At 39.9% G+C, this 57,671-nt stretch carries 49 protein-coding genes and 1 other RNA gene (2 of these 50 cut by a window edge); 17 read left to right on the plus strand and 33 right to left on the minus strand.

The annotated features are described in order from the left end of the window. On the plus strand, nt 1-423 hold the 3' portion of the coding sequence (locus VF06_RS07815) for an SPFH domain-containing protein (protein WP_099067029.1). The gene continues 420 nt to the left of window position 1, outside the view; 423 of the gene's 843 nt are visible here — the last part of the coding sequence; its start codon lies beyond the left edge, outside the window; it ends in the stop codon at nt 421-423. Between the two features lie 139 nt (nt 424-562). Here the strand turns inward: VF06_RS07815 and folP are convergent, their stop codons facing one another. Continuing rightward, nucleotides 563-1,423, minus strand: coding sequence for a dihydropteroate synthase (gene folP, locus VF06_RS07820; RefSeq protein ID WP_099067028.1), 861 nt, complete (start codon nt 1,421-1,423; stop codon nt 563-565). A gap of 132 nt (nt 1,424-1,555) precedes the next feature. Beyond that, complete coding sequence (gene tpiA / locus VF06_RS07825) at nt 1,556-2,287, minus strand: triose-phosphate isomerase (RefSeq protein ID WP_099067027.1); 732 nt, start codon at nt 2,285-2,287, stop codon at nt 1,556-1,558. Between the two features lie 369 nt (nt 2,288-2,656). Here tpiA and VF06_RS07835 point away from each other — a divergent pair, with 369 nt between their 5' ends. Both VF06_RS07835 and VF06_RS07840 read left to right on the plus strand, forming a co-directional pair. After that, nucleotides 2,657-3,331 (plus strand): HupE/UreJ family protein, encoded by a 675-nt coding sequence (locus VF06_RS07835; protein WP_099067026.1) that lies wholly within the window; start codon nt 2,657-2,659, stop codon nt 3,329-3,331. 709 nt (nt 3,332-4,040) lie between these two features. After that, a complete protein-coding gene (locus VF06_RS07840; protein WP_099067025.1) occupies nt 4,041-4,340 on the plus strand; it encodes a hypothetical protein in 300 nt (99 codons plus the stop codon). A gap of 33 nt (nt 4,341-4,373) precedes the next feature. Here VF06_RS07840 and surE read toward each other — a convergent pair whose 3' ends face one another. After that, a complete protein-coding gene (surE, locus tag VF06_RS07845) occupies nt 4,374-5,054 on the minus strand; it encodes a 5'/3'-nucleotidase SurE (RefSeq protein ID WP_099067024.1) in 681 nt (226 codons plus the stop codon). Nucleotides 5,055-5,596: 542 nt separating this feature from the next. On the opposite strand from surE, the gene psb32 reads away from it, so the two are divergent. Next, a complete protein-coding gene (psb32, locus tag VF06_RS07855; protein WP_099067022.1) occupies nt 5,597-6,340 on the plus strand; it encodes a photosystem II repair protein Psb32 in 744 nt (247 codons plus the stop codon). Nucleotides 6,341-6,704: 364 nt separating this feature from the next. Here the strand turns inward: psb32 and VF06_RS07860 are convergent, their stop codons facing one another. The 3 genes from VF06_RS07860 to VF06_RS07870 all read right to left on the minus strand — a co-directional run bounded on the left by VF06_RS07860 (nt 6,705) and on the right by VF06_RS07870 (nt 9,686). Continuing rightward, on the minus strand, nt 6,705-7,094 hold the full coding sequence (locus tag VF06_RS07860) for a DUF4346 domain-containing protein (RefSeq protein ID WP_099067021.1): 390 nt from the start codon (nt 7,092-7,094) through the stop codon (nt 6,705-6,707). Between the two features lie 391 nt (nt 7,095-7,485). Then, nucleotides 7,486-8,670 (minus strand): GNAT family N-acetyltransferase, encoded by a 1,185-nt coding sequence (locus VF06_RS07865; RefSeq protein ID WP_099067020.1) that lies wholly within the window; start codon nt 8,668-8,670, stop codon nt 7,486-7,488. Nucleotides 8,671-8,864: 194 nt separating this feature from the next. Further along, a complete protein-coding gene (locus VF06_RS07870) occupies nt 8,865-9,686 on the minus strand; it encodes a RibD family protein (protein ID WP_099067019.1) in 822 nt (273 codons plus the stop codon). Between the two features lie 430 nt (nt 9,687-10,116). Between VF06_RS07870 and VF06_RS07875 the strand changes: the two genes are divergently transcribed. Next, nucleotides 10,117-12,258 carry a sensor histidine kinase gene (locus VF06_RS07875; protein ID WP_099067018.1) on the plus strand — a complete coding sequence of 714 codons (2,142 nt, stop codon included), beginning with the start codon at nt 10,117-10,119 and terminating at the stop codon, nt 12,256-12,258. A 106-nt stretch (nt 12,259-12,364) separates the two neighbouring features. On the opposite strand, the gene VF06_RS42485 is transcribed toward VF06_RS07875, so the two are convergent. The 8 genes from VF06_RS42485 to groL all read right to left on the minus strand — a co-directional run bounded on the left by VF06_RS42485 (nt 12,365) and on the right by groL (nt 22,582). Next, nucleotides 12,365-13,618: a Gfo/Idh/MocA family protein gene (locus VF06_RS42485; protein ID WP_244917941.1), complete on the minus strand. Its 1,254-nt coding sequence runs from the start codon at nt 13,616-13,618 to the stop codon at nt 12,365-12,367. A 170-nt stretch (nt 13,619-13,788) separates the two neighbouring features. Next, entirely contained in the window at nt 13,789-14,508 is a 720-nt protein-coding gene (gene rnc, locus VF06_RS07890; protein ID WP_099067017.1) for a ribonuclease III, read from the minus strand. A gap of 560 nt (nt 14,509-15,068) precedes the next feature. Then, on the minus strand, nt 15,069-17,336 hold the full coding sequence (locus VF06_RS07895) for a caspase, EACC1-associated type (RefSeq protein WP_244917942.1): 2,268 nt from the start codon (nt 17,334-17,336) through the stop codon (nt 15,069-15,071). Nucleotides 17,337-17,397: 61 nt separating this feature from the next. Beyond that, the gene (locus tag VF06_RS07905) at nt 17,398-17,778 is read right to left on the minus strand and encodes a hypothetical protein (protein WP_099067016.1); all 381 of its coding nucleotides are present in this window, start codon (nt 17,776-17,778) and stop codon (nt 17,398-17,400) included. 298 nt (nt 17,779-18,076) lie between these two features. Then, nucleotides 18,077-18,496, minus strand: an RNA gene (rnpB, locus tag VF06_RS07910) — RNase P RNA component class A. 226 nt (nt 18,497-18,722) lie between these two features. Beyond that, nucleotides 18,723-19,415, minus strand: coding sequence for a hypothetical protein (locus tag VF06_RS07915; protein ID WP_099067015.1), 693 nt, complete (start codon nt 19,413-19,415; stop codon nt 18,723-18,725). Nucleotides 19,416-19,478: 63 nt separating this feature from the next. Next, nucleotides 19,479-20,621, minus strand: coding sequence for a magnesium/cobalt transporter CorA (gene corA, locus VF06_RS07920; protein ID WP_099067014.1), 1,143 nt, complete (start codon nt 20,619-20,621; stop codon nt 19,479-19,481). Nucleotides 20,622-20,920: 299 nt separating this feature from the next. Continuing rightward, entirely contained in the window at nt 20,921-22,582 is a 1,662-nt protein-coding gene (gene groL / locus VF06_RS07925) for a chaperonin GroEL (RefSeq protein ID WP_099067013.1), read from the minus strand. Nucleotides 22,583-22,738: 156 nt separating this feature from the next. Here groL and VF06_RS07930 point away from each other — a divergent pair, with 156 nt between their 5' ends. After that, complete coding sequence (locus VF06_RS07930) at nt 22,739-23,821, plus strand: MraY family glycosyltransferase (protein WP_099067012.1); 1,083 nt, start codon at nt 22,739-22,741, stop codon at nt 23,819-23,821. Nucleotides 23,822-23,948: 127 nt separating this feature from the next. On the opposite strand, the gene hppD is transcribed toward VF06_RS07930, so the two are convergent. From hppD to hemE, 11 genes are all read right to left on the minus strand, one after another. Continuing rightward, nucleotides 23,949-25,016, minus strand: coding sequence for a 4-hydroxyphenylpyruvate dioxygenase (hppD, locus tag VF06_RS07935; protein ID WP_099067011.1), 1,068 nt, complete (start codon nt 25,014-25,016; stop codon nt 23,949-23,951). 115 nt (nt 25,017-25,131) lie between these two features. After that, complete coding sequence (locus VF06_RS07940; RefSeq protein ID WP_099067010.1) at nt 25,132-25,836, minus strand: SDR family oxidoreductase; 705 nt, start codon at nt 25,834-25,836, stop codon at nt 25,132-25,134. Between the two features lie 514 nt (nt 25,837-26,350). Then, nucleotides 26,351-27,643, minus strand: a complete 1,293-nt coding sequence (locus tag VF06_RS07945) for an IS1/IS1595 family N-terminal zinc-binding domain-containing protein (RefSeq protein WP_099067009.1) — start codon at nt 27,641-27,643, stop codon at nt 26,351-26,353. 150 nt (nt 27,644-27,793) lie between these two features. Next, complete coding sequence (pstB, locus tag VF06_RS07950; RefSeq protein ID WP_099067008.1) at nt 27,794-28,573, minus strand: phosphate ABC transporter ATP-binding protein PstB; 780 nt, start codon at nt 28,571-28,573, stop codon at nt 27,794-27,796. A 273-nt stretch (nt 28,574-28,846) separates the two neighbouring features. After that, nucleotides 28,847-29,626 carry a phosphate ABC transporter ATP-binding protein PstB gene (pstB, locus tag VF06_RS07955; RefSeq protein ID WP_099073063.1) on the minus strand — a complete coding sequence of 260 codons (780 nt, stop codon included), beginning with the start codon at nt 29,624-29,626 and terminating at the stop codon, nt 28,847-28,849. 85 nt (nt 29,627-29,711) lie between these two features. Further along, nucleotides 29,712-30,593 (minus strand): phosphate ABC transporter permease PstA, encoded by an 882-nt coding sequence (gene pstA / locus VF06_RS07960; RefSeq protein ID WP_099067006.1) that lies wholly within the window; start codon nt 30,591-30,593, stop codon nt 29,712-29,714. Nucleotides 30,594-30,689: 96 nt separating this feature from the next. Further along, nucleotides 30,690-31,691: a phosphate ABC transporter permease subunit PstC gene (gene pstC / locus VF06_RS07965; RefSeq protein WP_099067005.1), complete on the minus strand. Its 1,002-nt coding sequence runs from the start codon at nt 31,689-31,691 to the stop codon at nt 30,690-30,692. Between the two features lie 523 nt (nt 31,692-32,214). Next, nucleotides 32,215-33,258 (minus strand): phosphate ABC transporter substrate-binding protein PstS, encoded by a 1,044-nt coding sequence (gene pstS / locus VF06_RS07970; RefSeq protein ID WP_099067004.1) that lies wholly within the window; start codon nt 33,256-33,258, stop codon nt 32,215-32,217. A gap of 429 nt (nt 33,259-33,687) precedes the next feature. Beyond that, on the minus strand, nt 33,688-34,455 hold the full coding sequence (locus VF06_RS07975; protein ID WP_099067003.1) for an SDR family oxidoreductase: 768 nt from the start codon (nt 34,453-34,455) through the stop codon (nt 33,688-33,690). 199 nt (nt 34,456-34,654) lie between these two features. Continuing rightward, complete coding sequence (locus VF06_RS07980; protein WP_099067002.1) at nt 34,655-35,593, minus strand: NAD-dependent epimerase/dehydratase family protein; 939 nt, start codon at nt 35,591-35,593, stop codon at nt 34,655-34,657. Nucleotides 35,594-35,749: 156 nt separating this feature from the next. Continuing rightward, entirely contained in the window at nt 35,750-36,811 is a 1,062-nt protein-coding gene (gene hemE / locus VF06_RS07985; RefSeq protein ID WP_099067001.1) for a uroporphyrinogen decarboxylase, read from the minus strand. Between the two features lie 251 nt (nt 36,812-37,062). Here hemE and VF06_RS07990 point away from each other — a divergent pair, with 251 nt between their 5' ends. Further along, nucleotides 37,063-37,803, plus strand: a complete 741-nt coding sequence (locus tag VF06_RS07990; RefSeq protein WP_099067000.1) for a hypothetical protein — start codon at nt 37,063-37,065, stop codon at nt 37,801-37,803. A 90-nt stretch (nt 37,804-37,893) separates the two neighbouring features. On the opposite strand, the gene VF06_RS07995 is transcribed toward VF06_RS07990, so the two are convergent. From VF06_RS07995 to VF06_RS08010, 4 genes are all read right to left on the minus strand, one after another. Then, nucleotides 37,894-38,697 carry an FkbM family methyltransferase gene (locus VF06_RS07995; protein WP_099066999.1) on the minus strand — a complete coding sequence of 268 codons (804 nt, stop codon included), beginning with the start codon at nt 38,695-38,697 and terminating at the stop codon, nt 37,894-37,896. A 75-nt stretch (nt 38,698-38,772) separates the two neighbouring features. Further along, on the minus strand, nt 38,773-39,675 hold the full coding sequence (locus VF06_RS08000) for a S66 peptidase family protein (protein ID WP_099066998.1): 903 nt from the start codon (nt 39,673-39,675) through the stop codon (nt 38,773-38,775). Further along, nucleotides 39,672-41,003 (minus strand): ABC transporter substrate-binding protein, encoded by a 1,332-nt coding sequence (locus VF06_RS08005; protein ID WP_099066997.1) that lies wholly within the window; start codon nt 41,001-41,003, stop codon nt 39,672-39,674. The genes VF06_RS08000 and VF06_RS08005 overlap by 4 nt, the downstream gene beginning before the upstream one ends. Before the next feature lie 19 nt (nt 41,004-41,022). Then, entirely contained in the window at nt 41,023-41,676 is a 654-nt protein-coding gene (locus VF06_RS08010; RefSeq protein WP_099066996.1) for a glycosyltransferase family 2 protein, read from the minus strand. A gap of 470 nt (nt 41,677-42,146) precedes the next feature. Between VF06_RS08010 and VF06_RS08015 the strand changes: the two genes are divergently transcribed. Further along, nucleotides 42,147-42,524: a VOC family protein gene (locus VF06_RS08015; RefSeq protein WP_099066995.1), complete on the plus strand. Its 378-nt coding sequence runs from the start codon at nt 42,147-42,149 to the stop codon at nt 42,522-42,524. Between the two features lie 96 nt (nt 42,525-42,620). Here the strand turns inward: VF06_RS08015 and VF06_RS08020 are convergent, their stop codons facing one another. After that, entirely contained in the window at nt 42,621-45,251 is a 2,631-nt protein-coding gene (locus VF06_RS08020; protein ID WP_099066994.1) for a DNA polymerase III subunit alpha, read from the minus strand. Between the two features lie 172 nt (nt 45,252-45,423). Here VF06_RS08020 and VF06_RS08025 point away from each other — a divergent pair, with 172 nt between their 5' ends. Then, the gene (locus VF06_RS08025) at nt 45,424-46,719 is read left to right on the plus strand and encodes a dicarboxylate/amino acid:cation symporter (protein WP_099066993.1); all 1,296 of its coding nucleotides are present in this window, start codon (nt 45,424-45,426) and stop codon (nt 46,717-46,719) included. A gap of 993 nt (nt 46,720-47,712) precedes the next feature. On the opposite strand, the gene panB is transcribed toward VF06_RS08025, so the two are convergent. The 3 genes from panB to VF06_RS40460 all read right to left on the minus strand — a co-directional run bounded on the left by panB (nt 47,713) and on the right by VF06_RS40460 (nt 49,925). Further along, nucleotides 47,713-48,483 (minus strand): 3-methyl-2-oxobutanoate hydroxymethyltransferase, encoded by a 771-nt coding sequence (gene panB / locus VF06_RS08035; protein ID WP_099066991.1) that lies wholly within the window; start codon nt 48,481-48,483, stop codon nt 47,713-47,715. Between the two features lie 121 nt (nt 48,484-48,604). Beyond that, nucleotides 48,605-49,711, minus strand: coding sequence for a ligand-binding sensor domain-containing protein (locus VF06_RS08040; RefSeq protein ID WP_099066990.1), 1,107 nt, complete (start codon nt 49,709-49,711; stop codon nt 48,605-48,607). 31 nt (nt 49,712-49,742) lie between these two features. Next, on the minus strand, nt 49,743-49,925 hold the full coding sequence (locus tag VF06_RS40460) for a hypothetical protein (RefSeq protein WP_180267274.1): 183 nt from the start codon (nt 49,923-49,925) through the stop codon (nt 49,743-49,745). A gap of 689 nt (nt 49,926-50,614) precedes the next feature. On the opposite strand from VF06_RS40460, the gene VF06_RS08050 reads away from it, so the two are divergent. From VF06_RS08050 to crtO, 8 genes are all read left to right on the plus strand, one after another. Beyond that, nucleotides 50,615-52,045 (plus strand): form I ribulose bisphosphate carboxylase large subunit, encoded by a 1,431-nt coding sequence (locus VF06_RS08050; protein ID WP_099066989.1) that lies wholly within the window; start codon nt 50,615-50,617, stop codon nt 52,043-52,045. A gap of 101 nt (nt 52,046-52,146) precedes the next feature. Beyond that, nucleotides 52,147-52,545, plus strand: a complete 399-nt coding sequence (rcbX, locus tag VF06_RS08055) for a RuBisCO chaperone RbcX (RefSeq protein WP_096537938.1) — start codon at nt 52,147-52,149, stop codon at nt 52,543-52,545. Nucleotides 52,546-52,617: 72 nt separating this feature from the next. After that, entirely contained in the window at nt 52,618-52,947 is a 330-nt protein-coding gene (locus tag VF06_RS08060) for a ribulose bisphosphate carboxylase small subunit (protein ID WP_073640462.1), read from the plus strand. Nucleotides 52,948-53,068: 121 nt separating this feature from the next. Further along, a complete protein-coding gene (locus VF06_RS08065; RefSeq protein WP_099066988.1) occupies nt 53,069-53,686 on the plus strand; it encodes a GDSL-type esterase/lipase family protein in 618 nt (205 codons plus the stop codon). Nucleotides 53,687-53,908: 222 nt separating this feature from the next. Next, nucleotides 53,909-54,601 (plus strand): Uma2 family endonuclease, encoded by a 693-nt coding sequence (locus tag VF06_RS08070; RefSeq protein ID WP_099066987.1) that lies wholly within the window; start codon nt 53,909-53,911, stop codon nt 54,599-54,601. 238 nt (nt 54,602-54,839) lie between these two features. After that, the gene (locus VF06_RS08075) at nt 54,840-56,087 is read left to right on the plus strand and encodes a RuBisCO small subunit-like domain-containing protein (protein WP_099066986.1); all 1,248 of its coding nucleotides are present in this window, start codon (nt 54,840-54,842) and stop codon (nt 56,085-56,087) included. A gap of 377 nt (nt 56,088-56,464) precedes the next feature. Beyond that, nucleotides 56,465-57,220, plus strand: coding sequence for an LmeA family phospholipid-binding protein (locus tag VF06_RS08080; RefSeq protein WP_099066985.1), 756 nt, complete (start codon nt 56,465-56,467; stop codon nt 57,218-57,220). A gap of 105 nt (nt 57,221-57,325) precedes the next feature. Continuing rightward, on the plus strand, nt 57,326-57,671 hold the beginning of the coding sequence (crtO, locus tag VF06_RS08085) for a beta-carotene ketolase CrtO (RefSeq protein ID WP_099067067.1). The gene runs 1,349 nt beyond the window's last position; only the first 346 of its 1,695 coding nucleotides appear in the window; the start codon lies at nt 57,326-57,328; its stop codon lies off the right edge, out of view.

Below are 57,671 nucleotides of genomic sequence, written 5' to 3' on the forward strand. Positions count from 1 at the left end.
CAGTTGAATGAAATCACAGCAGATTGGGGAGTACAAATTCTGCGGTTAGATCTTCAAAGAATTACTTTACCTGAGAGTGTACGTAAATCTAGGGAAGATGAGCAAGCTGCTGAAATCAAAAAACGGGCACTAATTACGGAAGCGGAAGGACAAAAAGAAGCCGCCATTCGCAAAGCAGAAGGAACTATGACTTCAGTAGAAATCATTGCTAAAGCCTTACGTTCTAATCCAGAAAGTAAGGAAATTCTGCGGTATCTGGTGGCTCAAGATTACGTCAAAGCCAGCCAACAACTAGGCGAGAGCAATAATGCCAAAATTGTCTTTGTCGATCCGGCTAACTCCACAGAGATGTTTCAGGAGTTAATTGCTGAGTCAGTGAATAACGAAGATCGCCCCCAAAAATCAGAAAACGGAACTACTTAAGGGAAGTGGGAGTTGCTGAGTGTTAATTGTTGACTGTTGACTGCCAACAGTGGAATATTTTTGATTTGGAATTTCCAAAGAGCAACTTGATTGGCGGTGTTTTCTTTTGCTATTCCCTACTCCCCACTCCCTGTATTTGTTAACAGTCACCTTGTGCGGTTCGTCGGAATATTGCATCAGCTACCAAAGAAACATCGCGCATTTGTTGGACATCGTGAACCCGGAGGATATCAGCTCCATTTGCGATCGCAGCACAACAAGCTGCTGCGGTTCCCCAAACTCGCGCTTTGGGATCTGGTTGATTGAGAATCTTACCAATAAAGCTTTTACGAGACGCTCCTATTAAAATAGGACAGTCTAATGCCCACAGCGATGGCAATCGCTGAAAAATTTCTAAATTTTGCTCATAATTCTTCGCAAAACCAATACCAGGATCGATAATCACTTTATTTGCATCGATTCCCACAGCAGTTGCAGCCGCAATTTGCTTTTGCAAAAAACTCAAAATCTCTGCCATCAAATCCTGATAATCAGTCATCTGTTGCATGGTTTGTGGCGTTCCTCGGATGTGCATTAAGATAATCGGGACGCCTAAATCGGCTACTGTTGGCAACATTTCCGAATCAAAGCTACCCCCAGAAATATCATTAATCATATCTGCCCCAGCTTCTACAGAAGCCCTAGCCACAGCCCCACGGGTAGTATCCACAGAAATCGGTACTGAAATGGACGGTCTGACTACCTCTAATACAGATAGCACGCGGTGGAGTTCTTCTTCGAGAGTTATTTGCTTTGCCCCTGGTCGAGTTGATTGACCACCCACATCGATGATGTCAGCACCAGCAGCCACCAATGCTTGCGCCTGGACTAAAGCCGCAGAGGTAGTGTTAAACTCGCCCCCATCGCTAAAGCTATCAGGGGTGACATTCAAAATGCCCATCAAATAAGTCCGCTGTCCCCACTCAAAACAGCGTTCTCGAATTATCAAATTACTTGGCATAAAAAATCAGAACTCAGAACTCACAAGTCAGAATTCAGAATATTTCACTTAATAAAGTTAAAAATCGCAGCGAAGGCTGGCTTTGATATTAGCCTTTCCCATGCAGATAGCATGGGAAGGATAAAAGGCACATCAGACTGACTTATAGTTAACAATCCGAGCGAAACTCTCGGCTTCGAGACTTGCTCCTCCCACTAAAACGCCATCAATTTCTGGTTGAGCCATGATTTCATCAATATTATTTGGCTTGACTGAGCCGCCATATTGAATTGATACATTGGGATTGTTCAATTGGCTACGAATTAAGCCAATTATGCGATTAGCTTCTACAGCTTCACAAGTATCACCAGTGCCAATTGCCCAAATCGGTTCATAGGCTATCACCAAATTGTCCTGATCGATATCTACCAAGCCTTTGTCGAGTTGGAGACTAATCAGTGATTCGGTTTCTTTGTTATCTCGTTGTTCTTTGGTTTCGCCAACACAAAGAATCGGGGTTAAACCAAACCTTTGAGCTGTTCGCAGACGCAGATTAACAGTGGCGTCCGTTTCACCAAAGTATTGGCGTCGTTCGCTATGACCGACAATCACAAAGCGCACGCCAATTTCTATCAGCATCGGGGGAGAAATTTCACCAGTGTAGGCTCCATATTCTTCCCAATGGACATTTTGCGCCCCCAGTTGTACGCGACTACCATGTAAATTCCTAGACAAAACGCTGAGATTAGTGAAAGGAGGGCACAACAGTACTTCACGTTCTTCAGGCGTTTCCTGTAGGTGGGGCAGAAATCCTTGTAAAAACTCTTCGGACTCTGCCTGGGTTTTGTACATTTTCCAGTTACCGGCAATAACTATTTTTCGCACGGGTAATTTCGTCAAGATCCTAACGCTACTAGATGCATTTTTCAGTCTAGAACTTTTTGGGATGCAATCAGCATTTTAAACAAAAGCTTGACTGCTTTTATTGCTACACGCTTTTTGACAAGCTTGACCGGCTTACCGAATGATTTTTCAGTATCTAAGAATTTGCCCAACTCTTTTAACAGTGGGTTTGTAGGACGGTGGAGAGGTTTAGCTGTAATTATTAATACATTAATTAGCCATATATTGTCACCACCACTGAAACTTTACACAACTTTATAAAGTTAAGATGATTTATCGTTATTATCACGTTAGTTTTTAAAAGTAGGTGGGTAGTATAAATTACCGAAAAACCTGATTTTCCATATAGCTATGTTCAAAACTAAATTATCAGAATTCCGTGTTAAACCGGAATTTTATACCTTGAAATTAGCCGATCGCCATATTGCAGCGATGGCAGCTCTGATTTTAATTAGCTTGCTAAGTTCCTTGACTGGAACGCCTACTGTTCGAGCCATTTCTAACTATTGGGAAGGTTCCATCTGGGGAATAGCAGATCCAGTCATTAACTCAAAGTGCTTAGTTGGTATTATTACTATTGGCTTACTGTCATCTATATTTGTTCGTGGCGCTTTGATAGTTGGATATTTTGTCTTAGCAGTAATTTTGGGGATTATAATTCATTTATTGCAGATAAATTTACCAGGAATAGAAATAGCCATAGGTATTTCTACTATTTTCTTAGGTACAATGCTCATCAACGCAAATCAAGTAAACTTTATGTTACTTGCTTTGGTGAGTATTAGTGTTGGTTTCTTGCAGGGTTACATTCACGAACAATCTATTACTGTGTCAGGAATAATACCTGTAATTCCCTATATATTAGGTATTGCCTTAACTCAGTTTGCAGTTACCATGAGCGTTAGAGAAATTGGTAGTGCGATGGGTATGGGGGAAATCAACCGAATTGTACCTTGGAAAATTAGTATTGCTGGCTTTTGTTTGTGTGCGATCGCAATGGTGTTTTTGAGCAATTCAATTATCTAAATCAAGTCTTTTAGTTCAATACAATACAGTCATTGCTAGGGACGCATAGCTAACTGTGTGTCCTCATAGCCTGTTTGTAGTATTACTCAAACTTCATTGGCGAATACATATAGCGCTTTAAAGTCTCTTGGGGACTTTAAAGTAAAAAAAATATTCTATAGAAGACTGTTGACTGTTAACTTTGAACTGTCAACGCTTTAACCGGAATTATTTATTTTTTGCAGTTCCCTGAGTATCTGGGTTTTAGGATCGGTTTATGTCTTAAACTATGCTTCAACCGCCATACATATTTGTCTTGGAAGTGCATAGCCTTTTGACTAAAGAAAATTTAGACTAATTGATTTTGCCAGCAATGGTTATCAGCATAAATAAAAGGAATAAAATTAATATTCTGAGCAACCTTATCTGATTCTATACTGAAAGATGAAAGGTAAATTGCAATTCTCTAAACTGATAATTAGCACTGAGAACAACCTAATTTATCGCCTTTTAGCTATTGTTTGACGAAAAATTAAACAACAAATGTATAATTACTTCAACTTAATTGTATAAGTACTTAAACACAACATTAGATAGATGCATCAAACAACAAAATCACACATATTATCGAAATGATAATCTTAATCTCATGTTTGTACTGAAATTATTTATTTCAATTGAAATTAGGAATTTGACTAATATGCTGTCTCAAAATTAAGGTGTTAAACAAATGATTGCAACAGGAATTGAAGTAAAAATAAATCGTTTGGAATCTATTGTGGAACAAATTGGAGAAGCAGTACTTTCTACCACTGAGACAATCGAACGTCTCGCAGAAAGATTGGAGACTGTCAGCACACAACTTGAAGCACAAGGACAGCAGGTGCAACAACAAGGCTATCAAATTGTTGCTTTATGCGACGCAGTACAAACTCTCGCCGAATCTCAGCAAAATTCGCTGCAAAAACTCAACGAACTAACACATACTCTAGATAGATTTATGTATTTAATTCAAGGAGATGCTGGTTAACAATATAAAAGTAAAAAGAAGTTCGGATATATATCAAACTCTCAATTGAGTGACGGCGATATTGCCAGAAAAACATACATCGACATCACTACCAGGAGTGCGATCGCGTTTGCCATACTCTCCTACATAATAAAAATCATTACCCTCAATGCGATAATTGACGGGCAAAGGTTTGATACAGGGTTGGCAAAACACCATCTTAGGATCTGGTTCTCCCGGTTGTAAATGTGGCAAATTGACATTCCAAAAACATCCAGGTTCCAGGGGACGGTTGAGTAAATCTGCTAACACTTGAGTTGTGAATTTAGCAGCCAAATCCCAATCGAAGTTTTGCTTTGCTTTGCGATAATGAGAAATGGCAATTCCCGGAATACCGTGCATTGCAGCTTCTCGCACAGCAGCAACCGTACCGGATATGTAGACATCGACTCCTAGATTACCACCAGCGTTAATACCTGAAAGTACAAATTTGACATCTGGCGTAATTTGTGTTATAGCAATCCTCACACAATCAGCAGGAGTGCCAGCGATGGCATACTCAGTTTCAGAACGTCGTTGCAGGTTGATGGCACTAGTCGTAGTGACTTGATGTCCACAGCCAGACAGATGATTTACAGGAGCCGCAATAATAGCATTTTTGCCGTTGACAGCTTTTACCAAGGCTCGGATACCAGGAGCGTCAATACCATCATCATTAGTGAGAATTATAGTCATATATTTATTTAAGTAGCTTGGCGTAAATATTAGACTTCTAAGAGAAGTAGGGAAAAGGGGAAGGGCCCCCTCTGGGGAAAAGGGGCAGGGGAAAGGGGGAAAGGTTTGGTATTTTCGCTTTTCCCCAATAAAGATGTATCCCTTTGACCACAAGAGTGCAAAAAGCAATTGATTGCAAGAGGTCTATTTATCGTTGGCATCGGGCAAGACGTAGAAGGCTTTAGTTGTGGATACTAAAAAAATCTTGCTGATTCTACCAAAAATATTCAGAATACGATACAATTTCTAGATGGTTTGCAAATTCCGCCCTCAGCATTTGGGTTAACTCCCACAAGGGCGGTGTTTCTTGCAAGTAGCGAGTGTGTTAGGTCAAAGTTAATACTGATAGCCCACTCATAGAAAATTTGTACAATAAAAAATCCTGTAAAATATATATCTGCCAGTAGTAGCAGAAACATTCTATTGCAGAATACTCAGAACTAGATGATTTTTACAGCGGTTCTATAGTATTTTTGGTGCAAGCCCGTCTTAGAGTTAATACGATGAAACAGCTCATCAAGCAATTATTTACCAATAAAAAACATTTCATTCGGCTGATCTTACCAATAGTGACGGTTATTTTGTCAGCGTCGCTGTTTACCGCACCCGCTTTAGCCACGGGTGTCTATCAAATACCGAATCTGACATCAGGAAATGACACCTGGGTTTTAGATCAAGGTGAAGTCATCAGTCGTCTGAACGAAGGTAAGATTAGCAGCGCTTTGCAGGATTTGGCAAAGCAAACTGGTAAAGAAGTGAGAATCGTTACCATTCGCCACTTTGACTACGGCGAAACAGCCGAAAGCTTTACTAAAGAACTGTTTGAAAAATGGTTTCCCACAAAAGAAGCCCAAGCAAATCAAACTTTATTGGTTCTTGATACAGCGACCAACAATACCGCTATTATTACTGGCGATGGCGTTAAATCATTGCTCACAGACTCCATTACCGAGAGTGTAGCTAATGAAACTCTAAGTACGCCACTACGTAAAGGTAATAAATACAACCAAGCCTTTATTGATGCTAGCGATCGCCTCGTCGCCATCCTTTCAGGCAAACCAGATCCAGGGCCTCCCCAAATCGCTGAAAATGTTCAGGTAGAAGGTACTTTCAAGGACGCAGAAGAAACTAAAGCTGTCCAAGGTAGTGCTACAGCTTGGGTAATAGGATTATTAATTGCCGCCACCGTTATTCCAATGGCCACTTACTATATCTACCAAATCAATCAGCCATCATCTGATGGGTAATGGCAAAGTTTGGAGTTTGGAGTTTGGAGTTTGGAGTTTGGAGTTAAGAGTTTGGAGTTAAAAGTTAAGAGTTAAGAGTTAAGAGTTTGGAGTTTGGAGTTAGGAGTTAGGAGTTTAGAATTTGAAGTTAGCAGTCGTGAATTTCTAAGTTTTAACATCTAATTCCTAATTGTTAACTTCTAACTCATAATTCCTTATTTCTCACTCATAACTCTTCCCTTCTCACTAATAACTTCTAATTCATAACTTCTAACTCCTCACTCATAACTCCTCACTTCTAACTTCTAACTCCTAACTTCTAACTCCTAACTCCTAACTCTTAACTCATAACTCCTAACTCCTAACTCCTCACTTTTCACTCTTATTAATCTTGAACATATTCTTGTTCTGTAATTAAAGCGACTTCAGCCCGGACAAATTCTCGGCCTAAATAAGCTGCATGATTTAATTGAGTGACTGGGGAAGGCTGAGTTTCTTCAAAGATTTTTACGCAAAGTTCTTTGGCTGTTCTGCCACTAAAAACTGTGGTGTGAGTTCGTTCTACCTTTTCTCGTGCAGGAATTACCTTTCCTGTTTCTGGATCGACTGCTAAACCGCGTTCATCAATAACATTTGTAAAATGCTTGGCATAAATTAACTCTGCGTCTCTATCCAAGTAAATGATGAAATATCCACCGGGATCGAGGTCAATATGACGCTGAGAAAGTCGATCGTCAATTGCTGCTAAATCTTTAACCATTAAATCTGTGAGCATTATCAAAGGCAAATTTTTTCTTAAGAGTTTTTACACTCTATCTCAAGTGTAATTCTTTGTTTACCCTCTGAGTTGTAAATGGGGAGTAGGGAATAGGGAAGAATAAACTATTGGGCTTTTAAATTGCATGGTTACCTGTTAAGTTAGTTGACTGTTTAGTGTTGACTAGACTTCTTGCATAAGTCGGGAAAAGGGGAAGGTGGGGCCCCCTCTGGGGATAAGGGGCAGGGGGAAAGGGTAAAGGTTTTGTATTGTCCCCTTCCCCTTTAACCTTTTCCCTTTTCCCAACTCTTGCAAAAAACACTTTTGCAAGAGGTCTACTGTTTACGGTTAACTGTCAACCATCAACAATCAACATCAAAAAAATTCCCATATACTGAGTTTTCGATGTTTAGGAATCTCCACGATTACTAAATGGCAACTCTGCATTAATCGCCTCAATCTCCTGTTGTTCGAGTTGATTTACTTCTTTAATATAGGGGCGGAGAATTTGTCCTAAACGATTATTGTAAAAGCGGTGCAGACTGTGATTGGGCATGGCGGGGAAGCCACGCCGTTTTTTATGGCGTCCACCAGCGCCAGGGTCAAAAATTTGGATGTTGTTAGCGATCGCCCACTCAATCGGTGCATAATAACAAGCATCAAAATGCAGACAATCTATTTCTTGAAAACTTCCCCAATACCTGCCATAGAGTTTGTCTTCTTTAAACAAACAAAAGGACATTCCTAAAGGATAAGAATTATCTTCTTCGCTATATGCGGCAAAAAACAAAACTCGATGGCGATAATCAGTCTCTAGTTGTTCAAAAAACCTCTGTGTCAGGTATTTGCTACCCCACCAGCCAAATTTATCACAGGTGTCTGTATAAAACTCATACATCAAACGAAAGCAAGATGAAGGAATGCGATCCCCAGTTAATGGTTGCAATCGTAAACCTGCTTTTTCCACAGCTTTCCGTTCGCGTTTGATATTGCGACGTTGATTAGCATTAAATACTTGCAAATAGTCATCAAAAGTTTTAAAACCAGAATTTTCCCAAATGAAGCTGTGGTGCAACCAACTCGTAAAACCATGCCGTTCTAACATCGGCCGCCATTGGGGATCGACAAAGAGAAAATGACAACCAGAGATGCGATTTTTAGCGCAGAAAGTGTCAATTTCATGCACAATTATCGCTGTAATTTCTTCTTCATCTTCTCCTGGGGCAATTAAAAACCGATAACCCTCAGCGGGGGTAAATGGTGTCATTCCCAGCAGTTTGGGATAATAGCGTATGCCAATGCGATCGCTTAACTCTGCCCATTGATGATCGAAGACAAACTCACCAGAACTATGTCCTTTGAGATAAAGAGGGGCCGCAGCAATCAGTGTTCTGTCTCGCCACAACGTCAAATGATTGGGCAACCAACCAGTTTTAGGTGTAGCACTGTGGGAAGTTTCAAGATTATTCAGCCACTCCCACTCTAAAAATGGTGTTTTGAGTGGTACAGCCAAAGCATTCCAGGCATCTTGCGGTACTTCGGCGATTTTGTCCGTCCAAAGAACAGAATAGCGGGGTTTGAGTTGTTCCACCATTGTGTCAGTTGTTAAGAGAGTAGGGCATGGGGCATTGGGTATGGGGCATTGGGTATGAGAAGAGGACAAGGGAAGGGGGACAAGGAGGACAAGGTAGCAATCTTTGTCCCTTGTCTCCCCGATCTCCCCATCTCCCCATACCCCATGCCCCATTCCCCATACCCAATTCCTTAATTAGCCTAATCTAAGAAAGCTCATCGTTGCAGGCGATAGTGCAAAAATACTTCTTGCTCGACTGTATTAACTTCTATAAGCTGCAATTTGGGAGCTAAATCAGATAAAAATCCTTGTCCGTCTACCGGTGTGGGTGCGTCAGTACCGCCTAAAATCAATGGACAAACAGTCAACCATAATTCATCGATTAAATCTAATTGCAGTAAGGAAGCTACCAATTGACCGCCACCTAAAACCACTAAGCGTGTTATATGTAGAGTGGCTAGATGCTTCAAAGCTGTGGAAATATCAATTTCTCCCGTTGGTGTTTCAAAAACCAGAATCCGCTCAAATTTTGGAGTATACTCCTTTGCTGAGGTTTGGGAGATGCCATTTTGCCGTGGTTTTGAGAGTTCTTGTAAGTGCCACCCTTCTGGGGAACCAGTGCCATTTTCCTCTTTCTTCAGTTCAGGCAAGTGGTCTGTAAGTGTATTTTCGCATTGATTCCAGGAAGCTGCTCCCGCCATCGTCGTCAATAACCAGCGTTGAACTGGTTGCTTAAAAAAGCTAATTTCCGGATTGAGGTTTCCAGAATGTGTAATCACTATATGAATTGGCTGGAGGGGTTTAACCCCTTGTGCCCGACATTGCAATAAGTTCGGATCTGATATTGTAAGTGTTGTTCCGTAGGCACTTAGAGTACCAGCACCGAATAAAACGGCATCAGAGGCAGCGATTTGTTTTTCTAAGTGCGCTTTATCAGCCCTTGAACCAAACCGAGCAGGCGATCGCCTATAATCTGCTATCTTGCCATCTGCACTCATCGCTAAAACAACTGTAGTATGAGGACGATGTTGCAGCATTCAATTACTTTCACAATTTTCGTGTTTTGCTTTAAAGTGTGTAGGTGGAAAAAAATTCCTCCCTACAAACTACTATTTCACTATTTAAACCGCGTCTACTTTGAAACCCTGAATTTTTTTCAAAATCAAGTTTTATCTCCCAATTGTAGACTCTTTCTCGTTCTTGGTTTCCCGTTCGCTGTTCACTTTTGAAAAACTCCTCTTCTCAACTTGAATGAAGTTTAACTACTGTATTCATATGCAACATAAATCGTTTTTAAATCCACCGTATATAACTTTTGGTATACTAGGTTTCTTTTTCAACTATAACAATTTGTTATTTTTAAACATTGAAAATAAAGTTATGATAACATGATGAAATGTCTCATTTAGCCGATCTAAGTTGCATATCTTTGCTTTTACGGTTTGCAGATGCAAAGTGAGACAGTCGATGACTAATTCCCGCCAATCATCCTTTCGCCGAATTTTAGTAACGAGAATATTGCTTTTATTCGTCCCAGTTTTGCTTGTAGGTGAAATTGTGGCTTTGAATAAAGCACGTACTAGCCTATTGGCAACTGCCCGTCAGAATTTAACAGAAAGCGCTATTAGTAAAGCTGAGAAAACTGTAGATGCCATCACTCTATTAAAAGCGCATTTGCTCAGTGTCAGTAAAACCACAGTAATTCCCTCAAACTTGCCCATAAATGAAGAGGAAGAAATTCTCAAGCAACTAAGGCAACGACTCCCAGCAAGTATTGAGTGCGTCCAATTAACAGAAGTCGTCAATCAGAAAATAATTGCCAGTGATTGCGGCGATGAAGTAATTGGAGAATTAAAATTTCCTTTGCCTAATGACGGAGTTGATGTTAAAGCAGTCTTTCCGCCAAAATCAGGAATGACTGGTAAAAGAAACAGTCAAAATCAGCTGCAATTAGTCTTATCTGCACCAGTTAGCGATCGCCGAACAAATTTAGTTTACAGTTTAAGTATTAAATCAAGACTCTATCAACAAACCAAAAATCGGCCGGGATCGCTTACAGGTGCAATGGTAGTGATTGCCGAAGATGGTACAATTTTGGCGCATCCATTAACAGGTTGGGTAGGAACTAATATCGAACAGCATTCAAATGCTTCCCAACTCAAAAGCATAATCAAAAATGCAATTGCTGGACGCAACGATTCCATAAATTTATCATTTAAGGAACAAGACAAAGAACAAGAATTAGTAGCTGGCTATACAGCGATCCCTAATCCACTCAGTCAACAACAACAGCAAAAATGGATAATTTTAGCTGTCACCACAGTTGATAATGCCCTTTTTGGTTTAGAAGAAATCAAACTCATCCTCATTGTTTTAACAGTTGGTTTAATAGGTGCAAGTTTATTAGCATCTTTATATCTAGCTCCTTACTTGGCAAGTCCTGTAGAAGAATTACGAGATTACGCTCTCAATATTCACTCTCACCACGCTGCACAACCAGTTCCTCGCAACTTCAAAATCCGAGAATTTGACCAACTAGCTCAAGCACTAGACCAAATGGTGCAACGGCTAAAAGCTGGGTCAGAAGAACTAGAAACCGCTTGGAAAGAAGCAAAAAGCGCTAACCAAGTTAAAAGTCAGTTTTTGGCTACAACTTCCCACGAATTGAGAAACCCATTGAATATTATTATTAACTGTATTCGCTTGGTTGCAGATGGTTTATGTGATGACCGAGAAGAAGAACTAGAGTTTCTCAAACGTGCAGATGAAACAGCAATTCACCTGCTAGGAATTATTAATGATTTACTCGATATTTCTAAAATTGAAGCGGGGAAACTTTCAGTAGTTACAGCACCTCTTGACTTACGACAATTATTACTAGAGGTGATTAACTTACAATCAGTTAATGTTCAACAAAAAGGCTTGCAATTGAAATGTGAGTTAGGTACTGAACCGATACCAATTAACGCAGATGCAGTAAAACTCAAGCAGGTGTTAATTAATGTTATCGGTAACGCCACCAAATTCACTGACAGTGGAAGCATTACCATCACTACAGACATTGAATATAGTAATGGTAAATCTCAAGCAGTAGTGTTTGTTAAAGATACAGGTATAGGTATCGATCCCGCACAACAGCACAAATTATTTCGCCCCTTTGTAATGGTGAATGGCGTAACCACACGTCAGTATGAAGGTACTGGACTGGGGCTAGCAATTTCACGTAACTTAATCGAACTCATGGGAGGTACCATCACTCTTGAAAGTGTGGGACTTCATCAAGGTACAACAGTCAAGATTACCTTACCTTTGATTGATATTTCTCTGTTACCTATTTCTCACAAACAAGGAAATGCAGGCGATATTGGATTTTCCTCTGGAAACGAGGGGGTAAAGGTAGGCCGTCAACCTCATCCACAGGAGTCAGAAAGAGTTGTAGCAGTGGGGAGCAGCAAAACCCAGAAAGTACAGACAAACAAAAATAACTCCCCAAACCTTCAGCAGCTACCTGGTAAAGAGATTTATCAAATTAGTCTTTCACCCCAGCAAACTATCCTGCTCAGTCTCCCAAAAGGAGGGGTTTATGCAAATGGGACTTCTCAAAGGTGAGACAATTTTAGATTTTGGATACTTCGACAGGCTCAGTACAAGTTTTGGATTTTGGATTTGTTTGGCCCTATCTGCTGGCGTTAGGCTATTTAGTCATTCTCCTTGGCTATTGGTTGAGAAAAACAACTTTACCGTCTTCTTTAAGAGATACCGTCAAAGCTGCAAGGATTTCTACTAACTGCGTCCCGACCCAGCCAGAAGAAATTTCTGAGGGGGTATTGTTAAGAATAGAGACAACAAAGCGATCGCAAACCCGTTGTAAAGGTTCTCCTGGTTCTAATTCCAGCATCACCTGACTTTGATTCACAGGAATAAATTGGTTACCTTGTTGTTCAAACTCCCCATGTAGCAGGGTTAGAGGTGAAGATAGTGACAATTCATCAAAAATTAAACTACCACGACTGCCTACAATCCCCAATCGTCGCTGCTTATCGGGATTGAGCCAGCACAAGTGAATATAAGCTTGAAAGTTATCTGGGTATGTCAGTGTTATCCATACTAAGTCAGCTAGTCCTTGGGACGGAGACACGGAGACACCGAGAGAAGTCACAGCCCCGGCTTGGGACGGAGACACGGAGACACGGGGACGCGGTGAGGAAGTTGGAGTATTCTCTACCAGACGCTGCGCGTTCGCGAAGCGTTCCGCAGGAAAGGCGGTTTCCGTCGAGTCCAAACTTCCGAACTCGAAGGGGGACGCACAGAGTAATTTTTCTGTGTCCCCGCTTCTCCCACTGTCCGCGTCTTCCCCCACTGCTCCCTGTAGCCATACCATACCCTTTGCCTGTACTTTCACAGGGGATTGACCCAACCAAGTGTTAAAAATAGCAATATCGTGAATCGCTAAGTCCCATAAAGCATCAACATCTTGGCGCACAGGGCCTAAATGGGTGCGGGTAGCGTAGCCATAGCGCAAATCCCCTAATTTACCGGCTTGAACTACAGTTTGTCCCCGCTCAACTGCTGGGTGGAATAAATAGGTGTGGTCAACCATCAGTATTAAATTATGCTGCTCTGCTAACTGGCAAAGCTCCCGGCATTCTGCTGGGTCGAGAGTTAGGGGTTTTTCTGCCAAAACATGGTATCCCTGTTGCAGAGCGTCTTGAATTAAAGCATAGTGAGTGCTAGCTGGAGTAGCGATCGCCACTGCTGTCAGCCCTGGCACTTGCTTCAAATCCTGCCATTGTGTTGTTAATATTACATCCTCATTTAAATTAAACTGCTGTTTTACCCCTGTCAATCTTTCTGGATGCGGGTCTACCACAGCAATCACACTGACGGATGGATGTGCTAAAAAATTTCGTAATAAATGCACACCCCAACGCCCAACTCCGATAACAGCGATTTTAATTTGATTTGTCATTTTTTATTTAGTCATTAGTTATTAGTCATTGGGTGTGGGGGATGTTGACTGTTGACTGATGACCAGGGACACTCAGAGTTATTATTCTTCCATGCCCCATGCCCCATGCCCCATGCCCCATGCCCAATAACAACCATCTGAATTATTAATTTAATTCAAATCTTTTGAGTTCAGGGTTTTTCCTGATTTGTAATTGCTAAAAAAGCTACTTTAGCTGCTGCTTGTTCGGCGGTTTTGATTGAGCGTCCTTTACCTTGTCCGAGCATGTTTCCGTGTAGCCAGACTTCAGCAACGAAACGTTCTTGGTTGCGGTGGGGTTGATTGACTTCTACAACTCGGTATTCTGGTAAAACTTTAAATTGTGCCTGTGTCCATTCTTGTAGAGCAGCTTTGTAATTAAGCCTAGCTGGATCGAGGCGAATTTCTGCGGCTAGTTGTTGAAAGTGGGGATCTAGCCAAGGGCGAATCAGTTCTAGATTTTGAGTACTTAAGTAAAGCGCACCCAAAACTGCTTCAAAAGCATCAGCTAGTCGTGACTCTTGACCAACTTTATCAGCCGTAGCACTGCCAGCAACTAGCAAATATAGCTCCAAACCATATTCTCTAGCTAATTGGGCGAGAATGCGATCGCTCACCAACACCGAACGAATTGCCGCAAAATCCCCCACTGGACAATCTGGGTAATTTTCCCACAACACCACAGCTGACACTAGCCTTACCACTGCGTCACCAACAAACTCCAACTGTTCATAATTTGCTGAGTCAGAAACAGTGGGATGAGTTAGCGCTAAGTCCAATAGTTGCCATTTGATTGGTGCTTGTGCAGACAAACCAAATTTTTTGACTAAGCTTTCGAGTTGTCGTTGACGGCGTGGATAAACTAGGGTCATCAGTTCTTAGTCAAGAGTGATTAGTGATTAGTTATTGCTCATTGATAAATCAAGAGAAAATCCGTAATCAGTAGGCTAATGTCCAGATTAATGATATTACAAGCATTCGAGATTACTTTTTTTCAAAAGTACAAATTAATCGTATATCTTGAGCGATCGAATGGTGCTACAAGTAATATATGTAGTACGTTTTTGGTACAAATTAGCTATTAATCAGTTTACTCAAAATTGCTCTAGCCTGTATGTGTCTAGCTTGATGTTGTCTCAAAAAGTCTGCAACTAATACCAATTATCGAAAATCAAGCAACAGATACAAACCCGGCAACATAGCAAAGCTTTCATACTGTATCCATTTACCAGTTTTATTAAGATAAGTTACAAAAAATTATTCTTTAAGTAACTTAACTACAAGCTAGAGTTAATACAAGTTAAGCCCAATTTATACATACTGATGTTTAGCTACTAATTTACGCCTGATGTGAATCAAAAAATACTATGTTCCCATAAGTGTTTCGAGCCATTACTATGGCAATAAATTTTCTAAATTTAATTATTAAAAATTATTCTCCTAATATCTGCTTTCTTAAAAAATCACTTTTTTCTTGAGATAATCGGTAAATTGTAGGTTCTGCTTTTCCAATTATATGACCTTGTACATAACTAATATTTAGATTTTTCAGTTGATTTAGTGTAACTGGTGAATTTTCATCTAATCCTTCAACAATTATACTTGCTGGATTTAATGGATTAGTTATTGAAACTATTTGTTGAACAAATTTAATAATAACATCAACTGTTTGATGATAGAGAATTTCACGGTCAATTTTTATATAAGGTGGATTAAGTCCTGCTAATCGAGAAACTGACGCATAACCAACTCCAAAATCATCAATGCCAAATTTGATTTTTAGTTCCTGAACATATTTAGCCAATATAATTCTAAATGTATCTAAAGGAGATTTAAGTTTAATTCCATCCTGATACATTGGCAAATCAACTTTTTCAGAAATTTCTAAAATTAGTTTTCTAGCTGGAATCTGATTGCTTATTCCCTCTTTAACAATCTCACGAACAGTTTTAAAATAGGCTGTTCGCATTAGAGACTCTGGATACACATTCACTGATAGAGGAAGTATTTCATGAGATCTACTTTGTTTTGCTTGAATCAATGCTTGTCTATAGCTATTAGCTGCAAGATTAAGAAGAAATTGGTCTAACTCAATTGTAAATTTACGTCCCCATAGTTCAGCAGCATAGAATAGATCAACAGGAGCAGTCAAGCTATCTGGATCGCGAGCAAGAGCTTCCCAACCACTAATTGAAAATGTATCTAAATCAAGAATAGGTTCAAAATATATAATAATTTTGGATAAACGATCGCAAAAAAGATTAAACCTTTTTTCATAGAAAGAAAAGGGAACAAAACCATAACTTTTCTTTAAATTATCAAGAATTGCTGCTTCAACTCTTGAAGGATGTAAATACAAGTCCTGGCTAGCTATATAGAAAGTCGATATGATTGTACAGTAAGCATCACTAAGTAAATAAGAATCTTTTAATAAACCACAAACTAATATAAATTCATTATCTAAAGTATCTAAAGGTATCAATATAAAAGCTTTAGATACTGATTCTTGTTCATCATAATGAATTCTATAAATTCCTTTACGATCGACACTAAAGATAGAACTAATGGGAATATTAGAAAGAATTTTGTGTTTGAGAATATCTGCATAAACATTATCATCAATAATCTGGCTGAAATTGCTTTGTGCTTTTACAGCCCAACTATTTTGATTTTTGGTGCGATGTATTAAAAACACTAAGTCTGCGTCTGAAGTTTGTCTAATAACTTCAAGAATATAGCTTTGAACTGTGGCTACTTTATCTTCAGTCTTACTAAATAAACCTTTAACAGAATATTCTCCTAATCGTTCAGCTAATCTACTAATAAAAGATTCAAAAGGTTCTAATAAGCTTGGGATAGGATTATAATATCTAGTATTACTTGTATTTTTATAATCTTCTAATTTAATTTCTCCTATATGAATTTTGGGCTGAATTGTTTCTAAAACTGGAACAGGCATAGATTTTGCTTTCGCTAATATAATTTCAAAGCCCTTATCTCTTAAGACAATGATTTTAGGAGTCATATTAGGAAGAACTTCTTGTATTTTGCTAGTAGCATACTCATGAAGCTCTAATATTGATACTTGTCCATCATTATTAAGATCGCCTGCTCCTGTTTCTATACCTTCTACTAAATAATTTGTGTATACAGATAGCTCTAAGTTTTGCTGTTCAAAAGAATACTCAGTAGAGCTGGAAGATGTCAGAACTACTCGTCCTTCTGAACCTAGTTGTCCTTGTAAATCAACGGAATTATCATTCTTAGCAGATAGAATTGGATCAAAGGCTCCACTAAAACAGCAGTCGAGTATGATTATCTGCCTCTTAGCACGGCTACGTTTCATTACTTCATGAATAAAGTTTGCAGGGACAGCAGTTGACCGTATTAATTCTCCCTTTGAGTTTTTCTTTGTTGTGCGAGTTGCAAAGTACAAATGACCGCTGTCATCCTTAATACCATGCCCAGAAAAATACAAAAGTATTAAATCTTCTTTAGTTCGCTCTGAGAAAAGTGCTTCAATTTCGTACTGCATTGTTTGAGGGTCAGGATTCTTTAGACTTTTTAGCTCATCAAAATCCCCCATGTCAGGGTCTTGCAAAACCCGACGCAATGCTTCAATATCTTTCACCGCTGCTGGAAGAGGATTTAACCCAGGTTCATATTCATCGACTCCAATTAGCAATGCTATTTTTGCCATTCTAATATCTCTATCTTGTAGTAAAACTTTTAAAAATTATTTTTTATTTTTCATAACACTTTTATTTATCTGCTATGAATTCTTGAGCAGCTTTAATAGCTAGTTCTAGTTCTTCTCGACTATGAGCAGATACTTTCAATTTTTTACCGTTTGCTTCTACCTCTAGCTGAATAGACTTTCCACCGAGACGATCGCCTAGAAAACTGAATAATTTCTTTGTATTCTCTATATTGAATTCTGCTGTTAACATTCCTAGTAAAAAACCACCTAAAGCTTTATTGCCTTCTGGAGGATTAGGATCGTATACACGAGCAACATTTTCTATTTCATCCATCTCTTTCAGTTCAGTTATAAACCATTGAACTTGCTCATCTTGCTCTCCAGGTTCTAAATTTGGATCGTTGAAATTGAATGTAAGTCTTACATTAGATTTGTTTGCCATTCTTTTTTGCCTTATGCAGTTAACCTGTAAGCCTCATCTACGTAATTGTTTTTTTTTGCACGTTACAAGTCATTAATATTACCTCCTAAATAAGGACATCAAAAAATTTGCAACAAATATTAATTCAGATTTGCCCATTATTCAAGTAAAATTTCTACCGCCACTAGAGGTGTTAGTCATATTATTGGCGGACACAAAGAAATAAGAGTTTCAGAGAGTTTTTGCGTAAGTCCTAACAAAATGGGTACAAAAAAAATAATGGAGTACAAACCGAAAAAGTTTGATACTCCATTTTGAAGGAAAGAGCAGCACATAAGCCGGGTTCTGTTCTCTTGCGAGGGCAGTTATCTATCTGGGACGCCTGTTACCAGACGCCTCTAGCGGCTCTTGTTGAGCGGAACTGGTAAAAGACCAACCGTAGTTCCTTCGGCCTTGCTCCCAACCGGGGTTTACCGAGCCAGCACCTCTCGATGCTGCTGGTGCGCTCTTACCGCACCTTTGCACCCTTACCAAACAATTTTGGATTTTGGATTTTGGATTTTAGATTCAATCCAAAATTTAAAATCTAAAATCTAAAATTGATTGGCGGTATCTTTCTGTGGCACTATCCTCACGATCGCTCGCACTGGACGTTATCCAGCAAGTTTGGTCTTTCGGGAGTCCGGACTTTCCTCAAACCAGTGATTATCACCGATCTGCAACCGCCTGCGTCTACTCTCTCCCTACCTCCAGTGTAATCTTGGATGGCATATTGTGTTAAATTAGTAAACCTATTTCAGTGGCAATTTGACGTTGAGTGATGACTGATAACTGATGACTGTTGAGTAAGTGCAATAGCTTATTAACATGTTGAGAAAACTGATTAATTCTAGCAATGGCATAAATAAAGATGCCTTTTTAGCCTGTCAACCGTCAACCATCAACCATCAACCATCAACAACTTATTACTTCTTCTTGTTCCAAGGTAGTGCATAAGTCCAAGGCAATTTTCTGACTGTGAAAGGACAGTTGATAATGCTAATAGGAGGAAAATTGACACCGGGAGCTAAACCTACACGCACCTCAGATACTCTTAATACTAGTTGTAGGGAAAAGTCTAATTCTTTTCTTCTATTTATAAAGTCGTTGTACAATTTTTTTTGCCCTTTTTGCAGTCCATTGATATCAATGAGTGGTTTGTTAGCTGAGTAGGTGCCATTTTCTTGGCGCTGCAAAACATCTTCTGCTGTGACTGTCTCAGAAAGTGTCTTTTTGGGGGCAATCAAGCTAGGGCTTTGGGGTACAGCTAAATCGCGGGTTAAGTCTGGTGATTTGCGAATTACTCGGCGCGATTGTTTGCTATGTTCAACTACTAAAGAACTGTTGTCCCAATCAACGTATACAGCAATATTTTCAGATTTATTTTCAATACTCAGTCCTAAATCTTTCAGGTCGTCAATGGCGTATGAGGATTTGAATTTAAAGGAAACACCAATTTTGTCGTCGAGATTTTGCTCTTTTAGCTGGTCGTCAACAACTCCTTTTTTAAATTCAAATTTAACTTGGTCGTCGATGGATTCAACCATGCGGTTAAAAACATAGGAAACAACAATAATATAAATGGTCAAAATTATTAAATTCTGGTCGCTACTCCTCATATTTTTAAAATATTAACTCCCACAATAATGAATGTATATTCGATTCAGCGATCGCCTGCAATCTTAATCACGCTTAACTGGTACAGAATTTTGTAGCCATCCTCGCTGCCAAAAAAACCATAAAAGACAAACTGAGATGGCCACCATAACTGCTAAACATGCCGGGTAACCCCAGTACCAATTTAATTCAGGCATATTATATGGCGATTTCTCGGTATTGAAATTCATACCATATATTCCGGCAACAAAAGTCAATGGAATAAAAATTGACGAAACCACTGTCAACACTTTCATGATTTCATTCATTTTGTTGCTCACTGCTGAAAGATATACATCCATGAGTCCAGATGCTAGTTCTCGGTAAGTTTCCACCATATCCATTACTTGTACAGCATGGTCGTAACAATCTCGCAGGTAAATTCCCACCTCTTCACTAATTAAATCACTACCATCACGAATTAAAGAATTAATTGCATCTCGCTGCGGCCAGATAGCACGACGTAATTGCAGTAATTCTCGCCTAATTTGATAAATATTTTGTAGTGTTTGCGGAGTCGGTTTAACTATCACTTCTTCTTCTAATTCTTCGATTCGCTCGCCATAAAGTTCCAGCACTGGAAAATAGCCATCAATAATGGCATCTAAGATAGCATAAGCTAAATAATCAGCTTTTTTAGTGCGAATGATGCCTTTGCTTTTTTCAATTCGCGATCGCACTGGTTCAAAACAATCATGTTCTGGTTCTTCTTGGACTGTCAGCAAATAATTTTTACCCAGGATCAAACTCACTTGTTCGCTATAAAAACCACATGTTTTTTCCTTGGGTACTACCATCCGAGAGATGAAAATTAATTGGTCTTCATAATCCTCTGTTTTCGGACGCTCTGGTACATTGACTACATCTTCTAAAACCAGAGGATGTAAATTAAAAACTCTACCCAATCTTTGTAAGATATCTTGACTACCTAAACCTTGTACGTCCACCCAAGAAACGCTTTCCATATCTAGATATGGCATACATTCCTCTGGAGTTGATATTTGTTCGCGAATACAATTCGTCTGGTTGTAATCAATCAAGAAAATTATTGGCGGTGGAGCATCTGCATCAATAAAAATCGTTCCTGGCAGAGTTCCTGGTTGGTGGTGAAACTCATCTTCAAATGCCTTTGTTACTACTTTTAGAGCGCGGTGCAATTTTCGTGGCATGAAATATTACCTAATAGTCATTAGTCATTGGTCATTGCTCATTGGTGAATGAGAGGGGGCAAATGATATACACGTTATTTTATAAAAAGTAAAAAAAGGTGGTAAGTTACCAGCAATAGAGATAACATATTGCTTCTGAATCAGCAATGGTATAAAAAAACAGTTTGCCCTGGCAAGACAAACTGCTGCAACAAAAATATTAATCTTAAGAGCCAGCAAATTCTGGATTCTAAATTCTGAATTCTGGATTCTGGATTCTAAATTCTGGATTCTGGATTCTGGATTCGGGTCAGCAGAGTTTAGAACATGCCACCCATACCACCCATACCACCCATGCCACCCATACCACCCATACCGCCCATATCAGGAGCAGCAGCAGGTTTCTTCTCAGGCTTTTCAACAACGATCGCTTCGGTGGTTAAGACTAAGCCAGCAATGGAACCAGCGTTTTGTATAGCTGAACGCACTACTTTAGCGGGGTCAATAATACCAGCAGCGATTAAATCTTCAAATTCTCCGGTAGCGGCATTGTAGCCAATATTAAACTCGGTTTCCCGGACTTTGGAGACAATCACAGAACCTTCAGCACCAGCGTTGTCTGCTATTTGGCGCAAGGGAGCTTCTAAGGAACGCTGGACAATATCAGCCCCAATTTTTTCTTCTGCATCCAGGCTGTTTTTAATTGTTTCTACTGCCTTGGAGAGGTGAATCAGGGTGGTTCCACCGCCAGGAACAATGCCTTCTTCCACAGCTGCTTTTGTGGCGTTCAGGGCGTCTTCAATTCGCAATTTGCGGTCTTTGAGTTCGGTTTCTGTGGCCGCACCTACTTTAATCACTGCCACACCGCCAGCTAGCTTAGCGATGCGTTCTTGGAGTTTTTCTTTATCGTAGTCAGAATCGCTGGCGTCCAACTGGCGGCGAATTTGACCAATGCGCTTTTGCACCTCTGGCTTGCTGTCACTACCAGCGACAATTGTGGTGTTTTCTTTATCGATGGTGATTTTGCGAGCAGTTCCCAGGGTTTCCAAAGAAGCAGTATCCAAACTCAAGCCGATTTCTTCAGAAATCAATTGTCCGTCGGTGAGAATGGCAATATCTTCTAGCAAAGCTTTGCGGCGATCGCCAAAACCAGGAGCTTTGATGGCAGCTACAGTCAGTACACCCCGCGCTTTGTTCACAACCAAGGTTGCCAAGGCGTCTCCTTCCACATCTTCCGCGATAATCAGCAAAGGCTGACCGGAACGAGCAACTTTTTCCAACACTGGCACTAAATCCTGAATGCTGCTGATTTTTTTATCAGTAATCAGGATGCGGGCATTTTCAAATTCCACGATTTGCCGTTCGTTGTTGGTGACAAAGTAAGGAGAAATATAACCTCTGTCAATTTGCATCCCTTCAACCACTTCTAATTCAGTTGTCAGGGATTTTGATTCTTCAACGGTAATCACACCATCCTTGGTGACTTTTTCCATTGCTTGGGCTAGCATATTGCCAACTTCTTCGTCGTTTCCGGCAGAGACAGTGGCAACTTGAGCGATGGCACTTCCTTCGACTGGTTTAGCTATCTTGGCAATTTCTTCTACAAGCGCTTCGATAGTCTTGTCGATCCCGCGCTTTAAGCTCACTGGATTACTACCGGCCGCAACGTTCTTCAGACCTTCCCGAATCAAAGCCTGTGCCAAAACGGTAGCAGTTGTAGTTCCATCCCCAGCAACATCTTTAGTTTTTGATGCCACTTCCTGGATGAGTCTTGCACCTGTATTTTCCAAAGGATCTTCTAATTCAATTTCCTTGGCAACAGTGATACCATCGTTGACAATTTGAGGTGCGCCAAATTTTTTCTCTAAAAGGACATTACGACCTTTGGGCCCCAAGGTGATTTTTACGGCATCCGCAAGGGCGTTAACACCCCTTTCTAGAGCTCGCCGCGATTCCTCGTCAAATGCAATAATTTTCGCCATGTTTTATTTCTCAAGCGCTTCCATTAGACAATTTAGCACTCACAGGTCAAGAGTGCTAATGTCTCCAACAAGTCAAGTTACAAATGGAATTGAAAAATTGATTAATATACAGGTGATCCTCATATTAAATACTGGCAGTAATGCTTGAATTGGGAGATGAACCTAGACAACTCCCTTAAATCCCTTGGTATTGTCGAACCTAGCGGCACCGGCTGGTTGGCAGTAGTATTTACATTCCTCTTAGCTTGGCTTGTAACCTGGCGTTTAATTCCCACTGTACGCAAATTCGCCTTGCGAGTAGGTTGGGCAGACCAACCAAACGCACGGCGGCTGAATCGAGAACCTTTGCCCAATGCAGGCGGGCTAGCTATCTACGCCGGTGTAATCGCCGCGCTGGTATTAGCTAGTCTTTTACGACCCATCGAAGTCCAAAACGTATTGGCTCAGGTACTAACTATTCTCTTGGGGGGTTCAATATTAGTCCTAGTGGGCTTTATTGACGATCAGTTCGGTTTACCACCCTCCGTTCGTTTGTGGGCACAAATTGTCACAGCACTGTTACTCGTAGCTAACGGCATCAGTGTGAAAGTGATGTTTGGCACACCCATCGACTCACTTCTGTCCATGTGCCTGACAGTACTATGGGTAGTGGGGATTACCAACGCCATCAATTTAATGGATGGGATGGATGGTTTGGCGGGAGGAATCAGCTTTATTACCGCCATGAGTTTGTTGGGGGTTTCAGCTCAATTTAACAATCGTGCGGCGGCTACTTTAGTTTTGGCAGCCTTAGGGGGTGCGGCACTGGGCTTTTTACGCCACAACTTCCATCCGTCACGGATTATTATGGGCGATGCTGGAGCGTACTTTTTCGGCTATGTATTGGCAGCAACTAGTATTTTAGGCAAACTGCAACAAAACACAGTGTACGCTCTGGTACCCACGGTTTTATTTTTGTTGTTGCCCGTACTAGATACTACTCAAGTATTTGTACGAAGGCTATTAGCAGGAAATAACCCTCTGAGCACTCCTGGCAAAGACCACCTGCATCACCGCTTGCTAGCCTGGGGACTCTCCCAACGCCATGCAGCATTCACACTGTGGGGAGTTACTTTGGTTTGCAACTTACTAGCGATGAGAATACAAGGTATGACTTTCGCTGTCATGTTAGCCACCGCCAGTAGTATTATTATTCTTTTGGGCTTTACTGTGTGGCAAAGGATACGTCAACAACATTAGACTTCTTGCAGAAGTAGGGAAAAGGGAAAGGGGAAAGGGGGTGCATGTTTGGTATTTTCCCTTTCCCCGGTTGTGAGCTTGTCGAACCATTAACATGATTCCCTTTGACCACAAGAGTGCAAGAGGTTTATTGTAGACTACCGCGTTTAATTTGTTCGCTTTCAATGGCTTCAAATAAAGCACGAAAGTTGCCTTCGCCAAAACCTTGAGCTTGGAAACGGCGCTCAATGAATTCAAAGAAGAATGTCGGCTGTTCAAATATTGGTTGGGTAAAAATTTGTAGTAATAATGGCGCGTTATTTCGTCCATCTAAAGGAGTATATTCTTGCCAATCAACGAGAATTTCTTGTTGGGCGATCGCTGCAATTTCTATATCTGATAATGGAAATTTCGGACGCTGTTTTAATTGTGTGTAATAGCTTTGGGGAACTGAAAGCAAGGATAAACCACTAGCACGAAATTTGGCGATCGCACTTACAAGATTTGTTGTCCGCAAAGCAATATGTTGAATACCTGGCCCCCGATTTACATCTAAAAATTCCTGAATTTGCGAATTTCTAGAAGCTGGTTCATTAATTGGCAATTGGACGTTGCCGTTACGCGAAACCATCACTTGACTATGTAAAGCAGAGCGATCGGTTTTAATTTTAAATACCTGCTGTGGTTTAAAATCGAGGATGTTTTCATACCAAGCAACAGCACGTTCTAAATCGCCAATTGCCACATTCAGTACGATGTGATCTATGGCAGTAATTAAAGAAGACGCAGGGACACGGGGAGAAGGAGACGCGGTGAAAGAATCTACTCCTCTTTCTATCAATGTATGAGTCAGTCCGCCCCAAGCGGCAATTTTGCTGGACTTAACAGATATTTCGCCTACATTTTCTTCTAGTATGGGTTGTAAAACTGTGGCACCGTGGATTTTAGCATGTGCGATCGCTGCTTCTACGTCTTCCACAACAAAGGCAACATCGGCTACGCCAGGGGGATATTGACGGAGAAATTCAGCCACCGGACTTGTGGGTAACAGTGGTGAAGACAGCAAAAAGCAGACGTTACCACTTTTAACGACTTCCGTACAAGTATGAAATGAACTACTGTGATGGGCTGCTGCTTGAAAACCAAGATGGTTTACAAACCAATCCCGCCACTTTTTGGCGTTTTCTACATAGAAATGAACGCTATCGAGTTTCATAGTTACTGAAAATCCAGCATATCAGCTTATATATCTTTAAATTTTGCCTTTTTTGCTAAATTTTCAGGTCTTTCCCAGGCAAGAATTATGTAAGCGAACTACAATGTCTCCAGACCTAAAAAAACAAATGACTATCGGGTTGAATGTTTATCTCCATTGGTACAGCTTGCGGTTCGGCAGAAAGGGCAAAGAAAATCGCATTGGCGGCAGTTTCAGCACTAAGCATTTTTTTCCGGTCTACTTTTAAGCTGACGTTATCCCAAAAAGGAGAATCTACCCCACCAAAGTAGAATAGCGTGAACTTGATACCAAAGCGCTTGAGTTCCTCTGCCATGCATTTGCTAAAACCGACAACACCAAACTTGGAAGCAGAATAAGCCGCCGCCATTCCCATTGAATGCTTGCCGAGAATTCCTACCACATTACAGATGTGACCAGACTTGTGTTTTTGCATCTCTTGGGCAGCAGCCTGAGTGGTGTAGAAACTGCCTTTTAAGTTGACATCTAACATTTTGTCTAAATCAGCAGGTTCCAGGCTATTGTAAGGCTTGAGTATGCCAGCACCAGCAGCATTCACCAAGATATCAATTTGACCAAACTCAGCAACAGTTTTTTCAATCAAAGTCTTTACTTGTTGAGGATCGGTAATATCGGTGGGAACGGTCAAAACTTGCCCTGGTAAATCAGCAGCCAGTGTGGTTAAACGCACCGCATCCCTCGCAGCCAATACAAACTTCACTTTGCTAGAAGCAAGTTTACGTGTTAAAGCTGAACCAATACCGCCGGTAGCACCGACAATAACAACGACTTTATCTTGCATTTTAATATTTACATTTCTTCACATCTTTTTACATAATACTGAATTATGAACTCAAGAGGCACTCTTGTGGTCAAAGGGATACATGTTAATGGTTCGACAAGCTCACCAACCGGGGAAAGGTTAAAATACCAAACATATACCCCCTTTTCCGGACTTCTGTAAGAAGTCTAATACATACGTCAGTCATCAGAATACGGGAAAGTTATTTTGTGCGACTGGCGGATAGCTTGCTTAGCTATAGTAATCCGATTTGATTCCTGAAATTATCTGCGTAGGTAGGGAACAGGGAATAGGGAACAGGGAACAGAAAAGAAGGGTATAGATGTGTACTGAATCTTGTTCAAAAATCAAATAGGAGTCCTATATCAGTGGCGGGTCTGAATCCCCCACTGAAAGATTGCTGAATTCTGTATTCTTCTTCAATTTCTGAAAAACTCAATACACTTCGTACTCTGTTTTTCCTGTTGTCTGTTTCCTATCTACACAAGTAAATTTTTCTCATCAAACCAAATTTCTATTGCAGCATTACCTCATAGTCTTTGCCATTTGGTTTTAATACAAATGTAGAAGATGATTCTAAATATTTGGTAAAACTAGAACCTAATTTTAGCTTTTTTAGAATTGAAGTAGGAGATATTCCTGTTATTTTTTGTATCTCTGTACCTAGTTTAGATACAGATAATTTAGTTTGAGGAGAATTGATTTGAAACTCTCGAATTATTTTTAATAAAAATTTATCTAATGTCTGGCGATCGCCAATTTGAATAAACTTGTCTTCTTTCTCTAGTTTAATGTTAATCGATTGTGTAGATAATTCATCTTGAGGATAAATTGCTTCTGCAATTTCTGGAGGATGTTGATGAATGTTAGTATTGAGATTACGCCTTTCTTCAAATAAATTCGCAATAGTGGCTAAATTTTGTAATTTCGTATTGATTGAATTTTGTTCATTTTTAATTAAATCCTGAATTTCTGCAACTACTTGTTGCAAAGATGGAATTTCTCTGGCTATTGTTATAGAATAATGAGTTAAGTTACCAGTATTTCTGTTTTCTATATGCAAAGTTTGTCCTTGTCTACGCACCCAATAAACAATCAAGCCTTGATTTTGCAGTTCGTTACAGAGGTGAACTAAAATTCCATCGCCAGAACAGACAAAAATTTCTTTAACTGTGGGATATGAGCGTAATATAGAAGCACCAAATCCAATCATTTTAGCATCAGCACTATCCTTACCTCCAGGCACATGAATCAGTTGATAGCCACGCTTATACAGTTCAATATCGTGCTTACCAATACTGGGATTTCTCCAATTAGCAAATGCTAATTTAACTTCCAGTGCATACTCACATATACTCGCTAAAAATAATTCAGAATTAATATCTAATTTTAAATTTTCCGCGTCTAAAAGTAAAAGAGAAATTTTTGTTTCTAATTGATGTTTCTGTTTGCTTTCCTGTTTTGGGTGAAGTTTTTGAATAAATTGGTTAAAAGTATCAGATTCTAGCAAATCTGGGGATAATAAAATTTTCCTTAGTTCTTCAGCAAAAAGCGAACTAAAAGAACTAAGGCTTATTTCTGTCAATTTTTCTTCTATTGGTAGTTTTTTTGCTAAAGCAATTTCTGTAGCTTCAGCCACAGTTGATTTAGTATGTCCATTACTATTAGCAATCAAATCACTTTCTACCAAAGGAGAAAGTATTGGTTCAAGGAATTGTTTACCACAGTTTTTGCACAGGTAATTCTGCTTGCCATTCCGACGACCATTTTTACGATATGAAGTAGATTCGCACCGGGGACATTTCATTTTTTATTGAGGTGGTCTAAAGCAGATACTCTTCTTAAGTTTATATTATAAAAAATTATCTTCGCTTAAATTAGTATTGCCCAACACAAGAAAAACTCAAAACTCGTGGAAATTAAATTACAGTCATTTGTTTTGATTTTTAGCCAAATTTTAATTGATGCGGGCAAAAACGTAATCGCGGGTACGGGAATCAAGGGGATTTGTAAAAATTTTATTTGTAGTACCAAATTCAACCATTTGAGTAATCCGATTTTCATTGCTGTGAAAGAAAGCCGTAAAATCAGACAGGCGAGTCACTTGTTGCATGTTGTGGGTGACAATTACAATTGTCAACTCAGAGCGCAAGCTCTGAATCAGATTTTCAATTTGCATACTACCAATAGGATCGAGACCCGAACAAGGTTCATCCATTAATAAAACTTTTGGTTTAACTGCCAAAGCGCGGGCAATACATAATCTTTGTTGTTGTCCTCCAGAAAGTTCTAAAGCAGATTTGTGCAATTTATTTTTCAGTTCATCCCAAAGTTCCGCAGCTTTAATGGCAGATTCGACAATTGCATCTAATTCTACTTTCGGATGCCATCCAACTAATTTCACACCATAGGCAACATTATCATAAACGCTCATAGGAAAAAGATTTGGCTTAGGAAAAACCATACTAATTTGGCGACGTAATCTACTTAAATTGACACGACGCTCATAAATATTTTGTCCATAAAATTCTACTCTTCCTTCAACAGTTACCTCTGCTTCTAATTCATTCATCCGATTTAACGATTTAAGAAAAGTAGACTTGCCACAACCACTAGAACCAATAATTGCCGTGATTTGGTTTTGGTAAATATCCATTGACACACCTTCAACTATCTTTTGAGTCTCGTAATAGAAGCTGAAGTTTTTGACTCTGATGGCTGAAATTAGTTTACTCATATTCCCAAAACGTGTGAAACAATACTTGACCAAGTAAGGTATTACAAATCAGCAGTGCTGTTTCACTATGTTACTCCTAAAAGGAGAACTTCATGGAAAATACGTAAGTATATAGTAAATATATAGCAAATATACCGTTAGTAAACGTTTATATTAAATTATGTCGCAAAAATCATTGTTGAGAAAATGAGGGAGGTGGGGAGATGGGGAGATGGGGAGATGGGGAGCTGGGGAGAATAGTTAATGACCAATGACTAATGACTAATTGACTTTTTACCCAAAACGTCCTGAAATGTAGTCGCGGGTGCGGGGGTCGATTGGGTTGTTGAAGATTTGTTCTGTAGCGCCAAATTCAATCATTTGACCAATTCGACTTTCATCGGTGCTAAAGAAAGCTGTAAAATCAGAGACGCGAGCAGCTTGCTGCATGTTATGGGTAACGATCGCAATGGTCAACTGAGACCGCAAACTATGGATTAGTTCTTCAACTTTCATGGTGGCGATGGGGTCAAGAGCTGAGCAAGGCTCATCCATCAACAGAACTTTGGGTTTGACTGCTAAAGCACGCGCAATACATAATCTTTGTTGTTGACCGCCAGAAAGCCCTAAAGCCGATTTATCTAACTTATCTTTAACTTCATCCCACAAAGCAGCGCTATGAAGTGCAGACTCGACAATTTCATCTAGTTCTACTTTTGGATATCTACCTGCTATTCTGATGCCGTAGGCAACATTTTCATAAATGCTGATGGGAAAAGGATTCGGTTTTTGAAATACCATACCAATTTGGCGGCGTAATCTATTGATATTGACACGAGGAGCATAAATATTTTGACCAAAAAATTCCACCTCGCCTTCAACTTTTACAGGCCCTTCTAATTCACTGATGCGATTCAAAACTTTAATGAAGGTAGATTTGCCGCAACCACTAGGGCCGATTATTGCTGTGACATGATTTCGATAAATATCTATTGATATATTTTCGATCGCTTTAATTGTGCCATAGTAAAAATTGATATTTTTTACTTTGATAGCTGGAATTAGTTGACTCATAAATTGCCCAAGTGCGAAATAAAATTTTTTAAACAGAATTCAGAAGTAAAAATGGGATTTGCCCGTTCTCAATAATGACTTCTGTTCATTTAATTTTTCTCTTGCTAATAACTACGCGAGAAATAATACTGACACATAAAATTAAACCCAATAAAATTATTGCAGTAGTCCAGACTAATTGATTTTTTTCTGGGTCTGGGTCGTTGTAGAGATTAAAAATTAGTACTGGTAAGGAAGCTGTTGGACTTAACAAACCTTCCGACCAATCTAAACTAAATAATGCAGTAAAAAGTAAGGGCGCTGTTTCACCAGCAGCACGAGATATGGCTAATAAAATTCCTGTAGTGATTCCAGGAGTTGCCGCAGTAACAACGATGCGAAAGGTAGTTTGAAAACGAGTTCCACCTAAAGCAGCAGAGGCGAGACGTTGAGATGTGGGAATAAGTTTTAAGGATTCTTCTGTTGTTAATATAATTACTGGTAGCATAATCACAGCTAAGGCAAAACCACCTGCGATCGCGCTAAATCCTTTTGTTGCCAAAACGATTATACCGTAAGCAAATATTCCTACAACAATTGAAGGTACACCTGTAAGAATATTAGTGATAAAACGAACGAGATTAGCAATTGGATTAGTTTGACCGAATTCTGCCAAGAAAATTCCTGTCATTACTCCTGTGGGTATGCTGAAAAAAGCACCAATAGTTACCATAGTTATGGTTCCTATAATGGCATTGCCGAACCCATTATCAATTACTGTTTTGATAAAAACTTCCCATTTAATTCCAGATATGCCTCGAAGGAAAATTTCCCATAAAATTGATAATAAAGGAATGAGTGCCAGAGTTGTGAATCCAAAGGCGATCGCATTCATTAAATAGGTAAATATTACTCGTTCTTTTGGTAGAGGACTACATAATTCTTTTATTATAGATTCATCATTTTCAGGTTCGATATAATCATTCATATTGCTCACAACTTTTAATTTTTAACAAAACCCTCAATCCACAGTAAGCACCAAGAATTAATTCTGAATTCTGGATTCTCAATTCTGAATTCTTATTCAATTATTTTTGCTAGCAAACCACCTGACTAATAATACAGCCCCAATATTTACAGTTAAAGTCAAGGCAAATAAAATTAATCCCAAATAACTTAAAGCACCAATATGTAATCCTGGTTCGGCTTCAGCAAATTCATTCGCTAATACAGAGGGAATTGTATAAGCCGGATCGAGTAAAGAAGCACTAATTTGAGCAGAATTACCAATTACCATAGTGACAGCCATTGTTTCACCCAAAGCACGTCCTAAAGCCAGCATTGCTGCACTGACTATTCCTGAAAATCCAGCCGGTAGCAACACTCGAAAAATTGTTTCCCAACGAGTACCACCTAAAGCCATAGATGCGCTGCGTAATTCTTTCGGTATGGCAAGTAATACATCACGAGTAATTGCTGCCATTGTTGGCAAAATCATGATGGCTAGAATAATTCCAGCAGTCAACATATTTGTGCCTACAGGGTCTTGTGTATTAAATATTGGGATGAATTTGAAAGTGTTACCTAGCAATTTTTCAAAAGGTTCTAAAACTGGAATAAAGCTAAAAATAGCCCATAAACCAATAATTACACTGGGAATAGCAGCGATTAATTCCACAACCAATGCTAAGGTTGTTCGTACAGATGTTGGTAAGAAATTTTCACTAGTTACTAAAGCAACTGCAATTCCCACTGGTACTGCTAATAAAATAGCGATCGCGCTACTTACTAGAGTTCCATAAATATAAGGTAATGCACCAAAAATTTGATTACCTGTATCCCAATCTTGACCCCATAAAAACCCGACTCCGAACTGTTTAATTGCTGGTAGGGCTTCTTTGTAAATTACCCAACTCATGAGAAATAATACAGCAAAAGTAACCACGGCAAAAAAGTATACTAGCCGTGTAAATCCTTGGTCAAACCAAAAATTTTTACCACTAATAGCTGTCAAATCGATGTTTTCATCATCTAAATTCGATTCAAATGATGAATTTTTGTCGGCTGGTTCTGATGAATTTGCCATGACAAACTAATAAAATAGATTTTTGGATGTGAGCATAGTAGACAATAAGGCAATAAGCAACAGCGATGAAGTTATTTATCAAGTAAAAATCAATTATTCCTGTTAAGGTGTTGACTGTTGACTGTTGACGGTTCACAGTCAAAAACAGCATTTTTACTTAATAAATATTCTCTAAAACTTTCACTGCAACAACGGTATCTTAATAAAAATCATTTCCAGGTAAAACCTGGAAACGAAAACTTAGGAACAAAATTCACCAGAATCAGAAGCCATAATTTGAAGACTTACGCAAGTAGCATATTATTTTAAGTTTGTAGTAAGGACTTTAGTCCTTAAAATCAGGGCTGTTTGCGGAGCATTCCCGTAGAGTAGCCCTTACTACAAGCAAAAAGTTTTGTTTTTTGTGACACTTGCATAAGTCCTGAATTTATCAAGAGGATATGATGATGACTAGATTTATTCGTCAATTTATCTCCTGATTTTTTAAATATTGTGACTCCTGAATTTTACATAAAACTAGCAATTAAGGCTTGACATTGCTATTCACTGTTTGAAGTACGCGATTTGCAATTTCAGATGGAATTTTGGTGTAGTTTAGGTCATCATTATACTGTTGACCGTCTTTCAATACCCAATTTATCCATTTCTTGATGGCATCAGATTTGGCAGCATTGGCATACTGTTTGTAAACCACGATCCAAGTAAGACCGACAATAGGATAACCTTGACTTGGATCTCCCACAAAAACGCGGTAGTTATCTGGAAAATTCACACTAGCCAAAGCTGCGTTTGCAGATTGTAAAGAAGGAGCAACAAATTGTCCTTGCTTGTTTTGGATCTGTGCTGATTTCAGGTTATTTTTGAGAGCGTAGGCATATTCAACATAACCAATAGAACCAGGAGTGCGAGCTACTAAAGCTGCAACGCCAGGATTACCTTTACCTTTAAGGACGTTTGGAAGAGTCCATTTTGGTGCAGTATTAGCTCCAACTCTGCCTTTAAAATAACCATTGATTGAACTTAAATGGTTAGTAAAAATAAAAGTTGTACCGCTACCATCGGCGCGAACAACAAATTTAATTGGTTGATTTGGTAGATTTACACCAGGATTATCAGCTTTAATTTTCGCATCATTCCAATTAGTAATTTGCCCTGCAAAAATCGCTGGTAATGTAGTGCGGGATAATTTAAGATTGTTAACTCCTGGAAGATTATAAACCACAGAGACTGCACCGCCGGCTGTGGGTACTAAGATTACACCGTTCTTGACTTTAGCGATTTCATCATCTTTCATTGCAGCATCACTACCACCAAAGTCAACAGTTCCAGCAATTACTTGACGAATACCGCCACCACTACCAATTCCTTGATAGTTAATTTTTAAGTCTGGATATTTCTTCTTAACTTCACGAGCATACCGTTCGTAAAGTGGAGCCGGAAAAGTTGCTCCTGCACCGTTGATGGTTTGAGCTTGTACGATGTTACCAAACATTGGACTTAGTGCAACAGAAGTTGTCACCAATGAAGTAGCAACGACACGATTCAAGATGCTGGTCGAAAAAATCATATTACCTCTGATTAAAGGAATATTCTACTGCTGTAATCACAACCTTAAATAAGCTAAATTTCTGATGGTTAAAGATAGTTTAACAATGGATGAATAAGAAGTTAATTTGTGTTTAAAAATTAATTTTTAATATTGGTGTAAATTATCAACTTTTGATGTGATTCTAAGAAAAAATATTATTTTTATATCAAAAACAAATATATTTTTGATGATTTAAATTACTTTTTAATCTCAAATTGTATCATCTAAAATCGCAAATTAGTTTCAGCGATCGCTCTCAAAACTCGTTCTCAAAACTAGTGGTCTATCGCATTAATTTTGATGAGTTTGTAGTAAGCACTTCAGTGCTTAAAAATCAAGAACTAAAGTCCTAACTACAAACTTATTTACCCCTCGTAACTAATGCGATAAACCACTAGTAGACTACAATCAAAAATGACTCAAATAACCACCATCAACTGCTAAAACCTGACCTGTAATGTAGGATGCAGCTGGAGAAGCGAGAAACACAACTGCACCCGCAATTTCTTGTGGATTTCCCCAACGACCAAGAGAAGTTCGATTTTGCAACCATTGGGCAATTTTCGCATCGGTAACTGCATCTGCATTACTCTCCGTCGCAAAGAAGCCAGGAGCAACTGCATTAACAGTGATACCAAATACTCCTAGTTCGGCGGCTAGAGTGCGCGTCAGGGCTTCAAGCCCTCCTTTTGCTGTGGTATAGACTGCATCCCCCGCATCTGCAATTTGTCCCGCGATGGATGTAATATTGATGATTCGCCCCTCACCCTTGGAAATCATCAACCGTGCGGCTTCCCGTGACAAATTGAACGGCGCAATCAAATCGGCGTCAATCAGCCGACGCACTGCATCCATTTCAAACTCGAAAAACTTACGGCGATCCCGCATTCCAACGTTATTGACGAGAATATCTAAACCGCCATGCATTTGTTGAATTTCAACAAATGCCTTTTTAACCGCGACTTCATCCGTCACATCAAACGGTAATGAGGAGACTGAACCACCAATTGACTCAATAATTGTAACTGCCTGATTGAGGCGTTCCAGATTTCGCCCATTGACGATGACGCACGCGCCAGCTTTAGCAAGTAATTTAGCAATTTCCAGTCCTAAACCTCGTCCTGCTCCCGTTACTAGGGCAACTTTTCCAGTTAATAAAAATTCAGATAACGCCACAACAATAAAGATTAAAAATGACTAAATAATATAATAAAATTGGCGTTGCTGATTGGTGGGATGATTTTTACCTCACGCATACCGCCAAAGGCGGAACTCGGAGAGTAGGTGCAAAGACACAAAGAATCAACCTTTAGCCTTGGTCAAAAATCTCAATTCATCCGGCATTTATGGAACGCCTAAAATTGTTATCCTAGCTTCAACTTAATTTCAAAACATCACTCATGGTTGCACAATAATTTGGCAAACCAAAACTGCTAGGATTAACCGCATTTTCATAAGTGAAATGTCGATAATTCATGCAAAACCTATCCCAAGCAGCCATACGAATGCGGAACAAAACAATAATCAAATTTGCTAAAGCTATGGATACAGGAATGCGAAAGTAAATCTTTTTGCCAAAATAAGCACAAACTTCTTCCACTGCTTGGTTAGCAGTTAATTTTGCTTGACCTAAAACAAATCTACGCCCTTGTTCATTTTGAGGAGGATGTTCAATTAAATATTGCACCACAGTGGCAATGTCTCGCCCGTGGATAAAATGAAAACTGCCATCTGCATTCAAAAAGCGAATCAAATTAATATATTTAGTAACTTCTCTAATACCAGATGAAACAGCAGAATAGGGTTTATTAGTATCACCACCCAAAACTATAGTTGGAAAAACCGTGGTAATTTTGGGTGCTATTTCTAATTTTTCTTTTTGATGTAAGCATTCATATTTAGAACGAATATAATCTGTACCGATTTCCCCAGCTTCTTTTAATGGTTGATTGTAGTTATCCAAAACGCTAGCTGTGGAAAAATAAATTACCTGTTGGCATTTATTTGGATCTAACAGCTTCATCAACTCTATAGTTTTGTTGACATTAATATCAAATGTCTGCTCACCACCCCAAGCTGTGGCAGTGAGTACCGCTATATCAATTGTTGATAGCAAATCGGCAAATTTGCTAATGTTTTGCATATCACCTTGCAAAACATTGATACCTGGACGTGCCTGGGTATCAAGTTGCAGTTTAGCGGGGTTTCTAACTAACAAAAACAGTTCATAATCTGTTTCTTGAATTAAGGCTTCTATTAAATAATGACCTACACAACCACTTGCACCAGTCACTAAAATCCGTTTCTGGCTCATAAATAATTTCTAAAAAGTTAGGATTTAAAAATCAAGATTTAAGAATAAAGTTAAAAGTTCCGAATCAGCTTTGTAAATTTTAGATTTTAGATTTTAGATTTTGGATTTTTTCTACAATCCAAAATCCAAAATTCAAAATCCAAAATTGAATAACTCCTAAGCCGTAACTGCTGCCAAATTCAGTTGCTTTGCGGTTTCAAAGAAGAAAGCGACATTTTCTTCTGGAGTTTCTGGTAAGACACCGTGACCGAGATTGAGAATGTGACCCCAATTGCCGGCTTTGCGAACGGTATCATAAATGCGATCGCGGATAAATTCTTTAGAGCCAAATAGCACACCTGGGTCAAGATTTCCTTGGACTTTCACTTGTTTGCCCAATCTTGCCCGTGCTTCTGCCATATCCACAGCCCAGTCTACAGTGACGATATCTGCGCCGGATTTGCCCATTCTTTCCAACACGCCTGCACTACCGCTAACTAACAAAATTAACGGTGTATCGGGGTGGGTTTGCTTCACTTGTTGGAAAACTCTCTGCTGATAAGGCAGAGCAAAGGTGTCATAATCTTGGGGACTTAATTGACCCGCCCAAGAATCGAACATTTGTACCACTTGAGCGCCAGAGTCAATTTGATAGCGGGCATAAATGGCAATGGCATCTGCGAATTTTGTTAACAATTGATGCAAGATCGTGGGGTCAGAAAACGCCATATTTTTAATGACGGAATAGGTTTTAGAACCTTTTCCTTCCACCGCATAAGCGGCTAAAGTCCAAGGCGCACCCACAAAGCCCAACACCGTTGATTTATCGCCTACTTCAGACCGTAGCGCCTGCAAAATTGTTTTGATGAATGGTAGAGCTGCTTCTGGTTCTAAGGGACGCAGGTTATCAATTTGCTCTTGAGTGCGGAGAGGCGAATGAATGATTGGCCCTTTACCTTCGGCAATGTCCATATCAATGCCCAAACCAGGTAATGGGGTGACAATATCAGAAAATAAAATTACTCCATCTGGCTGGAAGGCTTTCCAGGGTTGCAAGGAAACTTCAATTGCGACTTCTGGAATTTCCGAGCGATCGCGAAACGAAGGATACTTATCTCTCAAGTCTCGATATGCTTTCATATATCGTCCTGCTTGTCGCATCATCCATACAGGGGGACGATCTACTACTTCACCACGAGCAGCACGTAAGAGATGAGGAGTTGTTAACGAAACGCTCATTTATCACTTCATCCTAAGTCACTTTTTTATGCCATTGTTTAGCTTATCATTCTGGGATTACGCTTTTTCAGAATTAAGGGGACTGGGGGCTAAGGACTAGGGACTGAGAACTGGGAAATAGGATAAAACAGAAATCAATATTGAATTGGGCATAGGGCATAGGGCATGGGGCATGGGGCATTGATTATTTCTCCCCATCTCCCCATCTCCCCATCCCCCAATCCCCAGTCCCTAATCCCCAATCCCCTTTTATGCAATCCGACTCCAACAGCCCCGATGGCTTGACATCAGCTAATAACGAGCCTAGCCCAGGAAAATTTTTGATTCCGCGATCGCAGCGACAGAAATTCTTTTTTCAGTTTACCTTAATGACCCTCATCGGATGGGTTGTTGGCGGTGTTGCCAGTATCGCTTTAGAAAAACTGATTCTCGAAAACTTGTCTTTAGATTCGCAAGGCTGGAGTATTGTGGTTAGATGTCTGAGCAATGTTGCCTTTGCGCTGATTTTTTCTGCGGATCAAGCCCTTGTGGTTTATCGATATCTATCTGGTTGGCAATGGATATTTGCTACTAGTGTTGGTTGGTTAATTGCCAACGGCGTTTCTACAGCTTGGATTAACTATATTTCATCCATTGCCGGGTCGTTCAATGAAGCTTTATCACCAGAACAGACTTTGATTTTAGGATTTCTATCTGCCATTGCTTATATTATTTCTGGCATTTGGCTAGGGATTTGCCAATGGCTGGTTTTAAGAAAATATACAGCAAGTGCTTGGTGGTGGAATTTTCTACCTTCAATTTCTTTCTTATTAATTACTATTTTGGTTTGGTTACTTTTTATTGTGCAAAATCTAATTCCCGAAGCCAGCCGTAATTTTATCTTGTATTGGAGTGGACAAGCGTTAACAGCAATGATTCTCGGAGCCATACCAGCAATTGGCTTGTGTACTTTGAAGAGAAATTTACCTAGTCAAAGTAAAATTGTTCGCTGATTCGATGCTTTATTTGGACAAAGCCCTACATACCCGTCAGTCACTCCTGTTTACGGTTAACTGTCAACATAATAAAGAATGCGTGACAGTCTATAAACTAGCATGAGTATCATACCAAGGTTCTTTAATGTTGAGTTTCTCTAGCAGTGTTCTGCCCCCAGGTAATTTGGAAACAATTCCATTTACTCCCAGGATTCTAGAGTTCAAAAAAATGCCTTTGTAAACGTCAATTATTTCTCTTTCCGAAAGCCAATTTCCTGGTGTTTCTTCTCCAAACAGTCCGCTAGCACCATATTCAAATTTATATGGTACATACTGACCTTCTTGTGCTGGTGAGGGACAAACTTGTTTTGGTACTTCTGCTTGATTAATGGCTTTGAATTTCTGATAACCAAGTTCTTTAAACACTGCAAATTCATTCAGCAAAGCATTCCAAGAAGTTTTTGTGGATTCTATAGAAATAAATTTTGGTTTGCTTGCAAATTGTCTTAATGCTTGTACGCACAATATTTCAGTACCTTCAATATCAACTTTCAAATAGTAGGGAATGCCAAATTTTTCCAGGATTTTTTCAAATCGGCATCCTTCTACTGTTGTCTCGATGAAAGGGGTACTAAAGGTAGTTTCGGTTTTTTTAACTCTATCTAATGAAGTTGTACCCCAAAAGGTTTGGTTTGAATTTGTATAAAATGTGACTGGTTCATCTTTGGTTGACACAGCAATATTTAGCAGGGTAAGCTGGTCATTTTCAATGAAGTTATTGAATCGTTCTTTCACTGATTTATAAATCTGAGGATCGGCTTCTATACCAATTACTCGAAAGCCTTTTTTTAAGTAAAATTCTGTATCTTGACCCGTGTGAACGCCGACATCAATGATTAAATTTTTGTCCATACATTCCTTATTTTTTTAATTCTGTGTTTGCCAACTTTTCCGAAGCAAGTTTTAAAAATTGCTATGGTGTAAAATTTATCGATCGTCGATGGCCAATGTCCCTGCATCTGCGTCTAAAGTTGCTTTGACACCAACTGGTAAGGCTGCATTGGGGCTATCGTGACCAAAAGGCAAATCGGAGACTACAGGAATCCCCAAATCCCCCAAGCGATCGCGCAATACTTCTTCGACGCTAAAACTAGGCACGTTTGGCGGGGCTTCACAACGAGTAAAACCGCCCAAAGCAATGCCGCGCACTTTTGCTAAAGCACCACTTAAACGCCACTGGGTAAGCATTCTATCGATGCGATAGGGCGCTTCTGTGACATCTTCCAGTGCCAAAATTACGCCATCAAAATTTGGCTGAATTGGTGTATTTAAAAGATGAGTTGCTACTGTCAAGTTTCCTGGTAATAAAGTGCCAGTTGCAATGCCACCACCCCAACCACAACCTTTGATCGGAGCCAGACAACGACCTTCCACCAAATCAAACAATCGCTGGATTGACCAATCTGGTTCATCAGCAAGGGTTGTCAGCACAGCGCCGTGAACGCCGACAATATCCACGTTATAAAGACTCCATAAAAGTGCAGTGATGTCAGAAAAGCCAATCAGCCACTTGGGAACTTCTGAATTTTGTTGCCAATGCCAATTTTCTAAGATGCGAGTGCTACCGAAACCACCTCTGGCACAGAGGATACCGCGACAATTGGGATCTTGCCATGCTGCTGCTAGCTGGTGACGGCGGTTTTCATCGTCACCGGCTAAATATCCCCATTTATCATCTATCTTGGGACTGACTTCAACTTGGTAGCCATGCGATCGCCAAATTTCTATACTTTGTGTAAATGCCTCAAATTCTCGTAAAGCACCACTAGGAGCAATAACTCGCAGCAAGTCACCGGGTTTGAGGGGTGCTGGTAGGATTTTAGATTTCATTGAGGTTGTATGGAATCCCAAATTGAGTCGAGGTTAGCTTGGGCTTTTTCCAGTGCTATTTCTGGAGATTCACCAAGTATGGCGGCTTCAATCGCTCGACCAAGAGCATCAGACAAACGACTATAGCCAGGAATAATTGGTCTGTAACCCGATACAGACATTTGGTCAAGAAAAGTTTTGAAAATAGGTTTTTGTTTGAGAAATTCTTGATAAGCTTGACTTTCGGCTGATTTAATATTTGTTGGTAAAAAACCCGATTTAATACTCCATTCTGTTTGGAATTCTTGACTCAAAATATATTCAAAAAACTTGAGTGCGGCTTGTTCTTTTTCGGGTGTAGTTTTCATCAAAAATAAATTTCCAGTGCCTTTAACAGAAGCTTGCTGGAGATTTGCAGGTATGGGAAACGCTTGGAAATCAACGTTAGACTTCATAATGAAAGTCCAGGGCCCTGTGATTTGCATCGCCACACGACCTGAAATAAAAGCGTCTTCCTCATAACCTCGTTCTGGGGGAGAAAGGGTTGCTGAACCATCTTTTAATAGATCTTGCCAAAATTGTAAGGCAGCGATCGCTCCCGGATTCGTCAAATTTGGGCGATTATTGGTGACAATTTCTCCCTTAGCGCTTAATAAAAACCCGAACCAACTAAAAACAGTCCATTCTCCCTTTCCTAAAGGCAATAAAATTCCATATTGTTCTGGTCGATTGTCGCCATTGCGGTCTATGGTTAGTTTTTTGGCAACTTCTCTCAATTCTTCCCAATTTTTTGGTGTTTGGGTAATTCCTGCTGCTTGGAAAAGTTTAGGGCGGTAAAAAATCCCCATATTCGCAGTAGTGAGAGGAACTGACCAAATGTGACCGTCAAATTCCAATTCTTCAAATAAATTAGGAAAAATTTCCGACTTTTGTGGCAATTTTGAAAGCCATTCTTCTAGAGGTCTAATTGCTTCTAACTCTACAAATTGACCTGTCATTTGTGGAGAAAATGACAACATATCTGGAGCCGCATTGCCAATCACAGCTGTCAAAATTTTTGGTAATATTCCATCTACTCCTACATAGACAGATTCTACATAAACATCACTTTGAGTTTCATTAAATTTATCGATTAATTTATTAAATACATCCCGATTACCAGGTGGATTCATACTGTGCCACAGTGTGATATGAATTGCACCATTGTTTTTTGGTGTTGTACTTTGACAACTAGATAAGAATAGTAGAGATAAACTTAGGATAATTCCTAAAAATAAATTTCTCCATTTATAACTAGTATGCTGATGAAATATATTTTTTATTGACTTTAAATAAAAGTTAATGTTCATACCAAATATCTAGCTACATTTAGGAGATTTTATCCATAAAAATTTTTGTGGTACTAGTTTCTGTTCTAGTATAAATATAAGTTTCTGGTTCTTTGATTTTCTGAGTTTTAAAAATTTTTTCAGCGCGAGACCACAACTCTGCATCTTCTCCATAATCAACATTATTAAATCCTTTTAATTCCCAGAATACCTTTCTTTTGCCGAAAAATGTCCCACCCACAACGCATTCTCGAATACTAATTTTTTCACCTGGTTTAAAACAATCGGCAACGAAAAACTCTTCTTCGATTTCGTATCCTCCTTCAATTAAATCAATTTCCGGATTGGCTTGCATATATTCCCAGCGTGACTTTAGATGATTTATTTTGTATGTATCATCGCTATCTATAAATGTAATGTAGTTCCCAAAAGATGCTTGAATACCAGCATTTCTTGAATAAGCAGCTTTGCGATTTTGATGTTTTAAATAACGGATATTATGGAATTTTTGTAAATAATCATTAACCACTGTAAAAGTGTTATCTTGACTACCATCATCCACTACAATTAATTCCCAACGATCAAAGGTTTGATTAATAATACTATCAATGCAATTATTTAAATACTTTTCGCGATTGTATGTAGCTAATATTACTGAAACTTCTGGCGACGAAGTAAAATTTATGGTATTCATCAGTGGTTTTACAAATTATTCAAAGGCATTAGATTATCATGAGCAAAGATTGAAAAACGTTGGTAAATTCTTCAGTAAATTTTCAATTATTTGGTCTTGAAATTAGTCAAAATTTTAATTCTTAACTAATTTGGATTTTGAATTTTAACTTCCAACTTTTTACTAAAGTTCATTGGTTGCAATAATAGCATTGAAAATTTCAACCATTTTTCTGGATGAAAAATGTATTTTCTCCCATTGTTGTGAAGTTATGAACAACTGTAAAATCTTAACATATAACTTTTCGCATCTTCTAAAAATTTGTTAGGTCATCACTGACTTTTGTATGGAGGATAGAATCAAAATCGAAGTTTTTTCATCAGGAAGTCACAAGGAGTAAAGAGAACTTTGGCAGTTACAAAAAAGCGATCGCTCTGAAGATGTCGTTTTATTGAAAAATATTGTAAGTACCTATATAAAAGTCAAAGCTGATGTTTGACCATCTATCCTTTGGGGTGAGTAGTTTAGAAAGCAGTCTAACCTTCTATGACGCGGTGCTTGCGCCCTTGGGTATCAAGCGACTGTTTAGTTTAACTGACATTGCTGGTTATGGCACTGACAGTTTTCCCAGGTTTTGGCTTGTGAGTCGCCAAAAGTTTACCCATGAAGTATCAAGGGGCTTTCACCTGGCATTTATCGCCAATAATCGTCATGCTGTCGATGCTTTTTACGAACAAGCGATCGCTTCCGGAGCTAAAGACGATGGTAAACCAGGATTGCGTCCACATTATCACCCCAATTATTATGCCGCTTTTGTAATCGATCCCGACGGATATCGCATAGAAGCTGTTTGTCATGAACCGACATAATTGGGCATGGGGCATTGGGCATTAGTCATCAGTCATTAGTTTTTCCCCGCGTCACCCCATCTCCCCATCTCCCCACCTCCCCACCTCCCTCATCTCCTACTCTGGCAAACCCTCCACCCGCATCAAATCTAATTCACGTTCAAATATTTCATCAATGGGCAACATTTGACCATCAACAGTCATAAATTTATGGTCTTTTGTTGCTCGAATCACTGAACCGTCTTCTAAACTATATTCAAACACTTCTTGCTGTCCGCGATGATGCCACTGGGCGATGGGTTGACTATAAATATTTCCATTACCATCGACGCTGTAGACGCTACATTCAATACCTTTTTCTACAATTTCTCCAATGGGTAAAAATCCATATTCTACCGTCAAAATTTCAGTGTCATAACTTAAACAATATTCAGCAAACTTCAACATTTGCTCGAATAATTCATCAGCAACTTGTTTTTTGACACCATTTTTTGCTGCACCATCGACAAATTTTTCCCGCTGTTTTTGCATCTCCGAAACTTTCTTTTTACCCATTGCCCGACGCAACAAATCAGCTTGTCCCAAGGAATAGCCAGCCATATCTTGAGCAATTTTCATGATTTGCTCTTGATAGACCATGATTCCATAAGTTTCATCTAATATTGGTTCTAAAATATTGTGTTCGTAATCAATTGTTTCTCGGCCGTGTTTACGATTAATAAATTTCGGAATCAGTCCCGCATCTAATGGGCCTGGTCGATAAAGTGCCAAAATCGAAGAAATATCTTCTATATTAGAAGGTTTTAAATCTCGGACTATTTGACGCATTCCCGAAGATTCTAATTGAAATATTCCTTCTAACTCGCCTGCTTCTAATAGTTCGTAAGTTTTCCTGACTTCCTTAGGTAAAATGGTATGTTCGCCTTTAGCTAATATATTTTGGGCTTTTCTTTCGCCACGGGTGATTTCATCTGGGTCAATCCTATATCCTTTATTTTCTTCGATTAAATCAAGAGTTTTTTGAATCAGGGTCAAGTTACGCAAACCCAAAAAATCCATTTTTAACAAACCCAATGATTCCAAGTCTTCCATGAAATATTGAGTAATTACAGAACCGTCATTATTCTTTTGTAGCGGCACAATTTCATCTAGTGGTTCATCTGAAATCACTACACCGGCTGCATGAACTCCAAAGGTTTTGTTTGTTCCTTCAATTCGCATCGCCATATCAACCCAATGGCGGACTCTTGGGTCTCGATCGTATTTTTCTTTAAACTCTGCTTCTGGAGTTGCATCAGAAATCATTACCTTGAGTTTTGTAGGTTTTCCCCGCACCACAGGAATTAATTTCGCCATTTTGTCGGCTTCGCCATAAGGAATATTTAATACTCTGGCCACATCTTTCAAAACAGCTTTAGAAGTTAAGCGGTTAAAGGTAATAATTTGGGCAACTCTATCTGCACCATATTTCTCTGTTACGTAATCAATAACTTTATCGCGTTGTTCAATACAGAAATCCGTATCAATATCAGGCATGGATTTCCGTTCTGGATTTAAAAATCGCTCAAATAGTAACCCGTGATGTACGGGATCAATGTTAGTGATTCGCATTGCATAAGCGACTAACGAACCAGCGGCGGAACCTCTACCAGGGCCAACGGGAATATTATTATCTCTGGCAAATTTAATGTAGTCCCATACAACTAAGAAGTATTTGGAAAAACCCATTTGCTGAATCATTTTCAGCTCGTATTCCAATCTTTCTTTGTAGACGGTATCTACTTCATTTCGTGATTTGCGATTTAATCTTTCTAAAAGTCCAATCCATGCAACTTCTTCGGCGTAAGTATCAGCAGTATGACCGGAAGGAATTGGCGGAGTAGGAATTTGAGGCTCACCCATAATATGGTAAGGCTCGACTTTATCGGCGACTTCTTCAGTGGTGGCTACAGCTTCTTCAATTACATCATCTGGTAAATGGTCGCGAAATAGCAGCTTCATCTCTTCGGCAGATTTTAGATATTCTGTGCCGCTATAACGCATCCGATTATCTTCAATAATTAGCTTGCCGGTTTGAATACACAGCAAGGCGTCGTGGGCTTCAACGTCAAAACAAGAAATAAAATGCGAATCATTGGTAGCAACAAATTTAATACCTAATTCCCGCGCAATTTTAACTATTTCAACATTTACAATTCGGTCTTCTTGAGAACCGTGGTCTTGAATTTCTAAATAATAATCATCACCAAATACATCTTTATACCACTGAGCAACTTTCCTGGCTGCATCTGGTCTGCCACTGAGAATTGCTTGGGGCACTTCTCCGCCCAAACAAGCGCTGGTAACAATCAAGCCTTCATGATATTGTTTGAGTAAATCTTTATTAATACAAGGACGAGAAAAAATTCCTTTGCCTTGAACGCCTTTAAGATTAGAAATACTAGTTAATTTGACTAAATTTTTGTAACCTTTTGTATTTTTAGCTAAAACAACTTGATGATATTTGGGACGGCGTTCTTGTTTCTCAATATCGCCGTTAATGATATACATTTCGTTACCGATAATCGGCTTAATATTTTGACTGCGGCAAATTTTAATTAATTCAACCGCACCATACATAACACCATGATCGGTAAGGGCGATCGCCTTCATTCCCATAGCGATCGCTCGTTCCACTAACTCTGGTAGCTGACTTGCTCCATCAAGCAAACTGTAGTCACTGTGAATATGCAAAGGGACAAAGGACATAAGCGCCTCCAAACACAAGCCAAAAATATCTCTAGGAGCTTACCGGATTTTGCAAAGCAACGGAATCTTACATTAGCAGTTTTTACCCAAAAATAAAGCTTTTGTTTTTCCGGATTTGCCACTGTCACCAGTGTTGTTTTAATAGTTACAACAGTTAATCCGCATCTAACCAATGAGTCATCCAGAAAGTAGCACTCCGCCTGAAACCAGAGCTAGGCCTTGGTGGCAGCGTATTCCTCTGACGTTACAAATTGTCATCGCCCTAGTAGTCGCCATTAGCGTCGGAATTGTCCTTGGTGCAGGAAATCCCAGCCCCAGCAATGCCGCCCTAATCAACAATTTAGCAATTCCGGCTGAGTTGGTGCTAAAGGCTCTCCGCGCCCTAGCTACGCCTTTGATTTTGGTAGCAGTGCTACATACTTTAATGACTACAAATATCCCTGGAACCACGGGACGGCGGCTATTTGTACTACTTTTAACCAACACTACTGTAGCTATTTTAGTGGGACTCTTCGTCGCAAACGTTCTACGTCCCGGAACCTGGGGCAATGTAGTCACTTCAACAAATACGCAAATTACAAGTCAAAGCCTCGATCCTTGGGGACTGCTCAAAGATGCAGTACCGGAAGCAGTTCTTAAGCCGTTAGTTGATAATAACGTCATTCAATTGATTGTCATTGCTCTGAGTTTTGGCATTGTGCTGCGGGGATTAAAATCCGAACAAATTGCCCAAGGAAAAAACGGATACCAACCCATTGAAGATGTCATCGGCATTTTGTTTGAAGCAGTAGTCCGCATCCTCAATTGGGTAATTGCCTTAGTACCGTTTGCAGTGTTTGGCATTGTAGCTAAAACTGTTGCTAAAGAAGGTTTTGCCCCCTTTCAATCTTTAGGGGCATTCATTGTCGCGGTACTAGCAGCACTGTTTTTACAAGCATGTTACTACCTCACCAGAGTCAAATTTAATTCTTGGGTACACCCACTAAAATTTCTAGCTGGCGGTTCTGATGCCTTTTTGACGGCTTTTTCGACTTCTTCCTCTGCCGCCGCCATGCCTGTAACCTTCGAGGTTTTGCAAACAAAAGTCGGTTTAAGGGAATCCTCCGCTGCCTTGGGAGCATTGGTAGGAGCAAATTTCAACAATGATGGCACTGCCCTTTATGAAGCCATGTCTGCATTGTATATTTCTCAATTAATTGGGCAACATCTAAGCTTGGGACAGCAAGTAATTGTCATCCTCACTTCGATTTTTGCATCGGTGGGTGCAGCGAATATTCCCAATGCTGGACTAGTAACAATGACATTGGTGTTTACTTCTGTAGGTTTACCTACCCAATACATAGCTTTACTAGTGACTGTAGACTGGTTTTTGGATCGCTGCCGCACTGCCATTAATGTTATGGGAGACATGACTGTTAGTACTTTACTAGACGGCAAAAAGCCTCGTATTGTAGACGACGAGGCTTGAGCAAGTCAAAAAAAGGAATTGCAGCAGCTTTTAAGCTAGTTAATGCTGTTGAGGCCCTTTCGCGTCACATTCTTTAGTCCAGCAGCGTTCTAGCATTTGAAGACGCCACATCAATGCAAAGCGATGGGGATTCCATACTAACTTAGTATCGGGACTAAATAAGGGCTGGTTCAGATATTGCCAAAGAGGAAATTTAATTTTGATGTCTTTTGGTGTCATAAGAACAATAAATATTAAAAAGTTTAGTGGGAATAGTTGTCTTTTTGCTTAGTAACTGCCTGACACTGTTTTTCTAGTTAAAGACTACACTGGGTTTCTACAATTGTCTTGGTGGCAATTGCGGAATTTCCACAGTTCAATCATGTTCTCTACGCTTTAATACTTAAATTCAATCTAACTTTCGATCTCGATCTAGAAAAGCTCTGCGTGAATATATCTTTTGTAACTTTTCTTAATATTGAAGACGCTCGTAACTCACCTTTGAGGTAAATTTTATAGCTTTATTTATAAACTTATAAAGCGGTGGAGAAAAAATAATGACACAGTTTTTTCGATGGTAGATATAGGAACATTCTGCAAAAACCATCGCACATAGGTCAAAACTCAAGTAATGCAAGCAACTCAAGTTCCTTACTAATCATAAAAGTCATGGAATAAATGACTAATATCAAGTCTGGTTAATTAGTTATAATTGCCAAAATTATTACACGACATCTCGAAGCACTCCCAGGAAACAGGGATAAGAGACAAAATCTAGCTTTGGCTGTTAACAGTCAACAACCGGCACAAGTAGTTATGCTTTTTTCGCGTCCATTGGCTTCATTAATGACTAAGTAAATGTGAGAAATTGTCAAACAATGTTTGCAAAATTGTTAAGAAACATTTGATTAATGAATAGGTTACAAATTGAGAGGCTTTAAGTTTTAGCAAAAAAAATTTCAGGCGTTAAAATCAAGTTTAATTGAGGCATTTTTCTATTTAGCGAAGTATTGCTCAAGGAAACTTCCGTTCTCGTACTTCTAAAGCATAATCTTGCACCGCTTTCGTAATTGTCTCCCGTAAATTTGTGTAAACTTTGGCAAATGGCGGACTTTTTTCTGCAAGACCGAGAATATCTGAGGTAACTAAAACTTGACCGTCACAGTGAGGCCCTGCACCAATACCAATTGTGGGAATGGTAAGTTTTTGTGTAATTTGCATTGCCAAATCTGCGGGGATATGCTCTAACAACATACCAAAAGCACCGGCTTGTTCGAGAGCGATCGCTTCACTTAAAATTCTCTCACTGGCTTCTTGGGTTTTACCCTGTTGTCGCAAACCGAGTTGATGTACTGATTGCGGCGTCAAACCCACATGACCCATAACTGGAATTCCCGCTTTTACCAAACGAGCCACAGTTTCCACCATTTCTGGATAACCACCCTCTAACTTTACACCTTGCGCCCCGGTTTCTTTCAAAACCCTACCAGCTGAATGTATTGCTTGTTGGATGCTTTCCTGGTAGCTCAAAAACGGTAAATCAACCAGTAAAAAAGCGCGTTTAACTCCTCGACGTACAGCTTTAGCGTGGTAGATTGTTTCATCTAAAGTTATTGGCAGAGTTGTTTGGTAGCCTAAAACTACTGCCATTGAGTCACCCACGAGGATTAAGTCTACACCAGCTGCGTCCAAGAGTTGGGCGATCGCATAATCCCAAGCGGTTAACGCCACAATTGAACGTCCCTGTTGTTTCCATTGAATTAATTGCTGGGTAGTGATTGCCATTGCCAATTTTAGATTTTAGATTTTGGATTTTAGATTGGGGATTTAGGTATTGGTTATTAAGTATTGGATGTTAGGAATCAATTTTCCTAGTCCCCAGTCCCTAGTCCCCAGTCCCTAATCTCTACTTCACGGCGCGACTAAAAGCAAGATGGGGTTTTGCACTGCTCATTTTCGGCATTAACCAAGCTAGACCTTCACTAGTACCGATCCACAATTTGTTGCCGATGTCAGGTGCAAGGGCAAGAATGCGACTAGAAGGAAGTCCAGCAACTTCAGCGTCTAACACAGCTCCGGTATTTGGATTTAATCGTAACAAACCATCGTGAGTACCGACCCAGACACTACCATCTTTGGCAAAACGCACTGCTGTAACGTTACGCCCCCGCAGCCGCGTTACAGACCGCAACACTGCCCCAGTTTTGGGATTAATCACTAGCAAATTATTTGGCATTCCCGCCCAAATCAACCCTTCTGGACTAATAGCTAAGGCTTGGACAGTGGTTCCGGGTAAATCTGCAATTCGCTTCATAATTGCAGCACTGGCAGTATTAACCCGCACCACTCCATCAAGAGTACCAACCCACAGCTGACCCTCTGCGTCTAAAGTCAAAGTGTTGGCGCTAACACCAGGCAGATTTTTTAATGTAGTCATAATCAAGCCTTGGTCGGGACTAATTAAAGCTAAACCACTGTCAGTTCCAGCCCACAAATAGCCGCGCTTGTCAACTAAAAGGGACAACACCCGTTTAGAAGGCAAAAATAAATTCTGTGCAGTAATTTCGCTTGTGCGGGGATCTACTCGCATCAATCCACCATAACTTCCCACCCACAAGCGTCCTACTTTGTCTTGGACTAAAGCGCCAATGGCAACATTCGGTAAACTTACACGAGAAACAATCTTGCCAGTTTTCGGGTCAATCCGCGATAGTCCCCGCCAAGAACCCACCCAAAGATTACCTGTAACATCCGCCACTAAGTTGGCGACACGATAATCCGTTTCTGGCGAATTTTCTTGCACTCCCCGTTCATCGGGTAAAGGATCTACTCGCGGAGGCGGTGGTGAAGACGGGTAAGCAGGAGCTAAATCAGATGAATTAACATCAGGAGTTTTTTGTGCCCATCCCATACTCGGCAGAGTTATTAACCCCAGCAAGATAGAAGAAATCAATAAACTAGTACGCTTGCAAAACAACACCACGATGACATTTCCTTTGGAGACACTACCCATAGCCGTTATCAAAACTGGCTTTTGGTTAACTTCAGTGTTCCCCTCCCTCGGAATTTTTAAACATTGGGCATTGGGCATTGGGCATTGGGCATTGGGCATTGGGAATGCAGACTGTTGACTGTTGAATGCTGACTGAGGAGTTAAAAGTTATTCTTTTTATCCCCATCTCCCCATCTCCCCATCTCCCTATCTCCCGATCTCCCCATCTCCCCATCTCCCCATCTCCTTATCTCCCCATACCCCATTCCCTAAACACCATTAATGACATTTTGTAAATCTTTCTTAACAAAATGTTTAAATCTTTATGTAATAACAAATTTAAATAAATAAGTTAAAAACTTTCAAAGAATAACTTATCGAATTCTTGATATATTGTGAAACAAGCTACAAATTTCGTGGTGTGCAATTCTTTTATCTTTTGCTCACCACTCTGCTAAATCTCTGTCAAGTAAATTCTTTTGTGGTATCTTTCCCAACTAAGGAGAAGATAAAAGGACTATGGAGGGGGGAATGTGTGCCAGCCAGGTCAATCCCCTGAATATGCCATGTTATGAGAGAATTATCTAAATGCTGCCCGCAAAGTGCGGAAGTTTTGGTGAAATTGAGAAGGTTTAGTCGGGTGCGAGAAGAGAAACAGATAAAAAAGAATTTTGATGTGTAGGCAGAGGAAGGAGTAGAAGCGCTAGGTCGTCTGCCCAAGCATGGGAGAACACTGGTAATGAGGGTTACCTTCACTACCAAAGTATAGGCCGCAAAAAAAGTGCTAAACTCTGCCGAAAACAACCCATAACAAAAATTTTTCCCGATCTTCTCCCCGCTCAAGGGGGAAAGAGCGGGGTGTGGGAAAGTTGCACAATACGTGATTTGATAAGTAAAAAGAGTGACTTCTGGGAAGGATAAAATATGTCTTACGCTCAAACGAAGACTCAGAGCAAATCTGGGTATCAAGCCGGGGTTAAGGATTACAGATTAACTTATTACACCCCCGATTACACACCTAAAGATACAGACCTTCTAGCAGCATTCCGCGTTACGCCCCAGCCTGGAGTTCCTCCCGAAGAAGCAGGCGCGGCTGTAGCGGCTGAGTCTTCCACTGGTACTTGGACAACTGTGTGGACAGACTTGCTCACCGACCTCGATCGCTACAAAGGTCGTTGCTATGACATCGAACCAGTTCCCGGTGAAGACAACCAATTTATTTGCTATGTTGCCTATCCTCTGGATCTGTTTGAAGAAGGTTCTGTAACCAATGTGTTGACCTCCATCGTAGGTAACGTATTTGGTTTTAAAGCCCTGCGGGCACTGCGTTTGGAAGACATCCGCTTTCCAGTAGCTTACATCAAGACCTTCCAAGGCCCTCCCCACGGTATCCAAGTTGAGCGTGACAAATTAAACAAATACGGTCGTCCCTTGTTGGGTTGTACCATCAAACCAAAATTAGGTTTGTCAGCGAAGAACTACGGACGCGCTGTATATGAGTGCTTGCGCGGTGGTTTGGACTTCACCAAAGACGACGAAAACATCAACTCTGCACCATTCCAAAGATGGCGCGATCGCTTCTTGTTCGTATCTGAAGCTATTGCCAAAGCCCAAGCAGAAACCGGCGAAATCAAAGGTCACTACCTCAACGTTACCGCTCCCACCTGCGAAGAAATGCTGAAGCGGGCTGAGTACGCTAAAGAACTCAAACAGCCCATCATCATGCACGACTACCTGACAGCAGGTTTCACCGCTAACACCACATTGGCTCGTTGGTGCCGTGACAACGGTATTCTGTTGCACATCCACCGCGCTATGCACGCTGTTATCGACCGTCAAAAGAACCACGGTATCCACTTCCGTGTATTAGCTAAAGCCCTACGCTTGTCTGGTGGTGACCACATCCACACCGGTACCGTAGTTGGTAAGTTGGAAGGTGAGCGCGGTATCACAATGGGCTTCGTTGACCTATTGCGTGAAAACTATGTTGAGCAAGACAAGTCTCGTGGTATTTACTTTACCCAAGACTGGGCTTCTCTACCTGGTGTAATGGCAGTTGCTTCTGGTGGTATTCACATCTGGCACATGCCTGCACTCGTAGAAATCTTTGGTGATGACTCCGTACTGCAATTCGGTGGTGGTACTCTCGGTCACCCCTGGGGTAACGCTCCTGGTGCTACAGCTAACCGCGTGGCTTTAGAAGCTTGCATCCAAGCTCGTAACGAAGGTCGCAACTTGGCTCGTGAAGGTAACGACATTATCCGCGAAGCCGCTAAGTGGTCTCCTGAATTAGCCGTTGCTTGCGAACTCTGGAAAGAAATCAAGTTTGAGTTTGAAGCTATGGATACCGTCTGATCCAAAGTTACGAGTTAGAAGTTAGGAGTTAAGAGTTACATTAATTCATAACTCATAACTCATAACTCATAACTCATAACTCTTAAGGGCTGGGGCCAAGCATGAATCTCAAGCAAATTGCGAAGGACACAGCCAAGACTCTCCAAAGCTACCTGACATATCAGGCGCTAAGGACAGTATTGGCGCAGCTGGGCGAAACTAATCCTCCATTGGCAGTGTGGCTGCATAACTTTTCTGCGGATAAAGTTCAAGACGGAGAAGCTTACATAAAGCAACTGTTTCGAGAAAAGCCGGATTTAGCATTGCGGATTATGACTGTCAGAGAGCATATTGCCGAGGAAGTCACTGATTTCTTACCGGAAATGGTTCGCACTGGCATTCAGCAAGCCAATATGGAACAACGTCGCCAGCATCTAGAACGCATCACACAAATAGATACATCAAACCCCAGTCTCTATCCAGAACAGCAAACAACCTCAGACCCAAATAACGAACAGTGAATAGTCAGCAGCGATAACTGGTGACTGATAACTGACAACTGAAGTCAACCGCAATCCTTTAATACTAAAGCTATGCAAACTCTACCAAAAGAGCGTCGTTACGAAACCCTTTCTTATCTGCCTCCTCTGTCTGATGCTCAAATTGCCAAGCAGATCCAGTACATCTTGAATCAAGGTTACATTCCAGCGGTTGAATTCAACGAAACCTCTGAGCCAACAGAATTATACTGGACACTGTGGAAGCTGCCTTTGTTCGGCGCTAAATCTACTCAAGAAGTGTTGAACGAAGTTCAATCTTGCCGTTCTCAATATTCCAACAATTACATCCGCGTTGTGGGTTTTGACAACATCAAGCAGTGCCAAATTCTCAGCTTTATCGTTCACAAACCCAGCAGATACTAAAAACTAAAAGGTAAAAGCTAAAACCTAGTACCTTTGAAGTTGATTTATTAAGAGAGGCAATTAATTTTACCTCTCTTATTTTATTGCGTGTAAAACTTGACATCCTAAAAGTATTTATTCAATGAATTTACAGCTAAGTCAAGTTAGAATTTGTTTTATTGGTGACTCCTTTGTAAACGGTACTGGTGACCCTGAATGTCTGGGTTGGACGGGGAGAGTATGTGCTAATGCTAATAAAAAAGGTTATGACATCACTTACTATAATTTAGGGATTAGGCGCGATACGAGTAGCGATATAGCAAAGCGTTGGTTACAAGAAGTATCGCTGCGTTTGCCAAAGGAATATGATGCCAGAGTTGTGTTTTCTTTTGGATTAAATGACACAACACCAGAAAATGGTAAAACTCGTGTAGACTTAGCAGATTCGCTCAAAAATGCCCAGGAAATTTTAAATAAAGCGCAACAGTTATATCCTGTTTTAATGATTGGCCCAGCACCATATGTAGAACGAGAAGACCTTGAAAGAAGGCAAAGAAACAGAGATTTAACCCAAAATTTAGCTTTAATTTGTCAAAAGTTAAATGTGCCTTATTTAGATGTATTTCCAATTCTGGAAAAATCGAATATTTGGATAGATGAAGCAAGAGCTAATGACGGCGCTCATCCTAGAGCAGGAGGTTATACAGAATTTGCCAAAATCGTGGAAAATTGGGACGCTTGGTTAAATTGGTTTTCTTGAAGTTAATTAACAATTTAAAGTTTTTCAACGCAAAGGTACGCGGAGGTTGGCGCAAAGAGGCGCGGAGGTTTTATCCATTAGAGGTATTTTTATACATATAATTGGTATGAGATAAAATGTAGATTATTTACCTGAAAATCGCTGTAAATAAGTTTAGATAACTGCTATAAACAAAGAATTTATTATACTAAATTTAGCAACACTCCTTTGAGGAATCTGCTCATGACAACATCGATAGAACAAAACTTGAATAAAAGTATCCGCATTCCGCCGTTAGAAAGTGGGGATAGGCTGACTCGCCAGGAATTTGAACGCCGATATACTGCTATGCCTCATGTTAAAAAAGCAGAATTAATAGAAGGAATTGTATACGTGGCATCACCTTTGCGTTTTAATAGTCATGGAAAACCGCATGGAGACTTAATCATCTGGTTAGGCACTTATAAAGTTGCCACTCCTGGGGTTGAGTTGGGCGATCATGTCACAGTGCGCCTAGATTTAGATAATGAACCCCAGCCTGATGTTGTATTGTTGATTGATGAAAAGCTAGGCGGACAAGCACGTATTAGTGAAGATGATTATATTGAAGGCGCGCCAGAATTAATCGCTGAAGTAGCAGCTAGCAGCGCTGCTAATGATTTACATGATAAGAAAAAAGTTTACCGTCGGAACGGTGTCAAAGAATATATTGTTTGGCGAATATTAGAAAATCAACTAGATTGGTTCTGCTTAGAGGATGGTGAATATAGAGGGCTAGAAGCTGATATAAATAATATAATTAAAAGTCGGGTTTTTCCTGGCTTGTGGTTGGATGTAGAGGCATTATGTAAAGGGGAAATGGCAAAGGTTTTAGGAGTGTTGCAACAAGGTTTGAGTAGTGAAGAACATATAGAGTTTGTGCAAAGTTTAGCATAGAAGCTTTGGCTAATGGAATTCTTGGCTATAGAGAAAAAATCGACCTCTGTGGGTTTGTAATTATATTCAAAATCATCCTTAGGGAATAGAATTTGCAGTGATAGAGAGAAAACCTATCTCTGTGTTTCAAATTGTGTGAAAAAACCGATCGCCATCAATAATCAGCGAAAAGCGATCGCTATACCCAAAAAAACTTAACATTAACTTTAGAAGTGCTAGATATTTATAACATAGGTTCATGAGTTACTACATTGCTCCCCGATTTTTGGACAAACTTGCTGTCCACATCACGAAAAACTTCTTAAACCTTCCTGGGGTTAGAGTACCTTTAATTTTAGGCATTCATGGACGTAAGGGTGAAGGTAAGTCTTTTCAATGCGAGTTAGTCTTCGAGAAAATGGGTATCGAAGTAACTCTGATTTCTGGTGGCGAGTTGGAAAGTCCAGACGCAGGAGATCCAGCGCGGTTGATTCGGCTGCGCTACCGGGAAACAGCAGAACTGATTAAAGTACGCGGGAAAATGTGCGTGCTGATGATTAACGATTTAGACGCGGGTGCTGGACGCTTCGATGAAGGCACTCAATATACTGTAAATACACAGTTGGTGAATGCCACCCTGATGAATATTGCCGATAATCCCACAGATGTACAGTTACCGGGAAGCTATGACTCTACACCTTTACATCGCGTCCCGATTATTGTCACAGGTAATGATTTTTCCACCCTCTATGCACCCTTAATTCGGGATGGACGGATGGAGAAATTTTATTGGGAACCAGACCGAGATGATAAGGTGGGAATTGTCGGCGGGATTTTTGAAGCTGATGGACTTTCGCGGCGGGAAGTTGAACAGCTAGTTGATACTTTTGCCAATCAGTCCATTGACTTTTTTAGCGCATTGCGATCGCGGATTTACGACGAACAAATCCGCAAATTTATCCATGAAATCGGTTTTGAACGGGTATCCTTACGCGTGGTTAATAGCGTTGAAGGGCCACCACAATTTAAAAAACCAGATTTCAGCTTGTCTCACCTAATAGAATCCGGCCACTTGATGGTTGGCGAACAAAAACGAGTGGAAAATTCCAAATTAGTTGATGAATACAATCGACTGAATCGAGGTAGAAGTTATCAACCAGCACCACCGCCTGCTGTGACACCAACTAGCGAACCATCAACTAACGGTTTTCAGAAACACAATGTCTCAAGTACCCATTTGAGCCTAGAAACACAAGCACAAATCCGCCAAATATTGTCTCAAGGTTACAAAATTAGTATCGAACACGTAGATGAGCGTCGTTTCCGTACAGGTTCTTGGCAAAGTTGTGTTAACAGCCACATTGATGCCGAATCGGATGCAATATCGAATTTGGAATCTTCTTTGGCAGAATATAGCGGTGAATATGTGCGCTTAGTTGCGATCGATCCCAAAGCCAAGCGGCGAATTTTGGAGACAATTATTCAGCGGCCGAATGGTAAAAATTAAGGGACTTGCAAATAAAGGTGTTGCTGAATAATGGGATGATTTAAGCTGACACGGTGACACGGTGACACGGTGACACGGAGATATGGGGACACGGGGACACGGAGATATGGAGATACGGTGACACGGTGACACGGGGATTATGTCTTGATGTAAATTCTCAAATCATCCCGCAATTATGCGACGCCCAAATAAAAAAACATCCAATTTTTATTGAGGGGTAGACATATTGTTCATTAGTATTAACTGAAACATTAAGTTGATATTAATGCATATTGTCTGCCCTTAGTTATACCGTCATATATCTGAATATAGATTCGCTCTTGAGTATCCAGCCTTTACAGTAAGCAATATGAGGATATTTAGGAGATTAGTAATTTATGCCTGATGAGCATAGATTTGAGGAGAAATTATTATCCCAGGAAGTTGAAAGAAGAATATCTAAAAATTTAGATGAAGTAGAACAAATAGAGATAGACATACAAACCGATCTGTTGAAAATAGTGCAAGGACAAGCTGACGGAGTTTCGGTTACAGGCGAAGGATTAGTTATCCAAAAAGACATTCGCGTACAAGAAATAAAACTGCAAACTGATGCTTTCACCATCAATCCTCTAAGTGCTATTTTCGGTGAAATCAAACTAGATCGTCCAGTAAATGCCATTGCTAAAATGACACTGACAGAAGCAGATTTAAACCGCGCTTTGTCGTCAGAGTTTATTGACAACCAGATGCGAAACTTCAACTTGGATGTAGATGGCGAAATTGTCAGTTTTGAACCACAAGAAATTCAGGTATATTTACCTGGTGCTGGCAAAATAGAATTCAGAGGAAAGATATTGTTAAAGGAAATGGGAAAAACTAGGCCTTTAGCTTTCACTGCCATTGCTCGTCCCCGCAAAGATTCACAACCTGCTATGTTGGAGAGCTTTAACTGTACTGAGGGAGCAGGTGTTTCAATAGAATTAATTACAGCATTAATGCACAAAGCCAAAGATTTGATGAGCATACCATATTTTAAATGGGACGATATTATATTTCGGATTGAAGATTTAGAAGTGGAAACTGGAAATTTAATACTTCTGATAGAAGCCCAGGTAAATCAAATACCCTCATCAGATGTATTACCTCTTTAGTAGTATTGACACTAATTAAAGATAATTTTTGTTACTCATGGGTGATTTAAATTTGCCAAAAAATTTTTAAGCTTTATGAAGCTAATTAATTTCAAAGTAACCACTATGCAAGAGTATGATGTTGTGCTGATTGGTGCTGGACATAATGGGTTAGTTTGTGCAGCTTATTTATTGAAGGCTGGTTATAGTGTCCTGTTACTAGAAAAGCGTTCCGTTCCAGGCGGTGCAGCAACAACTGAAGAATGTTTACCACAAGAAGCTCCTGGATTTAAATTTAACTTATGCGCTATTGACCACGAGTTTATTCACTTAGGGCCAGTAGTTGAAGAATTAGAACTAGAAAAATATGGTTTGCATTATTTAGAGTGCGATCCTGTTGTTTTCTGTCCTCATCCTGATGGCAAATATTTCTTAGGGCATAAGTCGGTGGAAAAGACTTGTGCAGAAATCG

It is taken from the genome of Nostoc linckia z4, assembly GCF_002608075.1.
Taxonomy (GTDB): domain Bacteria; phylum Cyanobacteriota; class Cyanobacteriia; order Cyanobacteriales; family Nostocaceae; genus Nostoc; species Nostoc linckia.

What these genes read in the sequence shown, in the direction of transcription:
- folP (WP_099067028.1), bottom strand. Translation starts at nt 1,423, where the DNA reads ATGCCAAGTAATTTGATAATTCGAGAACGCTGTTTTGAGTGGGGACAG.
- VF06_RS07835 (WP_099067026.1), top strand. Translation starts at nt 2,657, where the DNA reads ATGTTCAAAACTAAATTATCAGAATTCCGTGTTAAACCGGAATTTTAT.
- VF06_RS07840 (WP_099067025.1), top strand. Translation starts at nt 4,041, where the DNA reads ATGATTGCAACAGGAATTGAAGTAAAAATAAATCGTTTGGAATCTATT.
- surE (WP_099067024.1), bottom strand. Translation starts at nt 5,054, where the DNA reads ATGACTATAATTCTCACTAATGATGATGGTATTGACGCTCCTGGTATC.
- psb32 (WP_099067022.1), top strand. Translation starts at nt 5,597, where the DNA reads ATGAAACAGCTCATCAAGCAATTATTTACCAATAAAAAACATTTCATT.
- VF06_RS07860 (WP_099067021.1), bottom strand. Translation starts at nt 7,094, where the DNA reads ATGCTCACAGATTTAATGGTTAAAGATTTAGCAGCAATTGACGATCGA.
- VF06_RS07865 (WP_099067020.1), bottom strand. Translation starts at nt 8,670, where the DNA reads ATGGTGGAACAACTCAAACCCCGCTATTCTGTTCTTTGGACGGACAAA.
- VF06_RS07870 (WP_099067019.1), bottom strand. Translation starts at nt 9,686, where the DNA reads ATGCTGCAACATCGTCCTCATACTACAGTTGTTTTAGCGATGAGTGCA.
- VF06_RS07875 (WP_099067018.1), top strand. Translation starts at nt 10,117, where the DNA reads ATGACTAATTCCCGCCAATCATCCTTTCGCCGAATTTTAGTAACGAGA.
- VF06_RS42485 (WP_244917941.1), bottom strand. Translation starts at nt 13,618, where the DNA reads ATGACAAATCAAATTAAAATCGCTGTTATCGGAGTTGGGCGTTGGGGT.
- rnc (WP_099067017.1), bottom strand. Translation starts at nt 14,508, where the DNA reads ATGACCCTAGTTTATCCACGCCGTCAACGACAACTCGAAAGCTTAGTC.
- VF06_RS07895 (WP_244917942.1), bottom strand. Translation starts at nt 17,336, where the DNA reads ATGGCAAAAATAGCATTGCTAATTGGAGTCGATGAATATGAACCTGGG.
- VF06_RS07905 (WP_099067016.1), bottom strand. Translation starts at nt 17,778, where the DNA reads ATGGCAAACAAATCTAATGTAAGACTTACATTCAATTTCAACGATCCA.
- VF06_RS07915 (WP_099067015.1), bottom strand. Translation starts at nt 19,415, where the DNA reads ATGAGGAGTAGCGACCAGAATTTAATAATTTTGACCATTTATATTATT.
- corA (WP_099067014.1), bottom strand. Translation starts at nt 20,621, where the DNA reads ATGCCACGAAAATTGCACCGCGCTCTAAAAGTAGTAACAAAGGCATTT.
- groL (WP_099067013.1), bottom strand. Translation starts at nt 22,582, where the DNA reads ATGGCGAAAATTATTGCATTTGACGAGGAATCGCGGCGAGCTCTAGAA.
- VF06_RS07930 (WP_099067012.1), top strand. Translation starts at nt 22,739, where the DNA reads ATGAACCTAGACAACTCCCTTAAATCCCTTGGTATTGTCGAACCTAGC.
- hppD (WP_099067011.1), bottom strand. Translation starts at nt 25,016, where the DNA reads ATGAAACTCGATAGCGTTCATTTCTATGTAGAAAACGCCAAAAAGTGG.
- VF06_RS07940 (WP_099067010.1), bottom strand. Translation starts at nt 25,836, where the DNA reads ATGCAAGATAAAGTCGTTGTTATTGTCGGTGCTACCGGCGGTATTGGT.
- VF06_RS07945 (WP_099067009.1), bottom strand. Translation starts at nt 27,643, where the DNA reads ATGAAATGTCCCCGGTGCGAATCTACTTCATATCGTAAAAATGGTCGT.
- pstB (WP_099067008.1), bottom strand. Translation starts at nt 28,573, where the DNA reads ATGAGTAAACTAATTTCAGCCATCAGAGTCAAAAACTTCAGCTTCTAT.
- pstB (WP_099073063.1), bottom strand. Translation starts at nt 29,626, where the DNA reads ATGAGTCAACTAATTCCAGCTATCAAAGTAAAAAATATCAATTTTTAC.
- pstA (WP_099067006.1), bottom strand. Translation starts at nt 30,593, where the DNA reads ATGAATGATTATATCGAACCTGAAAATGATGAATCTATAATAAAAGAA.
- pstC (WP_099067005.1), bottom strand. Translation starts at nt 31,691, where the DNA reads ATGGCAAATTCATCAGAACCAGCCGACAAAAATTCATCATTTGAATCG.
- pstS (WP_099067004.1), bottom strand. Translation starts at nt 33,258, where the DNA reads ATGATTTTTTCGACCAGCATCTTGAATCGTGTCGTTGCTACTTCATTG.
- VF06_RS07980 (WP_099067002.1), bottom strand. Translation starts at nt 35,593, where the DNA reads ATGAGCCAGAAACGGATTTTAGTGACTGGTGCAAGTGGTTGTGTAGGT.
- hemE (WP_099067001.1), bottom strand. Translation starts at nt 36,811, where the DNA reads ATGAGCGTTTCGTTAACAACTCCTCATCTCTTACGTGCTGCTCGTGGT.
- VF06_RS07990 (WP_099067000.1), top strand. Translation starts at nt 37,063, where the DNA reads ATGCAATCCGACTCCAACAGCCCCGATGGCTTGACATCAGCTAATAAC.
- VF06_RS07995 (WP_099066999.1), bottom strand. Translation starts at nt 38,697, where the DNA reads ATGGACAAAAATTTAATCATTGATGTCGGCGTTCACACGGGTCAAGAT.
- VF06_RS08000 (WP_099066998.1), bottom strand. Translation starts at nt 39,675, where the DNA reads ATGAAATCTAAAATCCTACCAGCACCCCTCAAACCCGGTGACTTGCTG.
- VF06_RS08005 (WP_099066997.1), bottom strand. Translation starts at nt 41,003, where the DNA reads ATGAACATTAACTTTTATTTAAAGTCAATAAAAAATATATTTCATCAG.
- VF06_RS08010 (WP_099066996.1), bottom strand. Translation starts at nt 41,676, where the DNA reads ATGAATACCATAAATTTTACTTCGTCGCCAGAAGTTTCAGTAATATTA.
- VF06_RS08015 (WP_099066995.1), top strand. Translation starts at nt 42,147, where the DNA reads ATGTTTGACCATCTATCCTTTGGGGTGAGTAGTTTAGAAAGCAGTCTA.
- VF06_RS08020 (WP_099066994.1), bottom strand. Translation starts at nt 45,251, where the DNA reads ATGTCCTTTGTCCCTTTGCATATTCACAGTGACTACAGTTTGCTTGAT.
- VF06_RS08025 (WP_099066993.1), top strand. Translation starts at nt 45,424, where the DNA reads ATGAGTCATCCAGAAAGTAGCACTCCGCCTGAAACCAGAGCTAGGCCT.
- panB (WP_099066991.1), bottom strand. Translation starts at nt 48,483, where the DNA reads ATGGCAATCACTACCCAGCAATTAATTCAATGGAAACAACAGGGACGT.
- VF06_RS08040 (WP_099066990.1), bottom strand. Translation starts at nt 49,711, where the DNA reads ATGGGTAGTGTCTCCAAAGGAAATGTCATCGTGGTGTTGTTTTGCAAG.
- VF06_RS40460 (WP_180267274.1), bottom strand. Translation starts at nt 49,925, where the DNA reads ATGGGGAGATGGGGAGATCGGGAGATAGGGAGATGGGGAGATGGGGAG.
- VF06_RS08050 (WP_099066989.1), top strand. Translation starts at nt 50,615, where the DNA reads ATGTCTTACGCTCAAACGAAGACTCAGAGCAAATCTGGGTATCAAGCC.
- rcbX (WP_096537938.1), top strand. Translation starts at nt 52,147, where the DNA reads ATGAATCTCAAGCAAATTGCGAAGGACACAGCCAAGACTCTCCAAAGC.
- VF06_RS08060 (WP_073640462.1), top strand. Translation starts at nt 52,618, where the DNA reads ATGCAAACTCTACCAAAAGAGCGTCGTTACGAAACCCTTTCTTATCTG.
- VF06_RS08065 (WP_099066988.1), top strand. Translation starts at nt 53,069, where the DNA reads ATGAATTTACAGCTAAGTCAAGTTAGAATTTGTTTTATTGGTGACTCC.
- VF06_RS08070 (WP_099066987.1), top strand. Translation starts at nt 53,909, where the DNA reads ATGACAACATCGATAGAACAAAACTTGAATAAAAGTATCCGCATTCCG.
- VF06_RS08075 (WP_099066986.1), top strand. Translation starts at nt 54,840, where the DNA reads ATGAGTTACTACATTGCTCCCCGATTTTTGGACAAACTTGCTGTCCAC.
- VF06_RS08080 (WP_099066985.1), top strand. Translation starts at nt 56,465, where the DNA reads ATGCCTGATGAGCATAGATTTGAGGAGAAATTATTATCCCAGGAAGTT.